The 55,341-nt window shown below is 63.3% G+C and carries 58 protein-coding genes (1 of these 58 running past the window's edge); 25 read left to right on the top strand and 33 right to left on the bottom strand.

Going from position 1 to position 55,341, the window contains the following annotated elements; genetic code table 11:
* Positions 1-198 precede the first annotated feature (198 nt).
* Entirely contained in the window at positions 199-936 is a 738-nt protein-coding gene (locus ACN5AZ_RS07250) for an SDR family oxidoreductase (protein WP_419428195.1), read from the bottom strand.
* Between the two features lie 95 nt (positions 937-1,031).
* Between ACN5AZ_RS07250 and ACN5AZ_RS07245 the strand changes: the two genes are divergently transcribed.
* Positions 1,032-1,949, top strand: coding sequence for a LysR family transcriptional regulator (locus ACN5AZ_RS07245; protein ID WP_419428194.1), 918 nt, complete (start codon positions 1,032-1,034; stop codon positions 1,947-1,949).
* Between the two features lie 195 nt (positions 1,950-2,144).
* A complete protein-coding gene (locus tag ACN5AZ_RS07240; protein ID WP_419428193.1) occupies positions 2,145-4,067 on the top strand; it encodes a TonB-dependent receptor domain-containing protein in 1,923 nt (640 codons plus the stop codon).
* Between the two features lie 79 nt (positions 4,068-4,146).
* Here the strand turns inward: ACN5AZ_RS07240 and ACN5AZ_RS07235 are convergent, their stop codons facing one another.
* The gene (locus ACN5AZ_RS07235) at positions 4,147-4,800 is read right to left on the bottom strand and encodes a TetR/AcrR family transcriptional regulator (protein WP_419428192.1); all 654 of its coding nucleotides are present in this window, start codon (positions 4,798-4,800) and stop codon (positions 4,147-4,149) included.
* A gap of 116 nt (positions 4,801-4,916) precedes the next feature.
* Between ACN5AZ_RS07235 and ACN5AZ_RS07230 the strand changes: the two genes are divergently transcribed.
* Positions 4,917-6,104 (top strand): pyridoxal phosphate-dependent aminotransferase, encoded by a 1,188-nt coding sequence (locus ACN5AZ_RS07230; protein WP_419428191.1) that lies wholly within the window; start codon positions 4,917-4,919, stop codon positions 6,102-6,104.
* A 35-nt stretch (positions 6,105-6,139) separates the two neighbouring features.
* Here the strand turns inward: ACN5AZ_RS07230 and ACN5AZ_RS07225 are convergent, their stop codons facing one another.
* The 7 genes from ACN5AZ_RS07225 to ACN5AZ_RS07195 all read right to left on the bottom strand — a co-directional run bounded on the left by ACN5AZ_RS07225 (position 6,140) and on the right by ACN5AZ_RS07195 (position 12,520).
* Entirely contained in the window at positions 6,140-6,910 is a 771-nt protein-coding gene (locus ACN5AZ_RS07225) for an ABC transporter permease (protein WP_419428190.1), read from the bottom strand.
* Positions 6,907-7,659 (bottom strand): ABC transporter permease, encoded by a 753-nt coding sequence (locus ACN5AZ_RS07220; RefSeq protein WP_419428189.1) that lies wholly within the window; start codon positions 7,657-7,659, stop codon positions 6,907-6,909. The genes ACN5AZ_RS07225 and ACN5AZ_RS07220 overlap by 4 nt, the downstream gene beginning before the upstream one ends.
* Positions 7,660-7,669: 10 nt before the next feature.
* Positions 7,670-8,422, bottom strand: a complete 753-nt coding sequence (locus tag ACN5AZ_RS07215; protein WP_419428188.1) for a transporter substrate-binding domain-containing protein — start codon at positions 8,420-8,422, stop codon at positions 7,670-7,672.
* Between the two features lie 41 nt (positions 8,423-8,463).
* On the bottom strand, positions 8,464-9,216 hold the full coding sequence (locus tag ACN5AZ_RS07210; RefSeq protein ID WP_419428187.1) for an ABC transporter ATP-binding protein: 753 nt from the start codon (positions 9,214-9,216) through the stop codon (positions 8,464-8,466).
* A 136-nt stretch (positions 9,217-9,352) separates the two neighbouring features.
* Positions 9,353-11,326, bottom strand: coding sequence for a CocE/NonD family hydrolase (locus ACN5AZ_RS07205; protein WP_419428186.1), 1,974 nt, complete (start codon positions 11,324-11,326; stop codon positions 9,353-9,355).
* Positions 11,327-11,522: 196 nt separating this feature from the next.
* Entirely contained in the window at positions 11,523-12,239 is a 717-nt protein-coding gene (locus ACN5AZ_RS07200; protein ID WP_419428185.1) for an HAD family hydrolase, read from the bottom strand.
* A complete protein-coding gene (locus ACN5AZ_RS07195; protein WP_419428184.1) occupies positions 12,236-12,520 on the bottom strand; it encodes a DUF3572 domain-containing protein in 285 nt (94 codons plus the stop codon). The genes ACN5AZ_RS07200 and ACN5AZ_RS07195 overlap by 4 nt, the downstream gene beginning before the upstream one ends.
* 138 nt (positions 12,521-12,658) lie before the next feature.
* Between ACN5AZ_RS07195 and ACN5AZ_RS07190 the strand changes: the two genes are divergently transcribed.
* The gene (locus tag ACN5AZ_RS07190) at positions 12,659-14,104 is read left to right on the top strand and encodes a diguanylate cyclase (protein WP_419428183.1); all 1,446 of its coding nucleotides are present in this window, start codon (positions 12,659-12,661) and stop codon (positions 14,102-14,104) included.
* Between the two features lie 23 nt (positions 14,105-14,127).
* On the opposite strand, the gene ACN5AZ_RS07185 is transcribed toward ACN5AZ_RS07190, so the two are convergent.
* The 4 genes from ACN5AZ_RS07185 to ACN5AZ_RS07170 all read right to left on the bottom strand — a co-directional run bounded on the left by ACN5AZ_RS07185 (position 14,128) and on the right by ACN5AZ_RS07170 (position 16,269).
* Positions 14,128-14,646: a periplasmic heavy metal sensor gene (locus tag ACN5AZ_RS07185; RefSeq protein ID WP_419428182.1), complete on the bottom strand. Its 519-nt coding sequence runs from the start codon at positions 14,644-14,646 to the stop codon at positions 14,128-14,130.
* A gap of 3 nt (positions 14,647-14,649) precedes the next feature.
* Positions 14,650-15,030, bottom strand: a complete 381-nt coding sequence (locus ACN5AZ_RS07180) for a hypothetical protein (protein WP_419428181.1) — start codon at positions 15,028-15,030, stop codon at positions 14,650-14,652.
* A complete protein-coding gene (locus tag ACN5AZ_RS07175; protein ID WP_419428180.1) occupies positions 15,023-15,613 on the bottom strand; it encodes an RNA polymerase sigma factor in 591 nt (196 codons plus the stop codon). The genes ACN5AZ_RS07180 and ACN5AZ_RS07175 overlap by 8 nt, the downstream gene beginning before the upstream one ends.
* Before the next feature lie 98 nt (positions 15,614-15,711).
* Positions 15,712-16,269, bottom strand: a complete 558-nt coding sequence (locus ACN5AZ_RS07170) for an EF-hand domain-containing protein (RefSeq protein WP_419428179.1) — start codon at positions 16,267-16,269, stop codon at positions 15,712-15,714.
* Between the two features lie 292 nt (positions 16,270-16,561).
* Here ACN5AZ_RS07170 and ACN5AZ_RS07165 point away from each other — a divergent pair, with 292 nt between their 5' ends.
* The 3 genes from ACN5AZ_RS07165 to ACN5AZ_RS07155 are packed head-to-tail and all read left to right on the top strand — an operon-like array spanning position 16,562 to position 18,506.
* A complete protein-coding gene (locus tag ACN5AZ_RS07165; protein ID WP_419428178.1) occupies positions 16,562-16,984 on the top strand; it encodes a DUF983 domain-containing protein in 423 nt (140 codons plus the stop codon).
* A complete protein-coding gene (locus ACN5AZ_RS07160) occupies positions 16,981-17,688 on the top strand; it encodes an NUDIX hydrolase (RefSeq protein ID WP_419428177.1) in 708 nt (235 codons plus the stop codon). Before ACN5AZ_RS07165 ends, ACN5AZ_RS07160 begins: the two co-directional genes overlap by 4 nt.
* A 53-nt stretch (positions 17,689-17,741) precedes the next feature.
* A complete protein-coding gene (locus ACN5AZ_RS07155; protein WP_419428176.1) occupies positions 17,742-18,506 on the top strand; it encodes an alpha/beta fold hydrolase in 765 nt (254 codons plus the stop codon).
* Here ACN5AZ_RS07155 and ACN5AZ_RS07150 read toward each other — a convergent pair.
* The gene (locus tag ACN5AZ_RS07150; RefSeq protein WP_419428175.1) at positions 18,503-19,468 is read right to left on the bottom strand and encodes a LysR family transcriptional regulator; all 966 of its coding nucleotides are present in this window, start codon (positions 19,466-19,468) and stop codon (positions 18,503-18,505) included. The genes ACN5AZ_RS07155 and ACN5AZ_RS07150 overlap by 4 nt on opposite strands.
* A 138-nt stretch (positions 19,469-19,606) precedes the next feature.
* Positions 19,607-19,969 carry an arginine transporter gene (locus ACN5AZ_RS07145; RefSeq protein ID WP_419428174.1) on the bottom strand — a complete coding sequence of 121 codons (363 nt, stop codon included), beginning with the start codon at positions 19,967-19,969 and terminating at the stop codon, positions 19,607-19,609.
* 262 nt (positions 19,970-20,231) lie between these two features.
* Between ACN5AZ_RS07145 and lepA the strand changes: the two genes are divergently transcribed.
* On the top strand, positions 20,232-22,037 hold the full coding sequence (gene lepA / locus ACN5AZ_RS07140; RefSeq protein ID WP_419428173.1) for a translation elongation factor 4: 1,806 nt from the start codon (positions 20,232-20,234) through the stop codon (positions 22,035-22,037).
* Positions 22,038-22,152: 115 nt separating this feature from the next.
* Here the strand turns inward: lepA and ACN5AZ_RS07135 are convergent, their stop codons facing one another.
* Entirely contained in the window at positions 22,153-22,527 is a 375-nt protein-coding gene (locus tag ACN5AZ_RS07135; protein WP_419428172.1) for a hypothetical protein, read from the bottom strand.
* A gap of 216 nt (positions 22,528-22,743) precedes the next feature.
* A complete protein-coding gene (locus tag ACN5AZ_RS07130; RefSeq protein ID WP_419428171.1) occupies positions 22,744-23,196 on the bottom strand; it encodes a low molecular weight protein-tyrosine-phosphatase in 453 nt (150 codons plus the stop codon).
* Positions 23,197-23,234: 38 nt separating this feature from the next.
* On the opposite strand from ACN5AZ_RS07130, the gene ACN5AZ_RS07125 reads away from it, so the two are divergent.
* Positions 23,235-23,930, top strand: a complete 696-nt coding sequence (locus tag ACN5AZ_RS07125) for an NAD-dependent deacylase (RefSeq protein ID WP_419428170.1) — start codon at positions 23,235-23,237, stop codon at positions 23,928-23,930.
* Here ACN5AZ_RS07125 and ACN5AZ_RS07120 read toward each other — a convergent pair.
* The 5 genes from ACN5AZ_RS07120 to meaB form a co-directional block, all read right to left on the bottom strand.
* Entirely contained in the window at positions 23,919-24,440 is a 522-nt protein-coding gene (locus ACN5AZ_RS07120) for a copper chaperone PCu(A)C (RefSeq protein ID WP_419428169.1), read from the bottom strand. The genes ACN5AZ_RS07125 and ACN5AZ_RS07120 overlap by 12 nt on opposite strands.
* Before the next feature lie 40 nt (positions 24,441-24,480).
* The gene (locus tag ACN5AZ_RS07115; RefSeq protein WP_419428168.1) at positions 24,481-24,876 is read right to left on the bottom strand and encodes a hypothetical protein; all 396 of its coding nucleotides are present in this window, start codon (positions 24,874-24,876) and stop codon (positions 24,481-24,483) included.
* A 49-nt stretch (positions 24,877-24,925) separates the two neighbouring features.
* Positions 24,926-25,213: a 50S ribosomal protein L28 gene (rpmB, locus tag ACN5AZ_RS07110; protein WP_419428167.1), complete on the bottom strand. Its 288-nt coding sequence runs from the start codon at positions 25,211-25,213 to the stop codon at positions 24,926-24,928.
* Between the two features lie 133 nt (positions 25,214-25,346).
* A complete protein-coding gene (locus tag ACN5AZ_RS07105; protein ID WP_419428166.1) occupies positions 25,347-26,006 on the bottom strand; it encodes an alpha/beta hydrolase in 660 nt (219 codons plus the stop codon).
* 128 nt (positions 26,007-26,134) lie between these two features.
* Positions 26,135-27,112: a methylmalonyl Co-A mutase-associated GTPase MeaB gene (meaB, locus tag ACN5AZ_RS07100; RefSeq protein WP_419428165.1), complete on the bottom strand. Its 978-nt coding sequence runs from the start codon at positions 27,110-27,112 to the stop codon at positions 26,135-26,137.
* Positions 27,113-27,235: 123 nt separating this feature from the next.
* Here meaB and hrpB point away from each other — a divergent pair, with 123 nt between their 5' ends.
* From hrpB to ACN5AZ_RS07085, 3 genes are all read left to right on the top strand, one after another.
* Positions 27,236-29,704 (top strand): ATP-dependent helicase HrpB, encoded by a 2,469-nt coding sequence (gene hrpB / locus ACN5AZ_RS07095; RefSeq protein WP_419428164.1) that lies wholly within the window; start codon positions 27,236-27,238, stop codon positions 29,702-29,704.
* Positions 29,705-29,882: 178 nt separating this feature from the next.
* A complete protein-coding gene (locus tag ACN5AZ_RS07090; protein WP_419428163.1) occupies positions 29,883-30,017 on the top strand; it encodes a hypothetical protein in 135 nt (44 codons plus the stop codon).
* Positions 30,018-30,082: 65 nt separating this feature from the next.
* Positions 30,083-30,265, top strand: a complete 183-nt coding sequence (locus ACN5AZ_RS07085) for a hypothetical protein (protein ID WP_419428162.1) — start codon at positions 30,083-30,085, stop codon at positions 30,263-30,265.
* Positions 30,266-30,270: 5 nt separating this feature from the next.
* Here the strand turns inward: ACN5AZ_RS07085 and argF are convergent, their stop codons facing one another.
* The 5 genes from argF to truA all read right to left on the bottom strand — a co-directional run bounded on the left by argF (position 30,271) and on the right by truA (position 34,550).
* Positions 30,271-31,197, bottom strand: coding sequence for an ornithine carbamoyltransferase (gene argF, locus ACN5AZ_RS07080; RefSeq protein WP_419428161.1), 927 nt, complete (start codon positions 31,195-31,197; stop codon positions 30,271-30,273).
* A 12-nt stretch (positions 31,198-31,209) separates the two neighbouring features.
* The gene (locus ACN5AZ_RS07075; protein WP_419428160.1) at positions 31,210-32,397 is read right to left on the bottom strand and encodes an aspartate aminotransferase family protein; all 1,188 of its coding nucleotides are present in this window, start codon (positions 32,395-32,397) and stop codon (positions 31,210-31,212) included.
* Positions 32,398-32,634: 237 nt separating this feature from the next.
* Positions 32,635-33,315, bottom strand: coding sequence for an HTTM domain-containing protein (locus ACN5AZ_RS07070; RefSeq protein WP_419428159.1), 681 nt, complete (start codon positions 33,313-33,315; stop codon positions 32,635-32,637).
* On the bottom strand, positions 33,312-33,710 hold the full coding sequence (locus ACN5AZ_RS07065) for a hypothetical protein (protein WP_419428158.1): 399 nt from the start codon (positions 33,708-33,710) through the stop codon (positions 33,312-33,314). Before ACN5AZ_RS07065 ends, ACN5AZ_RS07070 begins: the two co-directional genes overlap by 4 nt.
* 72 nt (positions 33,711-33,782) lie before the next feature.
* Entirely contained in the window at positions 33,783-34,550 is a 768-nt protein-coding gene (truA, locus tag ACN5AZ_RS07060) for a tRNA pseudouridine(38-40) synthase TruA (RefSeq protein ID WP_419428157.1), read from the bottom strand.
* Positions 34,551-34,682: 132 nt separating this feature from the next.
* Between truA and ACN5AZ_RS07055 the strand changes: the two genes are divergently transcribed.
* The 3 genes from ACN5AZ_RS07055 to ACN5AZ_RS07045 are packed head-to-tail and all read left to right on the top strand — an operon-like array spanning position 34,683 to position 37,952.
* Positions 34,683-36,098: a YcjX family protein gene (locus tag ACN5AZ_RS07055; RefSeq protein WP_419428156.1), complete on the top strand. Its 1,416-nt coding sequence runs from the start codon at positions 34,683-34,685 to the stop codon at positions 36,096-36,098.
* Positions 36,095-36,925, top strand: a complete 831-nt coding sequence (locus ACN5AZ_RS07050; protein WP_419428155.1) for a GNAT family N-acetyltransferase — start codon at positions 36,095-36,097, stop codon at positions 36,923-36,925. The genes ACN5AZ_RS07055 and ACN5AZ_RS07050 overlap by 4 nt, the downstream gene beginning before the upstream one ends.
* Positions 36,926-36,941: 16 nt before the next feature.
* Positions 36,942-37,952, top strand: a complete 1,011-nt coding sequence (locus ACN5AZ_RS07045) for a YcjF family protein (RefSeq protein WP_419428154.1) — start codon at positions 36,942-36,944, stop codon at positions 37,950-37,952.
* Between the two features lie 409 nt (positions 37,953-38,361).
* Here the strand turns inward: ACN5AZ_RS07045 and ACN5AZ_RS07040 are convergent, their stop codons facing one another.
* A complete protein-coding gene (locus ACN5AZ_RS07040; protein ID WP_419428153.1) occupies positions 38,362-38,580 on the bottom strand; it encodes a hypothetical protein in 219 nt (72 codons plus the stop codon).
* 243 nt (positions 38,581-38,823) lie between these two features.
* Positions 38,824-39,231, bottom strand: coding sequence for a group III truncated hemoglobin (locus ACN5AZ_RS07035; protein WP_419428152.1), 408 nt, complete (start codon positions 39,229-39,231; stop codon positions 38,824-38,826).
* 241 nt (positions 39,232-39,472) lie between these two features.
* Between ACN5AZ_RS07035 and ileS the strand changes: the two genes are divergently transcribed.
* Positions 39,473-42,403, top strand: coding sequence for an isoleucine--tRNA ligase (gene ileS, locus ACN5AZ_RS07030; protein ID WP_419428151.1), 2,931 nt, complete (start codon positions 39,473-39,475; stop codon positions 42,401-42,403).
* 60 nt (positions 42,404-42,463) lie between these two features.
* Positions 42,464-42,709, top strand: coding sequence for a DUF3253 domain-containing protein (locus ACN5AZ_RS07025; RefSeq protein WP_419428150.1), 246 nt, complete (start codon positions 42,464-42,466; stop codon positions 42,707-42,709).
* A gap of 26 nt (positions 42,710-42,735) precedes the next feature.
* Here ACN5AZ_RS07025 and ACN5AZ_RS07020 read toward each other — a convergent pair whose 3' ends face one another.
* Entirely contained in the window at positions 42,736-43,338 is a 603-nt protein-coding gene (locus tag ACN5AZ_RS07020; RefSeq protein ID WP_419428149.1) for a response regulator, read from the bottom strand.
* A gap of 358 nt (positions 43,339-43,696) precedes the next feature.
* Between ACN5AZ_RS07020 and ACN5AZ_RS07015 the strand changes: the two genes are divergently transcribed.
* Positions 43,697-44,215, top strand: coding sequence for a molybdopterin-dependent oxidoreductase (locus tag ACN5AZ_RS07015; protein WP_419428148.1), 519 nt, complete (start codon positions 43,697-43,699; stop codon positions 44,213-44,215).
* 60 nt (positions 44,216-44,275) lie between these two features.
* The gene (locus ACN5AZ_RS07010) at positions 44,276-46,924 is read left to right on the top strand and encodes an ATP-binding protein (protein ID WP_419428147.1); all 2,649 of its coding nucleotides are present in this window, start codon (positions 44,276-44,278) and stop codon (positions 46,922-46,924) included.
* Here the strand turns inward: ACN5AZ_RS07010 and ACN5AZ_RS07005 are convergent.
* Positions 46,914-47,765: an SMP-30/gluconolactonase/LRE family protein gene (locus ACN5AZ_RS07005; protein ID WP_419428146.1), complete on the bottom strand. Its 852-nt coding sequence runs from the start codon at positions 47,763-47,765 to the stop codon at positions 46,914-46,916. The two genes, ACN5AZ_RS07010 and ACN5AZ_RS07005, sit on opposite strands and share 11 nt — an antisense overlap.
* A 152-nt stretch (positions 47,766-47,917) precedes the next feature.
* Here ACN5AZ_RS07005 and ACN5AZ_RS07000 point away from each other — a divergent pair, with 152 nt between their 5' ends.
* The 3 genes from ACN5AZ_RS07000 to preA all read left to right on the top strand — a co-directional run bounded on the left by ACN5AZ_RS07000 (position 47,918) and on the right by preA (position 51,073).
* Entirely contained in the window at positions 47,918-48,154 is a 237-nt protein-coding gene (locus ACN5AZ_RS07000; RefSeq protein ID WP_419428145.1) for an Lrp/AsnC ligand binding domain-containing protein, read from the top strand.
* Between the two features lie 192 nt (positions 48,155-48,346).
* Positions 48,347-49,696 carry an NAD(P)-dependent oxidoreductase gene (locus ACN5AZ_RS06995; RefSeq protein WP_419428144.1) on the top strand — a complete coding sequence of 450 codons (1,350 nt, stop codon included), beginning with the start codon at positions 48,347-48,349 and terminating at the stop codon, positions 49,694-49,696.
* 72 nt (positions 49,697-49,768) lie between these two features.
* Positions 49,769-51,073: an NAD-dependent dihydropyrimidine dehydrogenase subunit PreA gene (preA, locus tag ACN5AZ_RS06990; protein ID WP_419428143.1), complete on the top strand. Its 1,305-nt coding sequence runs from the start codon at positions 49,769-49,771 to the stop codon at positions 51,071-51,073.
* A 74-nt stretch (positions 51,074-51,147) separates the two neighbouring features.
* On the opposite strand, the gene ACN5AZ_RS06985 is transcribed toward preA, so the two are convergent.
* On the bottom strand, positions 51,148-51,786 hold the full coding sequence (locus ACN5AZ_RS06985; protein WP_419428142.1) for a TetR family transcriptional regulator C-terminal domain-containing protein: 639 nt from the start codon (positions 51,784-51,786) through the stop codon (positions 51,148-51,150).
* Between the two features lie 149 nt (positions 51,787-51,935).
* Here ACN5AZ_RS06985 and ACN5AZ_RS06980 point away from each other — a divergent pair, with 149 nt between their 5' ends.
* On the top strand, positions 51,936-53,198 hold the full coding sequence (locus ACN5AZ_RS06980) for a Zn-dependent hydrolase (protein ID WP_419428141.1): 1,263 nt from the start codon (positions 51,936-51,938) through the stop codon (positions 53,196-53,198).
* A gap of 5 nt (positions 53,199-53,203) precedes the next feature.
* On the opposite strand, the gene ACN5AZ_RS06975 is transcribed toward ACN5AZ_RS06980, so the two are convergent.
* Positions 53,204-53,437, bottom strand: coding sequence for a hypothetical protein (locus ACN5AZ_RS06975; RefSeq protein WP_419428140.1), 234 nt, complete (start codon positions 53,435-53,437; stop codon positions 53,204-53,206).
* A gap of 254 nt (positions 53,438-53,691) precedes the next feature.
* Between ACN5AZ_RS06975 and ACN5AZ_RS06970 the strand changes: the two genes are divergently transcribed.
* On the top strand, positions 53,692-54,138 hold the full coding sequence (locus ACN5AZ_RS06970) for a hypothetical protein (RefSeq protein ID WP_419428139.1): 447 nt from the start codon (positions 53,692-53,694) through the stop codon (positions 54,136-54,138).
* Between the two features lie 131 nt (positions 54,139-54,269).
* Positions 54,270-55,341, top strand: partial view of a dihydropyrimidinase gene (hydA, locus tag ACN5AZ_RS06965; protein ID WP_419428138.1) — the 5' portion only. Its footprint extends 383 nt past the window's final position; 1,072 of the gene's 1,455 nt are visible here — the first part of the coding sequence; it begins with the start codon at positions 54,270-54,272; its stop codon lies off the right edge, out of view.

Genomic DNA, 55,341 nt, shown 5'->3' with positions numbered 1-55,341 from the left:
CGCGTACCCCCTTGCTCTGCAACGCCTCCAACGGTCATAAAATGTTTTGTGCGAGCCATCGTCCCGTTTGGGCAGCCCAGGTCGGGTCCGGAGCGCATGGAACGCTTAAAAACCCCCTGACGCAACCCCGCCCCCCAAAGCCGAGCTGACGGACATCTCCCAGACCTCTACACCTTCGGCTGGTCAAAAATCCGCTGTTCAGACAAGACCGCCATTCGCGCGAAGGATCTGGCCATTGATCCATCGGCCATCCGGTCCCGCCAGAAATGCGACGGCACCGGCGATATCCTCGGGTGTGCCCAGTCGCCCCATCGGGTTGGCCCCTTTGATACGCTCGATCAACTGCTCCGGCTTGCCCGACAGGAACAGCTCTGTTGCCACCGGGCCGGGTGCGATCGCATTCACGGTGATCCCTTTTGTGCCCAGCTCTTTCGCAAGAACATGCGTCATCGCCTCAACAGCGGCTTTTGTCGCGGCATAGATGCCGTAGCCCGGCTGATAAAGCCCGACCACGCTGGAGGACAAGCTGATGATGCTGCCGACCGTCTGCATCCGCAGCGCGGCCTCGCGCATGCCGCGAAAGACGCCGCCGATATTGAGCGCACACTGCGTCTCGAAATCGGCGTCCGTTGCCTCGCCAATCGGGGCAAGCCGCATTTGACCGGCGTTGTTGACCAGAACGCGGGCGGGTGAAAACACCCCTTCTGCGGCGTCAAACAGCGTGGCTATGCCAGACGGTTCCGCCATATCCGCCCGCACCGCCACAGCACGACCCCCTTGGGATGTGATGGTCTGCACCACCTGTTCCGCCCCAGCCTGATCCTGGGCGTAGTTCACCACGACGGCAAAGCCGTCCTCGGCAAGCCGCAACGCGATGGCCGCGCCGATCCCCTTGCTGGCGCCGGTCACAATGGCTGTTCTGGTCTGGTCTGTCATATCGCTCTCCTTTGGTTGCTCCGGGAGATAGACAAGGTTACGCTTCAGACAATCTGCCTGAAACTGGAATGATAATTCGGCTGGGACGAACAATCATGGACCGCCTAGAGGCGATAAAGCTTTTTGTACGCGTGCTGGAGCGTGGCAGCTTTACCAAGGCTGCTGCGGATCTGGGCATCCCGCGCTCGACCGCCAGCGAAGTGATCCGACGGCTGGAGAAGGACCTTGGCAGCCGCTTGCTCGAACGCACCACGCGCCATATCGCTGCGACACCGGACGGGGACGCATACTACCAAAGATGCGTCACGATCCTTGCCGATCTCGAAGACGCCGAGCGCGCCCTGCGGGGCCATGAACCTGCGGGGCAATTGCGCATTGACGCGCCCGGCACCCTGACGCGGGTTTTCCTGCTTCCCCGCTTGGCGGAATTCGTGGAGAGATACCCGAAGCTTACACTGCAATTGGGCCAGACAGAGCGGCTGGTTGATCTGGTCCGGGAGGGTGTGGATTGTGTGATCCGCGCCGGAGAGCCCGAAGACAGCAGCCTGATTTCGCGCAGGCTCGCCAGCATGCCAGAGATCACCTGCGCCAGCCCCGCCTATATCGCAAGGCACGGCACCCCCGAGAGCATCGCCGACCTGCAGGGACATCACATGATAGGCTTTGTCTCGTCCCGCACCGGCGCGCCGCTGCCCTTGGAATTCACCACCGGGACAGGGATAGAAACCGTCCGCCTTCCCGCCATAATGTCCACCAATAATGCCGACACGGCGCACCATTTGGCGCGCGAAGGCTTTGGTTTGGCTCAGGCGCCCAAGTATCGCTTTGCGGATGATCTTGCCAGCGGACGGCTGGTCGAAGTGCTGCCGCACGCGCCCCCGCCGCCGACGTTGCTGGCCGCCTACTATCCGCAAAACCGCCAACTCTCGCCCCGTTTGCGCGTGTTTCTCGATTGGCTTGTCACCCTGTTTGACGACGCAGCATTCCAAGGCTGCGCAGGGACAAGGCTGTAAGCGGTCGGACCGGTCGGTGGGCAACCAAAGCCCACTGTTGTGTCAAAACAACAGGTTACACCCCGTCTAAGCTCCCACGGCATTTTCTTGACGATTTCTGCAAATTTCTTGGCGATACGGCCCGCGACATGCGTGCAAGACAGCCGGTCCATCCCAGCCATCCAGCCGCCGCTCCCTCAAAAACTGGATAATTTAATGGCTGACATGACACGGCACATCTTGCTTGTGACCACGGCGCTTTGTGCAGGCACTGCGCAGGCGCAGGACACCGACGCGCAATACCTTGGGACCCTTCGGATCGAAAGCGCGGGCGCGCAGAACCTGCTCGGCAACGCCCAGATCACCGAAGAAGAGATCGAAGACCGCAACCCCAGCACGACCAAGGACGTCTTTGCCGGCGAATCCTCGGTCATGGTCAGCGGCGGTGCCGCGATGGCCCAAAAGGTCATGGTGAACGGGATCGAGGAAAGCCTGCTGTCCGTCACAATCGACGGCGCACGCCAGAACAAGGGCGCGTTCCACCACACCGGAAACGTGCTGCTTGATCCGTCGCTGCTCAAGGCTGTCGATGTCAGCGAAGGCATCGCACCCGCCGATGGTGGCCCCGGTGCATTGGGCGGCGCGCTGGCCTACACCACCAAGGACGGGCGCGATCTGTTGGACGCAGGCGATACCTTTGGCGGTCTGGCCACCGTGACCACCGGCGACAACGGCAGCGGCAATCGCGGCACGCTGACCCTGTTCGGGGCTCAGGGCGGCTTTGACTGGCTGCTGAGCGCCACCAAGCACGAAGGCGACGATTACGAGGACGGCGACGGCAACAGCATCGATGGCACCGAAGCGGATCTGACCGACTACATGGTCAAGCTCGGCTACACCACGGCCTCCGGCAAACGGCTGTCTTTCTCGGCGTCGGAAACCGAAGACACCGGCCTTCGGGCATCGCAGGGCGGGTTCATCCGCTCCGACTTTGCCGGGCTGACCAGCGCCGCGCGTCCCACCACGCTGATCGAAGGGTATGCGCGCCGCAGCTCGTATACCCTGAACTACACCGACGAGGCCCCCAGCGGCATCTTCGCCCCGACGCTGCAGTTGACCTACAACGAACAAGAGGTCGATGTGGGCGACGTCTCCGGCATCAACAAAAGCCTGTCCGGCACGGCGGAAAACGAATTCCAGCTCAGCAACGGGACAGTCACCGCCGGTCTGGATTTCTTTGACGAAACCGCCGAAGCGACCGAAGGTGCCTCGGGAGAGGAAACCCGCCAGAACGTCGGTATCTTTGCGCAGGTGCGTCAGGATCTTGGCGCGCGTGCCTCCGTCAGCTACGGCCTGCGCTACGACCAGCAGTGGTTCGAAGGGGCCGATGGCTCCGACTTTGACGCCGGTGGTGTCAGCGCCAACGCCTCGCTGGACTACAAGCTGACGGATACGCTGACGCTGACAGGTGGGCTTGCCTCGGTCTGGGGTGGCTACAGCTTGGGCGAAGCCGCATTGGTGAACTACCGCACGGACTGGACCTATGACGGGTTCGACACCACACGGTCGAATGCCGCACGTGTCGGCCTGCGCTTTGAATCCGGCGCATGGGAAGTCTCCGGTGCCCTGTTCCACACCGAGATCAACGATATCTCTGCGATCCTGCCCACGGGTGGTGCACGCGGCGCGCAAACCGATGTCACCTCGCGTGGTGTCGAAGCCTCGGTGGGCTACACGGCGGCCCGTGGCTTTGCCAAGCTGAACTACACCCATGCCAACGTCGAACTTGATGACGAGACCATCGGAACCACGGCCTACTACTACGGGCGTCCGGTGGGCAGCATCCTCGCGCTCGAGGCTGGCTATGACATCCGTGACAACTGGCGTGTCGGCGGCACCGCAGAGGTCGCGTTTGAAAACGACGCCACCGATCCGGCGCTGGAGTCCTACGAGGTGCTGAACCTCTACACGACCTACACGCCCAAGTCGCTGGACAACCTCGAACTGCGTCTGGATGTGCGCAACGTGTTTGATGAAACCTATGCCAGCCGCAGCTCGGATGGCATCAATTTCGACGCCGTTGAACCGCTGTATGAACCCGGCCGCACCGTGCAGCTGACCGCCAAGGTCCGCTTCTGATCCAAAGCGTTATATCGGGGGGGGCGATCGCCCTCCCCTTGATCCGGCGCGGGTTGCGCCACTGCGGCGCAGCCCCACGCTATCCGGCCTTCAAAGGCACCCCCAGCAGGACACCGATCCGTTCCTGCCCGATCTCCACCAGATCATCATTGGCAAAACTTGTGGGACAGGCGCTGCCTTCCAGCCACAAGCCGTCGATCAGCGCGTTACAGCTCACCGCAAGACGGCGCAGCGTCTCGGGCGCAACCGTCCGTCCCTGCGCCTGCAGCGCCTCGGCAATCAGCGCCTCCAGCCGGTCGCGAAACGACAGATAGGTCTGGTCATGGGTCGCGCGAATGCCCGGCTCGTTGTGGATCTGCGAGATAAAGCTCGCCCATAGCGTCACGTTGCGCTCCGACATCACCGGCGGGCTGAGGTTGGCGGCAATCACCATGGCAAGCCGTTGATCCGGCGGCAGATCACGCCGCTCTGCCGCGGCCAGCGACAGCTCAGTCATCTTGGACATATGCGCCTCATAGGCCGCGCTGATCAGCTCCTCCTTGGAGCTGAAGTGATGCCGGATCAGCCCAAGCGTCACGCCTGCGCGCTCGGCGATGGCGCGGGTGGTGGCCGCGCGATAGCCCTTCTCGCCGATCAGCTCCAACGCCGCCGCGATCAGCGCCGCGCGCCGCGTTTCAGGGGCTTCGCGGACAAAAGCGCGACGGTTTTTGCTGGCAGGGGTCGGGTCAGTCATGACGCCATACTATTGGGCAGCGCGCTCTGGCACCAGCCCAACACGGCCCCTCGCGCTTGCAGTAGTTATTCAATTGTATAATAAGTTGGCAAACGCGCGGACGCAAAGGACAGCATATGAAAACCACAGCGATCACCCGCCGCCTGAGCGATCTTGGCGGTGCGAAATGGGGGCTGCATTTCCGCGCCCAAGAGCTTGCCGCCCAAGGGCGCGACATCGTGCAACTGACCATCGGAGAGCCAGACAGCCCGCCGCCCGCCGCCCTGATCGACGCGGCAGCCGACGCCATGCGCGCCGGCCGCACCGCCTACTCCAAGGGCGAAGGCGAGGACGGCCTGCGCGACGCCCTGGCCCAGCGCTACGCCGCACGCATCGGGCGCGCGGTGACACCGGCGCAGGTCATGTGCTTTCCCGGCACGCAAACCGCGCTTTACGCGGTCCTGATGGGCGTGGCCGAGGCCGGCTGCGAGGTGCTGGTGGGCGACCCGATGTATGCCACCTATGAGGGCGTGGTGCGCGCCAGCGGGGCCGACATGGTGCCGGTGCCGCTGCATGCAGACAACGGCTTTCGCCTGAATGCCCGTGATCTGGCGGCGCGCATCACCCCGCGCAGCCGCGCCATTTTGCTCAACACGCCGCACAATCCCACCGGCGCGGTGCTGACGCGCGCGGATCTGCAGGCGATTGGCCAAGTGGCGCTGGACCACGATCTGTGGATCATCTCGGACGAGGTCTATGACGAGCTGATCCATGACGACAGCGAATTTGTCTCGCCCCTGTCGCTGCCCGAACTGGCGGACCGCACCATCGTGGTCTCCTCGATCTCCAAATCGCATGCCGCGCCGGGGTTTCGCAGCGGCTGGTGCATCGGGCCAGAGGCCTTTACAGCCGCGCTTCTGCCGCTGTCGGAAACCATGCTCTTCGGCAACCAGCCCTTTATCGCGGATATGACCGAACTGGCGATCCGCCAAGGGTCAGAGGTCGCGCCCGCCATGCGCACCAGGTTTGCCGCCCGCGCGCGCACCCTTGCCGATCGGTTAGACAATGAAAGCCCCCTGCGCGTGCTGCCTCCCTCGGCGGGGATGTTCGCCATGATCAACGTGGCCGCCACCGGCATGGATGGCGAGACGTACGCCCATCACTTGCTGGAGCATGCAGGGGTGGCGGTGATGCCGGGTGCGTCTTTTGGCGCCACGCTGACCGACTGGGTCAGACTGGCGCTGACGGCCCCTGATGACGACATCGCCCGCGCCTGTGACCGTATGGTGGCCCATGCCAACAGCCTGATGGCCCAGCCCGCCTGACACAGCCTGACTGACACGCGCCTCGGCGCGCCGGATCACCTCGGGACCCGGCGCTCCAACCACGCAAACCCCTGCCCGATGGCCAGTGCGATCACGATATAGACCACCGCCAAAAGCAACAGCGGCTCGTACACGATAAAGGTATCGGACCGCACCCGCGAGGACACCGCATAGATATCGACCACGGTGATCGTGGCGATCAACGGTGTCGCCTTGAGCTGCAAAATGGTCTCGCCGCCCAGCGTGGGCAGCACGTTGCGCACCGCCTGCGGCAGCCAGATCCGGCGAAAGATCGTGCGCCGCGGCATGCCAAAGGCGCGCGCCGCTTCAAGCTGCCCCTTGGCCACGCTGGAAAACGCGCCCCGCATGACTTCGCCCTCATACCCTGCATAAGACAGCGTCAAAGCCGCCAGCGCATAGGGCCACGCCTGCCGCAGATAGGGCCACAGCTCGGACGTGCGGATCCATGGAAACTGCGGAAACAGCGACCCCAGCCCGTAATACAGCAGCCAGATCTGCAGCAGCAGCGGCGTGCCCCGGATCACCGTACAGATCACCCGCGCAGGCCATGCCAGATACCACGGCCCCACCGCCTGCGCCAAACCCAGCAGCATCGCCAACGGGAAGCCCAGCACACAAGACGCCACCAAAATCCAGATCGTCGTCCACAGACCTTCGGCGGCAAGCGGCAGATACTGCGGGATCCAGTCCCAGCGCAGCGACCACGCGCACCAGACAACCAGCGCCGCAAACAGGCCCATCAGCACGATACGGTGCGGTTGGAACAACGCACGCAAAGGAATCATCGCGCCCCTCCTTTCAGGCTGGGCTGACCACGGCGCGCCCATTTCTCGAGCCCCGCGAACAAGGCCCCCGACAACAGGGTCACCATCAGATACAGCGCGCCCGCTGCCATAAAGAACGTGAAATAGGCCCGCGTGCTGCTGGCCGCCTGCCGCGTCTCCAGCGTCAGCTCGCTAAAGCCCACAACCGCCAACAAGGCGGTGTCCTTGGTCGCGATCAGCCACAGGTTCGCAAGCCCCGGCACCGCAAAGGCCATCATGGCCGGGATCGTCACACGGCGCAAAATGGTCCACCCCGGCATGCCAAAGGCGCGGGCCGCTTCGATTTGACCGGGCGGGATCGCAGCGATCGCGCCGCGCAGAACCTCGGTCGCATAGGCGCCTTGAACCACACCCAGCACCCAGATCCCGGCGGCAATGCCGCTGATCTCCACAGGTCCGCCGCCCAGTGCAGCCGATGCTTTGTTCACGATATCGGTGCCCACGTAATACAGGATCAGGATCAGCACCAATTCGGGCACCGCGCGGATCACCGTGGTGTAGATGGCCAGCAGATCACGCGTGACCTTGCCGCCATGCAGTTTGCCATAGGCGCCCAGCAGACCGATCACCAGACCCAGCCCAAATGCCCCCGCCGCGATCTGCAAAGACCGCGACAGGCCAACCAACAGGTTGCGGCCCCATCCGGGCGGGGACAGCGACAAAAGCTCTGCCGCCTGCCCCAAACCCAGCGCATTGAGAAGTTCGTTCAAGCCTCAGACCTCAAAAGATGTCCTTGCCGAAATACTTCTCGGTGATGGCCGACCGCGTGCCATCGGCGATCACTGCAGCGACCCCCTTGTTAAAGGCCTCCAGCAGCGCCGTGTCGCCTTTGCGCACGCCCGCGCCCACGCCCAGACCGAGGATTGCGGGATCATCCGCCACCGGCCCTTTGACCTCGCAGCAGGCCGCGCCTTCGACGAAATCCGCCATCGCCAGCGCGTCTGCCTGCGTGGCGTCGATGCGCCCTGCGATCATGTCCTGGTTGGCCTCATCCTGTGTCTGATAGACGCGGATTTCGGCATCGGTGAAGTACTTCTGCGCATAGGCCTGATGCACGGTCGACGCCTGCACGCCAAGGATCTTGCCCGCCAAACCTTCGGCGGTGGGGGCGATGTCGAACATCTTGTCCGCCACGATCACAGTGGGAGTGTTATAATACGGGTCGCTGAAATCGATGGTTTTCAGCCGTTCCTCGGTGATCGACATAGAGGCCATGATCGCATCGATCTGCTGGCCCGTCAGCGACGGGATGATCCCGTCCCACGCCACAGGAGTGACCACACAGTCCAGTTCGGCTGCAGCGCAGATGGCGTCGATCATCTCGATCTCCCAGCCCACCCAGTTGCCTGCGGAATCCGGCGCGGAGAACGGCGGATAGGGTTCTGCCGCCACACCGATTTTCACCTCTTCGGCGGCGGCGGTTGTGGCCATCACGCTCAGCGCGGCGAGGCAAAGGGATTTCAGATGGGTCATAAAGATGTCCTTGTTGCTGGGTGGGAATTCTGGCGCGCGGGTCAGGCGACACTGCTGAGGAATTGCTGCAAACGGTCCGATTTCGGCTGGCCAAAGACCTGCGCGGGCGGTCCTTGTTCCTCGATCCGGCCTTGGTACAGGTAGACCACGTGATCGGCGACCTCGCGGGCGAATTTCATCTCGTGGGTGACGAGGATCATGGTGCGCCCCTCGGCGGCCAGATCGCGGATCACGCCCAGCACCTCGCCCACCAGTTCGGGGTCCAGCGCAGAGGTCGGCTCGTCAAACAGCATCGCCTTGGGATCGACCGCCAGCGCCCGCGCAATCGCCGCGCGTTGCTGTTGCCCCCCGGACAGCTGCGCGGGAAAGGCATGGGTCTTATCCGCCAAACCCACCCGTGCCAGCAGCTCCATCGCGCGGTCTGTCGCCTGCGCGCGCGGCTGTCGCAGCACGTGAACCGGCACTTCGATGATGTTCTCCAGCAAGGTCCGGTGCGACCACAGGTTAAAGTTCTGGAACACCATGGCCAGTTGTGTGCGGATGCGTTCGATCTGGCGGCGGTCCGCAGGGCTTCCGTCGCCGCGTCGCTTGATCTCTTCGCCGTCGACGATGATCTTTCCCGCGCTGGGCGTCTCGAGGTAGTTGATGCACCGCAGCATGGTCGACTTGCCCGACCCCGATCCGCCGATGATTGCCACGACATCGCCCTTTCGCGCGGTCAGCGACACCCCTTTGAGCACCTCGACGCGCCCGAAGCTTTTGAACAGGTTTTCAACGCGGATGGCATCGGCCACGGACAGCCCCCTTGTAGCGGTCTACTTGGGGGTCAGGCTGCACCCGGCGGAGCCTGTTATTCAAGTGTATAATTGCTGAAAGCACATTTTCCAGCGCGATCTTGAGGCCAGTTGCCCGTTCGTTAGGCAGACCACCCTACCCCGTGGTGCGCATAATCCTGTCGTCAAAACTGCGCTCGAACACCTTGGTCTCCCCCTCGAAGGCTTCGAGATAGCTGTGCAGGTGGAACGCCTCCGCGTCGGTTTCAAAGCGCGCGGTCACCACCGTGGTCACCGACCAATCCCCGCGCGACAAGACCCGCGTCCACGAAAAATCCACACGGGCGTTGGCCACATCGTCCGTGTCGATGGACCAAGCCTCGTCGAGCGTGCAATCCTGCACCAGCCCCGTTTGCGTGTTCTCGTAGGACCCGAAATCCGATGTCACGCGCAGGATATCCCGACCCTTCTGCGTGATCCGCGTGGCCTGTTCATCCTCGCCGCGATGCTCCCGCAGCGGCGTGTCCGGCAGGGGGCGCGGCGGATCGAACCGGCACGCATCCCCCTCGCCAACAAGCTCGGGCAAGCTCAGAATACCCTCGAAAATGCGCAGCGTGACCTGTCCCGGCGCAGGCCAGACCAGCGGCCAGCACGAGGTCTGCACCGCCACCCGCAAACGGTGCCCCACCGGCACCTGATAGGCCATCTGGTCCAGCGGCACCGTCACATCAACCGGCGCTCCGGGGGTCAGCGGCACCGCCTCGGCAAAGCCTGCGCGGAACTGCAGGTTCAGCAGCCCGTAGCAGATCAACGTCGATGCGCCATCAGGGGCCACATCGCACAAACGCACCACAACCTGCCCGAAGGCACGGTCACTGCTGACCCGCAGCCGCAGCTCGGGCGCACCCAGCAGGGCAAACGGCGCCTCAAGCGGTGCCGTGTCAAAACACAGCGCACGCGCATCGTCGTCGCGCTGATCCCCCGGCAGCTCCAGCGCGCCAAAGGCACAAGGAAAATACCGGCCAATGGCGCGACCGGCCCGCGCATCGGTGGCCACCTCCACAGGGCCGTCCAGCCCTGCCGCCCCCAACGTGCCACGGCCCAGCGCCATCTGCTGCACGGCGACCTGCGGCGCGGGCCACTCGCGCAGCCCCACCCAACGCCCCGCCCGCGTCTCGTAGGTGCGCGCAGGCGGCATGGCGTCCATAAGATAGGCGCGCAAGGCGGGATCCGCCTCGACGCCGGTGTCGATCCCCTTCAGCCAGCGGTCCCACCACCGCAGGGTTTCGCCGATAAAATCGATGCGCGGCGCGGGTGTCGCCATATGCGGATACTTGTGGTTCCACGGGCCAATGATCGCCTTCACCGGCGCGCCGCGCACCCCCTCCAGCAGCTTGGCAGGCGTGTTGCGATACCCGTCATGCCAGCCGCCAATCGACAGGACCGGAATATCGATGGCGTCGAAATCCTCGCAAACAGAGGCATGCCGCCAATAGCCGTCGCGCGTGCGGTGGCGTGCCCAGTCGGCGGCGGCAAAGGGTGTCTGCGCCAGACGGTTCAGCCAGATCTCGCGCCAATCGGGGGACTGCGCCGGATCGGGCGGCAGCGCAAACCACGACATGATCTGCGTCGCCCAGTTGACGTTCTCGGTCAGCTCGCAGCCGCCTTTGTAGTGGATGTCATCGGCAAAGCGGTCGACGCTGGAACTTGCCGTGACCACCGCACGCAAGGCGTCCGGTCGCCGCGCCGCCACTTGCAACCCGTTGAACCCGCCCCATGAAATACCCATGATCCCCACCGCACCGGAACACCACGGCTGCGTCGCGATCCATGCGATCACATCCTCGATGTCGCAAAGCTCCTGTTCGGAATATTCGTCGTCATACAGCCCTCCGGACTGCCCCGTACCGCGCAGATCGACGCGCAGGCAGGCATATCCATGGGCTGCGTAGACCGGATGGGTCGTGGCATCGCGCGTCTCTGTCCCGTCACGCTTGCGGTAGGGCAGGATTTCCAGAATGGCAGGCACCGGCGCAGGATCGACCGGCTGCCAGATCCGCGCCGACAACAGGCACCCATCCCGCACAGGGATATCGACACAGGGGGTTTCCTGAATGGCGGTCTTGGTCATGGGGCGCTCCTTGTCGTGGCGTGGGGCATGGCGGGGGCAGGCCCCGCGCGCCCCTGTCTCTCGCGCCCGACGCCCCGCGGTCAAGGCGGGCCGATACAGCATCCGCCCCCAACGGCCCCAAACAGCACTCACCAGCCAAAAGCGATGAATTTATAATCTTGTCAGATACTTCGCCGCAACAACCGGCCGTGGACCATCACAACACGCCAGCGGTCTGACGGTCGATCCATTCGATCAGATGGCCGATGTCCGGCATCACCACATCCGCCAAGGCCCCCAGCTCGTCGCGCCCCGCCATGCCGGTCAGAACACCGACGCCACGCATCCCAGCGGCGCGCGCGGCCGCCAGATCATGCTGGCTGTCGCCCACCATCACCACCTGTTGCGGCGGCAGCCCCTTGGCATGGGCAAAGGCCAGCAACGGCCCCGGCGCGGGCTTTGCGCCAAAGCCACTGTCCGCACCGGCCACAAAGTCGAACTGCTCCAGAACCCCCGCCGTGCCAAGATGCGCACGCGCCACCTCGGCGTGGTCATTTGTCATCACGCCCAGAACCAAGCCCCGCGCCCGCAGCTTTTCCAGCAACGGCTTCAGCGGCGCGGCCTCCACCAAGGGCGCCAAGGCCGCCTGCCGCACGATCTGCTCTTCCAGCACATCGATGCTTTGCGGCAGCACTTCTGCCAAAAGATGCGCCAATTCGCGGTTGGTGCAGGTGATCGCCGGGCTGTCGGGCAAATAGCGTTCCGTGACCAGATCAAACCGGATCTGCCAGGCGGCACGCTCCAGCATCAGACCGTCATCGCCACACAAGTCTTTGAGCAGATTGACCGCGAAGGCGTTCCAAGTGCCCTCGAAATCGAACAGCGTGCCGTCCTTGTCAAACAGCACCGCGCGAATGTCATCGGCTCGTGTCATGTCCAATGCGTCTGCTCCCCACCGGGCAGGGCCATGCGCGCCTCCGCCAACGCCGTATAGGGTATGCCGATGCTGTCGCAGAAATCCACAACCCAAGCATCGTCCATCATTAAAAAATCCAGGACAGAGCCCTGAAACACCGGATCTTGCAGGTTTTGGCGGAAATCCTGCTCGCTCGCGCCGGTCGCGCCCATGAACACCGGCAAAAGCTCGTCATTGCCGGCCAGCCAAGCCATCGCCTGCAATCCCAGCGTTTCGGCAGTTTCTCGCGTATAGGCCATGTCGCGCCGTCCTTTCGAAAGGTTTTCTTAACCTTATCCAACCAAACCTTAAGTCAACGATTAGTCCAGCGCGAGGCGTCCGGACCGGATCCCCCAAGCGATACACCGGAGGCCCCCCTTTCTATGACGAGCCGGATCATGGTTGTCGATCCCGTGCCGACCAACCGCATCATTCTCAGGGTCAAACTGTCCGCTGCCTACTATGATGTGGTTCAGGCCACCTCGGCGCAGGCGGCGCTGGCGATGCTGCGCAAGACAAACCCCGACATGATTATCGCCGCCCATGACCTGCCGGACATGAGCGGGCGTGCCCTATGCGCGGCGATCCGCAACCGGACGGCTGCGCGTGGGGGGCCTGCTGTGCCCGTGGTCATCATCCACGGCGAAAACGACCCGCACGAACGCATGGCCTCGCTGGCGGCGGGGGCGGATGATGTGCTGGAACGTCCCATTGATGACATCGTGATGCTGGCGCGGCTGCGCTCTTTGCTGCGCGCCCGCGACGCAGAGGCAGAGCTGCAACTGCGCGACGACACCCGCCGCGCGCTGGGTCTGGCGGAACAGGCCAGCGAATTCACCTTGCCCGGCCATGTGCGCATCATCTCCGCCGGTCGCCCGTCAGAGCTGCGCGCCATGCTGCACGGGCTGCGCAACCGCAGCGACAACCGCTTTGAACTGGTGGAGGCAGAGAACGCCCTGCGCGACACCGGCCCCACCCCCGACGTGGTCGTGGTCTCCGAGGCCGCCGGCATCGGATCGGCCGGCCTGGTGCTGCTGCCGCAACTGCGCGCCAACCACGCCACCCGCCATTCCGCGCTGATCTACATCGCCCGCCCCGACCAGCGGCGCGAGGCGGCAGCCGCGCTGGATATGGGGGCAAACGATCTGATGACCGGCGGCCCCGACATAGACGAGCTCAACATCCGCATCCAGAAACAGATCAGCCGCAAGCGCACCAATGAACGGCTGCGCGCCAATATGCGCGACGGGCTGCGGGCGGCTGTCACCGATCCGCTCACCGGGTTGTACAACCGCCGCTATGCCCTGCCGCATACGGCGCGGCTGGCGGAACGCGCCATGGCCAGCAAACGCCCCTATGCGATCCTTGTGGCCGATCTGGACCATTTCAAACAGATCAACGACGACCACGGCCATGCGGCGGGGGATCTGGTGCTTGTCACCCTTGCGGAACGGTTGACGCAGAACCTGCGCGCCGCCGATCTTGTGGCCCGCTGGGGGGGCGAGGAATTCCTGATCGCCATGCCCGACACCAGCCGCGCAGCCGCCCAGCGCACGGCAGAGCGGCTGTGCGCCTTGATGGAACACCACCCCGTGACATTAGCCGACGGCACAAAGGTCACCGTCACCCTGTCCATCGGCATCGCCATCGGCACCACGCCCCGCGACACGCCCACCGACCTGATCCGCAGCGCGGACCGCGCGCTCTATGCGGCCAAGGACAAGGGACGCAATGCGGTGGTCATGGCCGACACTGTCTTTCCGCTGCCACAGCCCGATGCCCCCACGCCGCCCGCCGACACGATCAATCCCGAGCCTACCCCCGCAAAACAAATGCCGCGCTAATCAAAGCGCGGCATCGCAACGTCTCAGCGATCGTCGGGTTTGGGCTTTTTCGGCCCCTTCTTGCGGTTTTGATAATTCTCCAGCGTCTCTTCCAGCCGGTCGGCATAGCGGGCACGGTCATCGGGTGACATGCGCGCCACGTAATCGGCCAGCAAGCCCTGCCCGCGCAGGCGCACCTCCGCGCTATGGGCTGCCTGCTCCGCCAGAAGCTGCTCGAAGGCTACGGGATCAAAGGGATCACTGCGCAACAGATCCAGCGCCGCGCGGTAATCCTCCAGCACCCGATTGCGCACATCGCGCATCACTTTGCGGTCGCGGTACACACCGCCGCGCAATTCCTCTCCCAGCGCGTCGCGCTGCGGCTCTGACAAGGCACGGGTGTAGGGCAGTGACGGATCGGCCCCGCCCGGACGGCCCTGCGGCTCGGGCGGCCCCATCCAGACAAAGCCCGCCACCGCACCGATCACCACAAAGTTCACCGCCAGCGACGCAATCAGCGCCCAGCGCACACCGCGCCCCGTGGTCTTTTCGTTCTCGGCCATGGCTTATCCCTCCAACAGCGCCAGCTCAAAGCCGGACAACGGGTCGACCCCGATTTCCCCCAGCTCTGTCTGCGTGCCCCAAAGCGTCTCCAACCCCAGATCCGCCATCGCGCCGGTGGGCGCGCTGACCCCGATCCACAGACCCACAGCACAGGCGGTCATCAGCCCGGACATGCCGCGCCATCCGCCCACCGCTTCGGTCAACTGGGCCCAGATCCCGCGCCGCTGGGCCACAACGGCCCCCGCCACGGGCATTTCATCAATCGCCTGCTGCGTCAGCCGGGCCATGAAATCGCCCGACGGAACCGGCGCATCGTCACGCGCGGCGGCGAACATCGCGTCAAGCGATCCCTCCGGCCCGGTGTCTTTCCATCCATCAGTCATCGTCTTCATACCCCAATTCGGCGCGACGTCCCGCAAGGATCGCCTCCAAAGCCCGTTTGCCACGCGCGGTCAAGGATTCCACGGCCCGCGCCCCGATGTCCATGATCTCGGCAATCTCGGGGTTGGACAGCCCCTCGATGTGACGCAGGATCACCGCCTGCTTCTGCCGCTCGGGCAGCGCGTCCAATGCCTGTTGCAAGGCCTCGGCCCGCGCCGCCTGTTGCATAGTCTCTGCCGCCGATGGCGCATCGTCCGCCACCTCCGGCACCTCGTCGAGATCCGGCCCCGCCCGCTTGCGCTTGCGCATCCGGTCGATGCACAGATTGGCGGTGACGCGGTACAGCCATGTCGTGACCTTGGCCTCTCCCGCGCGCCATTCGGGCGCGGCCTTCCACAGACGCAACAACGCCTCTTGCGTGATGTCCTCGGCCTCGGCCCGGTCGCCGCCCAGCATCCGGTAGGCATGCGCCAGCACCCGAGGGGCCAACCGCTGCGTCAGAATGCGCGCCGCTGCCGCATCGCCGCGGGCATAGGCCTCCAGCAACTGCTCGTCCGGCACTTCGCTCATGGCGTCGTATGGCATCGTGTGTACATGCCCCCTGCGCTACCCGCTTGGGCCCGGCCACGCAAGCGCGCAGCCGGACCAAGGCCCCGGTCAAACCGGGACCCGGTTGCATCGCCTTACTGGTCGGCGTCACGCGGCTCGCCACGTTTCTTGCCGTGGTCGCGGTCGCCGTGGCCACCTTTGCGCTTCATCATCTTGGTCTTTGCCTGCGCCAGCTCGTCCTGGCTCAATGCGCCGTCCTCATCGGTGTCGAAACGCTCCAGCATCTTGGCAAAGCCATCCGCCGGACGCGCCGCCCGCATTTCTTCGGCGCTCAGCAGACCGTCACGGTCATAGTCAAGACGCGCGATCATGCGCTCGGTGCGCTCGGCGCGGCGGGTGTTCTCACGCTCGGCCTGACGGGCCTCGGCCTGAGCCACCAGCTCTTCGGCGCTCAGCTTGCCGTCACCGTTGGTGTCCGCATCGGCAAAGCGCTGGGCCGCCGCTGCATCCATTTCCTCTTGGGTGATCTTGCCGTCGTTGTTGGCGTCGGCCTGCTCGAACATCTGTTCCATCATCGGACCGCGGGGACCTTTGGCCCGCTCTGCGCCAGCATCCTGAGCGTAAACGGCGCCGGACAGGCCCATCGCAACGGCAAGAGCACCAAAGGTGGCGAGTGTTTTGGTCGATTTCATGGTATAAACTCCATAGTCTCTTTGAATCTGTCGTTTCAAAGCCGCCGGTTGCGGGGCGGGTGAGTGTCCGTCCCCCGGCGTCTTCATAGGCTTTCACGGGGCAACCCCGCACTTCCGTCGCCCAGACTCGAAAAATCGTCATCACGACATGTCACGCCACCGTGATCACCGCATAAATCCGTTGCGTGTGACACGCCGCCGCAATGACAAATCGCCCTCTTTCTATAGCGGTACGGGACAGGCATCTTTGCCTCTTGTGACCAAACCAGCAGGCGTCAGGAAACCGCGCGACATGGCATATCAGGGCAATATCCCCGAAGGCACATCGGTCTGGCCGACGATCTGGCGCGGCTGGCGCAGGCGCTGCCCGCGCTGCGGATCGGGTCCGGTGATGGCGGGCTACCTAAAGGTGCGCGAAACCTGCCCCGTCTGCCGTCAGGAACTGCATCACCACCGCGCCGACGACGGCCCCGCCTATCTGACGCTTTTGATCGTGGGGCATGTGATGGCGCCGTTGCTGCTGGTTGTCTTTGAACGGTGGCGGCCAGAGCCTTTGGTCCTGTTCACCATCTTTGCGGTTGGAAGCGTTGCGCTTTCCCTCTACCTTCTGCCCCGACTGAAAGGCGCGATCATCGCCTTTCAATGGGCGCGGGGCATGGAAGGCTTTGCCAGCGTCAAAAGCACCGACCCGCAGCCAAGGCAATTCGATCCATGACATCCAGCCCGCCCACAGCCCCCACGGACAAGACCGCCATCCGCGATGCCGCCACCGTCATCGTGATGCGCAACCGGGGCGGGCGGCCCAGCGTGCTAATGGGGCAGCGGGGGGCGAAGGCCGCCTTTATGCCCAACAAATTCGTCTTCCCCGGCGGCGCGGTCGATCCGGGCGATGCGCAGATCAATCTGGCGCGCCCCCTGCCCGCGCTCTGCGCCCAGCGCCTTGAGGAAGACGCAACCCCCGGCATCGCTCGCGCGCTGGCCGCCGCCGCCGTACGCGAGCTGTGGGAGGAAACCGGCCTGATCCTCGGCCAGCCCGCGCCATGGCCCGGCGCCATCCCGCCCGACTGGATGACCTTTGCGGGCACCGGCCACCGCCCCGCCGCTGATGCGCTGCAATTCGTGTTCCGCGCGATCACACCGCCCGGACGCCCCCGCCGCTTTGACGCGCGGTTCTTCCTGCTCGAGGCAGAGGCGCTGGCCTCTGACCCCGATGATTTCACCCATGCCACGGACGAGCTGTCGCATCTGCAATGGATCGCACTGGAAGAGGTGCGCAACTTCGACCTGCCCTTCATCACCGAAGTCGTGCTGGCCGAGGTCGCGGCCCGCGCCCATCAGACCACCCCGCCGGAATCCGTCCCGTTCTTTCGCAACGACGACGAGGACAGCCTGTTCTTGCGCCTGCGCGGACAGGGCTAGACCACGCCACAATCGTCTGGTCACGCCGCGCGGTCGGGTCTATCACTTGGGCCATGTTGAACACGCTTGAATATGGTGCCGACCACGCAGGCACGCCCGTCCTGATTGTCCACGGCCTGTTCGGATCGGGCCGCAACTGGGGCGTCATCGCGCGCCGTCTGGCCGACAGTCACCACGTCCTGACCCCCGACATGCGCAACCACGGCGACAGCCCGCGCAGCAATCAGCACGGCTACCCCGATCTGGCAGAGGATCTCGCCCAGCTGATCGACGCCCACGGCGGCCGCGCCCATGTTATCGGCCATTCCATGGGCGGCAAGGCGGCGATGGCGCTGGCCCTTCTGCATCCGCAAAAGCTCGCCTCCCTTCTGGTGGCCGACATCGCGCCGGTCAGCTACGGCCATTCGCAGCAGCAGTTCATCGACGCCATGCGCGCGGTGGATCTGGATGCGGTGGAAAAGCGATCCGATGCGGCGGCCCAACTCGCCCGCCATGTGGATGACCCCGCGCTTCAGGCCTTTTTCACCCAGTCGCTCGACGTGAAATCAAAGACGTGGAAGTACAATCTCGACGCGCTCGAGGCCGAGATGCCAAAGATCCTGTCCTTCCCCGATCTCTCCGGCCAATACGACGGGCCGACGCTGTTCCTGTCGGGGGGCAAATCCGACTACGTGCTGCCCGACCACCGCCCCGCGATCAAAGCCTACTTCCCCAAGGCGCGCTTTGCCCGCATGCCCGACGCAGGGCACTGGCTGCACGCTGACGATCCCCGCGGGTTCGAGGCCTCGGTCCGCGCCTTCCTGCGCGCCGTGGCCTAAGGCTCCAACAAGCGCAGCTCGCCCTCCAGCCACGGCAGGCGGGCACAGGCGGGCGCGATCACCATATCGGCAACCAACATCCGCATGGTATGCGCCACGTCGCGCGGCACCTTGTCGGACCAGTCGTCGCCCGCAAACAGCGAAATCTGCCGTGCAAAGGGCGCGAAAGGCAGCGGGTGCACCTCCAGCGCGTCATGCATCCGCCCCGCGCGCATATAGCCCAGCGGCGTCGTCAGCGCCCAGCCGGTGCCCCGCGCGGCCAGCGTCATCAACGACAGATGCGCGCCGATCTCGAACCGTTCATCAAACGCCAGCCCCAGCCCCGTCAGATGCGCATCAATCTGCCGTCCAATCAGCTGCGCGCGGTCGTAACGAAGAAACGGCAGGCTTTGCATCACCGCCTCGATCCCGCCCGCCTCGGCCACGGCGCCCCTGCGGCAGACAAACACAAACGGGTCGCGCACAAGCGGGTGCTCCACCACCTCCGCCATCGGCTCGGCACTGCGCGCCGCCACGGCCAGATGCAGATCGCCCGCCCGAATGGCGGCTGAAATCTCGTGGCTGGGGGCGGTGACCAGTTTGAACCGGCAATGCGCCATGCTCTCGGACAGCAACGTCACCAGACGCGGTGTCAGATCGTTGTCGAAATCGTCGATTACCCCAAGGTTGAGCACCGACAGATGCGCCAGATCCATCACCGCCAGCTCGGACCCCGCGAGCCGCAATTCCCGCAACACCACGCGCGTGCGCAGCAAAAACGCCCGCCCCGCAGGGGTCAGCATCATAGGGCGGCGGCTGTGATCCACCAGATCCACCCCCAGCGCGTTTTCCAGATTGCGCATCTGCTGGCTGACGGCAGGCAAGCTCAACCCCGTGGTCTCCGCCGCGCCCGCAACGCTGCCGTGTTCGGCCAGCGCCTCGAAGACCTCCAGCCCCTTGAGCGTGACCCCTTTCATCAGCATGGCGTTCCCCTTCCCTGCACAGTTTCAGGTTTCTGGAAACTACGCGACTGGGTCAAGCACGGATCGCCCCCGCCGCCACAAACGACAAGGGGGTGCGCAATCGCTGCACACCCCCACGATACAAAAGATGACCCGGGATCAAAGCCCGCTGCAGCTGCTTTCCGCGCGTCCGGTGAACGCCTTGTAGCGTTTCCAGAAATCTTCATGACGAGGATTGTCCGACTGGCGGATCACCTGCGCCTGATGCGGATCGCGGAAAAAGCCCGCCGCCATGGACTGATCGCTGCTCGACCGCAGGTTCTGGTTGGCCACCGCCTGCACACAGCCGCACAAGCGCGTGTTGGCCGCCTTGCGCCCGCTTTGCATACACGCGCGCGAGATCGGCCCCGTCGCAAACGCCTGCGAGACCACACGCCCGCTGGAATAGTTCCGCTCGTTGACGCCCGCGCCGCAGGCCGAAAGCGTGCCAAGCATCGCCAATGCAATAAAAATGCGTGTCATTAACCTGTCCTTGTGACACGGGGGCGGCTTTGCCGTCTCACCCGAAACTGCTCTTTCGTCCTATCATGCCAGAGCCGCGCACAAGCTTCAACAATCCGCGAGCTCTCTCCGGACAGTTTGCGCGTTTTGACGCGGACGCCCGACCCACGGATTTCCCAGCGCGTCTGCGTCAATCTCAACCGTCACAACCCTTGCCATTCCCCCCCATCCACGGCATACGCACACATCAATCTTCACGCCCTTCGCCGAAGGACCTGTTCGCATGGCCACCCCTCAGAATCTGATCCGCAACTTCTCGATCGTTGCCCACATCGACCACGGGAAATCCACCCTCGCCGACCGGCTGATCCAGCTCACCGGCACTGTCGCGGAACGGGACATGAAAGCCCAGCTTCTGGACGCCATGGACATCGAACGCGAGCGTGGCATCACGATCAAGGCGAACACCGTCCGCATCGACTACCCCGCCAAGGACGGCAACACCTATATCCTCAACCTGATCGACACCCCCGGACACGTGGACTTTGCCTATGAGGTCAGCCGCTCCATGCGCGCGGTCGAGGGATCGCTGCTGGTGGTGGACGCCTCGCAGGGCGTCGAGGCGCAGACACTGGCCAATGTCTACACCGCCATCGAAGCGGACCACGAGATCGTCCCCGTGCTGAACAAGGTCGACCTGCCCGCCGCCGAACCCGAACGTGTCGCCGAACAGATCGAGGACGTGATCGGCATCGATGCCTCCGACGCCTGCCTGATCTCCGCCAAGACCGGCATCGGCATCCCCGACGTGCTCGAGGCGATCGTCACCCGCCTGCCCGCCCCGCCTGAGGCCGATCCCGATGCGCCGCTCAAGGCGATGCTGGTCGATTCATGGTATGACCCCTACCTCGGCGTTGTGGTCCTTATCCGCGTGATGGAGGGCACGATCCGCAAGGGCGACAACATCAAGATGATGCGGACCGGCGGCAAATACGGCGTCGACAAGCTGGGCGTGTTCCGCCCCGCCATGCAGGACGTCAAGGAACTCGGCCCCGGCGAAATCGGCTTTTTCACCGGCTCGATCAAACAGGTCCGCGACACCCGCGTCGGTGACACCATCACCACCGAAAAGAAAGGCGCCGAAAAACCGCTCGACGGCTTCAAACCCTCCATTCCGGTGGTGTTCTGTGGCCTCTTCCCGGTCGATGCCAACGATTTCGAGGACATGCGCGACGCCATCGAAAAGCTGGCCCTGAACGATGCCTCGTTCACCTACGAGATGGAAACCTCCGCCGCGCTTGGCTTTGGCTTCCGCTGCGGCTTCCTCGGCCTGCTCCACCTCGAGGTCATCCGCGACCGTCTGGAACGCGAATATGACATCAACCTGATCACAACCGCGCCCTCGGTGATCTATCACGTCTACATGAAAGACGGCGAAAAGATCGACCTGCACAACCCCGCCGACATGCCCGACATGTCGAAAATCGACCACATCGAGGAACCCCGCATCAAGGCGACCATCCTCGTCCCCGATGAATACCTCGGCGATGTGCTCAAACTTTGTCAGGACCGGCGCGGCATCCAGCTTGACCTCACCTATGCAGGCACCCGCGCCATGTGCGTCTACGACCTGCCGCTGAACGAGGTGGTGTTTGACTTCTACGATAGGCTCAAATCCGTCACAAAGGGGTACGCCTCCTTCGACTACCAGCTCGAGGCCTACCGCGAGGACAACCTCGTCAAAATGTCGATTCTGGTAAACGACGAACCCGTCGACGCCCTGTCGATGATGGTCCACCGCGACCGCGCCGAAATGCGCGGCCGCGCCATGTGCGAAAAGCTCAAGGACCTGATCCCGCGCCACATGTTCAAAATCCCGATCCAAGCGGCCATCGGTGGCAAGGTCATCGCGCGCGAGACCCTTTCGGCCATGCGCAAGGACGTGACCGCCAAATGCTACGGCGGCGACGCGACGCGGAAGAAAAAGCTGCTGGAAAAGCAGAAGGCCGGTAAGAAAAAGATGCGCCAGTTCGGCAAGGTCGAAATCCCGCAGGAGGCGTTTATTTCGGCCCTCAAGATGGATGATTAATCCGACTTGGCCACAGGCGGGCACGGGGGTCTGGCACAGCCAGATCCCGTGCGATGCTCCTTCAGGCTCATGAACGCTGCGGGGCACTGACACAGCGCTCCACGGCGTCTCGGGATCACACCACCACCAACACCGCATCCTTCTCCCACGGGTCGCGCCCCACCTCGATCTGTCGGCGCAGCATCCGCGTGCGCAAGGCGCCGCCGCAGTCCAGCCCGCGTTCCAGACGGGCCAATTCCTCCCGCGCCTGCACCTTTTTTGCCAACGCATGGGCCGTATATTCCGCCTGCATGCCGCGCGCCTTTTCCTCGACCGACGTCGACAAGAGCGCATCCAGCACCTTTAGCTGATAAAGCGGCACAATCGCGGACACCACGCGCCCCTGCCGTTTCAGCCAGATCTGTTCGCCGCTTTCCTCGACCCAGCGCAGCTGCGCCGCAGCGCTGTCACGAAATTCGGTAATGCTTAACGCGCGGATGTCTCCAATCATCTCTTTCCCCGATTCTGCTGATGTCACAGGGCGGACGCCCCGCAAACCTTAACAACCGGCCGGAAATCGCCCCGAACCGGTCGGGACTCACCCTAAGAAAAGATGAACGTGGCGTGGTAAACAGCCCGCACGGGCCGTTTACCGGCTCATTGGCGGGCAAGTTGCGGCTGGCATTTCCACGGCCCACAGGGCCGCTTTACCACCTGTTTACAGGGCTTAAACCTGCCCCGCCTCAACGGCGTCCAGCAAGCCGTCGGCGCAGGCTTCGATCAGGCGCAGCGCCCCCGCAAAATCGCGCGTAAAATAAGGGTCCGGCACCGCATCAGCGCCACTGTCAGGGGCGAAATCGGTGAACAGCCGCACCTCAACCCCCGGCAGCATCTCGCGCAGGTCAGCGCGATTGTCCGCGTCCATCGCCACCACCAAGTCAAAGCCGCTGTCCGCCGCGCGTACCTGCCGCGCCCGCAGGTCAGACAGATCGTAACCGGCTGATCGTGCTGCCTTTATCATGGGACCATAGGGCGGCTCCCCCGCGTGCCAATCCCCGGTCCCAGCACTGTCGAGCGTCAGGTTAATGCCCCGCTGCGCCGCCTTAACCCTTACGACCGCTTCCGCCGACGGCGAACGGCAAATGTTGCCAAGACAGACAAAGAGGATACTGTACGCCATGACTTTTTCTTCACCTCCGCAAAAGATTTCATAACCCTATGCCATATCACGAAAAAATAGTCATCCTAACAGGCGCGGGCCTCTCCGCCGAAAGTGGATTGTCCACGTTTCGTGACGCGGGCGGCCTTTGGGCCAACCACCGAATCGAGGATGTCGCCACCCCCGAGGCCTTCGCCGCGAATCCCGGCTTAGTCTATGATTTCTATAACAAAAGACGCGCGCAATCCGCCGACGCCACGCCAAACGCGGCCCATCGCGCGCTCGCCCGGCTTCAACAACAGCACACGGGCGTCACGCTGGTGACACAAAACGTCGACGACCTGCTGTCAAAGGCCGGCGCCGACCCCATCCACATGCATGGCAAGCTCGCCTCAGCGCTTTGTTATCGTTGCGAGAATCGCTGGGACTTTGCAGGGGACATGGGCGCCGAAACGCCCTGCCCGGCCTGCGGGCAAACCACCGTACGCCCCGATATCGTTTGGTTTGGGGAAATGCCCTACCACATGGACGACATCGCGGCCCGGCTGGAAGACTGCGACCTCTTCGCCAGCATCGGCACCTCTGGCCAAGTGTATCCCGCCGCAGGTTTCGTGCAATTGGCCACAGATTTTGGAGCAGAAACAATAGAGTTAAACTTGGAACCGACGTCCCATCACTTCCAAAGCCGCAGGCTGGGCCCTGCGACCGAGACCGTACCGGCCTGGGTCGCAGAGCTTCTGGACTCAGTGGCCTGAGTGATCGTCACCGTGGTCTGCGTGATCGCCGTCATGACCGGAATGGTCACCACCGTGACCGGAGTGATCCATGCCATGGCTGTCTTGGCGCGTCAGATCCACCGGCACCTCGACAGTAACCTCGCCGGCCTGCTCAAAGGTTAAGGTCACGGAAACGCTCTCCCCTTCGGTTAGGGAGCGGTTCAGACCCATGAACATCACGTGATCGCCACCGCGCTTTAACGCGTGCATCCCGCCGGCCGGAATCACAAAGCCCTCTTCGACGTGCATCATCTTCATGACGCCGTCGCCCAGATCCTTGTGTGTGTGCAGTTCAACGCGCGCGGCAACATCGGACTCCGCGGACAGCAAGCGATCCTCTTCGGCGCCTGTGTTCTCGATCATCATAAAGGCCGCACCGGCTTTGGCCGTTGGGCTGGACGCGCGCGCATAGGCGTCGGAGACCGAGATTTCGGCGAATGCGGGCAGGGCAAAGCAAAGCGCAACAGCGCTGGTGATCAGGGTTTTCATAGTATCATCCCAACTTGGTATATCTTGTTTTATCAGATGTTTATACCAAATCAGGCGGTCCGCGCGCCCCACCCTGCGGCACGGTCGCGCCCGTCGCACGGCCGACTGCTACAGGGTATGAAACAGCTCGAAAACGCGCCTCCTGCACCGGAACAGCATCGGCGGATGCCACCGTTGACAGCAACGCCAGAACACCATCGTCACACAGTTGGACATGGGTGACCGGCTGCCCCTTTGCATCGATCAGAACGGTATGCGTGACCAGCCCGTGACAAATCTCGATCGCACCCACAGGTGTGGACTGACCGCGTGCAACACCGGCCGACACGTTTGTCAGCAACAGGGTTAACGCCAGCAGGCCACCAAGGATCGACCGGATTCGAAACATGTCTGCCGTATAGCCGCCCAGCCAAAGGTTGTCCTGCGACAAATGCAAACAGCCCCGGCCATCGCTGACCGGGGCTGTCGCAAAATTCTGCGAAAGATCAGGCGGTTGCCTGAGCTTTCGAGATCTCTTTTTTGACCTTCAGCGCGCGCTCGGACAGTTCCACGTCCTTGGCTTTCGCCAGGAACTTGTCCAGACCACCACGGTGGTCAACCGAACGCAGAGCATGCGCGGAAATGCGCAGCTTGATGCCACGGCCCAGAGTCTCGGACTGCAGGGTGACATCATTCAGGTTCGGCAGGTAGCGCCGCTTGGTCTTGTTGTTGGCGTGGCTGACATTGTTGCCAACCATCGGGCCCTTACCGGTCAGTTCGCAAACACGCGACATCGCTTCGTCCTCATCTTAGTGGCAAAGGGCCAATGCCCGCGCCTCTCCAATATCAAAAGGCGCCGCCCGTTGGTGTTTCGGGGGGCGCCCGGAATCTCGTATCGAGGGCTTTTAGGCAGGCTGGCCAGAATCGTCAAGCCCTTTGCAGCAAGCTCTCTGCACGCTCTTGCGCATAGCGCATCAGCTCCGGTCTGCGGTGGTGTTTTGCCACCTCCGCAAGGTGGCTCCAATAGCTTTCAGAGCGATGACGAACGGCACGGTGTACCCGCCCGATGGCACGCGGATCGTCCAGACCTTCGGCCAGTTGCGCCTTGAGCCAGTCGAACCGCCCGCCTTGCCGGATCGCCCGCGTTGCGGGGTGCCCCCCGTTGCCCAGCATCACCAAAGTCAGCTTAGGGAAGAGCTCGCAAATCATCCGCCCATGCGCCACGTCCAACCGTCGGAAAGGATCGACCAGAACCGCCCCCGCCATATCTGACGTCCGCGACAACAAATCCCCCTGCACGGCGTCCCACATCGCCCCCTCGGCCCGATAGCGCCGGTCAAACGGAACAAGGTTCGGATCAATCGACACCTGCGGGGACACCAATATCGCACGCGAAATCTCCAGCACACGGGCAAAGCGCAGCGCGCCATAGCCCCCCATGGAAAACCCGATGGCGATCACCTCGTCATAGCGCTGGACGAACCGCGACAAGACCTCCTCGAACGCCTCTGTGTCCGCGTTGATATACCAGTCATTGTGCCGCGATTGCAGATGCAGATGGGCAAACCCGTTGCGAAGATAACCCATGACGGGGCGTGCCGCATCAAAGGTCCCGGGCTGTCCGATTCTTTGACGAAAGGTAACCACCAGCTTGCGTCTGCGGGGACGAAACGTGGTGGCTCGCAAAAGATCGCCGTCAAAGACCGAATGCGGTGTCATAGGCCCAGATGATTCCGCAGCATGTCTTGTGCGGCTTGACCGGGCGATGTGTCGCCGCGCGCCACCGCCTGCGCCAGATCGGACATCGCCGCCTTGGCTGGTCCCTCTCGCAGGCGCGCCAACAGCCCCTCGCGCACCTCGGCCTCGAACCAGTAGCGGGCCTGTTCGGCACGGCGCGCCTCAAAATGCCCCGTGTCGCGACGCCACTCCATCAGACGGGTCATCTCTGACCATGCGTCGTCCAGTCCCGCCGCCTCGACCGCAGAAACAGTCATGGCTTTGGGAAAACCTTCGGGGTCTTGCGGGCGCTTGCGCAGCAGCCGCAGCGCGCCAGCATAATCGGCACAGGTGCGCACGGCTTGCCGCTTAAGCTCTCCATCGGCCTTATTGATTAGCAAGATATCGGCCATTTCCATGATGCCACGCTTGACCCCTTGCAGCTCGTCCCCGCCCGCAGGCGCCAACAGCAGCAAGAACAGATCGCACATTTCCGCCACCATGGTCTCTGACTGGCCGACGCCCACCGTCTCGATCAGGATGACGTCAAAGCCCGCCCCCTCGCACAGCTCGATCGCCTCGCGCGTGCGCCGCGCCACGCCGCCCAGATGGCTTTGGGACGGCGACGGCCGGATAAAGGCGTTCTTGTCGCGCGACAGCTGTTCCATCCGCGTCTTATCGCCAAGGATCGACCCACCCGAGCGGGCTGACGACGGATCGACCGCCAGCACCGCCACCCGCAGGCCCTGCGCGGTCAACATCAGGCCGAACGCCTCGATAAAGGTGGATTTTCCCACGCCTGGTGTCCCCGACATGCCGATCCGCAGAGCCTGCCGACCCGAGGGGCGCAAACCGTCCAGCAGGGCCAGCGCCTGCGCCCGATGATCGGGACGGCCCGATTCAACCAAAGTGATGGCGCGCGCCAATGCGCGGCGTTCGCCCGCCAAAATCCGCTGTGTGAGATCGTTCATATCCATGGCATTTCATCCCGCGCGGGGCCGCAAAAGTCCAGACATCCGCCGATGTGCCTCGCGTTTTCTGGGGTGTGGCGGCAGGCAGGCCACTGGCCAAATCCTGCGGCCAAAGGTACATCGCCCCACATGACACCAGCCAGCCGCCTGCCCATCGAAAACGTCCTGCCGGACCTGATTTCAGCCTTGCACAGCAGCGGGCGTGCCGTGCTGCAAGCGCCTCCTGGAGCCGGGAAAACCACCCGTGTGCCGCTGGCCCTGCTGGAGGCCAAGCTGACAGAGGGCCGCATCCTGATGCTGGAGCCAAGACGTCTGGCCGCGCGGGCCGCCGCTGCGCGTCTGGCCGAACAGCTTGGCGAGACACCCGGCCAGACCGTTGGCTACCGCATGCGCGGCGACAGCAAGGTCAGCCCCGCCACCCGGATCGAAGTCGTCACCGAGGGCATCCTGACGCGCATGATCCAGTCCGATCCGGAATTGTCCGGCGTCGGCGCGGTGATCTTTGATGAATTTCACGAACGCTCGCTGAATGCGGATCTCGGGCTGGCCTTGTGCCTCGAAATCGCCGGGGCCCTGCGCGATGATCTGATCCTTCTGGCCATGTCCGCCACGCTGGACGCAGGCCCCGTGGCCGAGCTGATGCAGGCCCCCATCGTCACCTCGCAAGGGCGGTCCTTCGATGTGGACCCGCGCTGGCTGCCCGCGCCGGTGCCCAAACGCGCCCGCTTTGAGGAGGCGCTGGCCGATTTGATCGTGCAGGCCCATGACGAGACCAGCGGTGGCATTCTGGCCTTTCTCCCCGGTGAGGGCGAGATTCGTCGCACGCAGGCCTTGCTGGCGAAACGCCTGCCCGCTGATACGCATATCCGTCCCCTGTTTGGCGCCATGGACCTGCGCGATCAGCGCGCCGCGATCCGGCCGGAATCACAGGGCCGCAAGCTGGTGCTTGCCACCTCGATTGCCGAAACCTCGCTGACCATCGAGGACATCCGCGTGGTGGTGGATGGTGGGCGGGCACGGCGGGCGCGTTTTGATCCCGGATCGGGCATGTCCCGTCTGGTGACTGAAAAAGTCACCCGCGCCGAAGCCACCCAGCGGGCAGGACGGGCGGGCCGCGTCGCCGAAGGCATCGCCTACAAACTGTGGACCAAGGGTGAGGAAGGTGCGCTATCTGCCTATCCCCCCGCAGAAATCGAGGCTGCTGACCTTGCACCGATGGCGCTGGAACTGGCGCTTTGGGGAGCGGCCCCCGCTGATCTGCCGCTTCTCACGCCACCGCCAGAGGGCACCTACGCCGAAGCCTGTGCTTTGCTGCAAATGCTTGGCGCATTGGACGACACGGGCCGGATCACCGACCATGGGCGCAAGTTATCCACATTGCCGCTGCATCCACGGCTTGCGCATATGCTGCAAATTTGTGGGCCAACCGCTGCCAAGCTGGCCGCACTTTTGTCTGAACGCGATCCACTCACAAAAGCATCCACAGACCTGAGCCTACGGCTGGAGGCCATCGCCGATCCACAGAAATTCGCCCAGTCAAAACCCATTCCCCTGCACCGCCCGGCCATCGAACGCATCCGGCAAGAAACCAAGCGGCTGATGCAAAGCATCCGCAAAACCGGTGAACAGCCCTTTAACGATCATCGTCACAGCCCGGCGGAGATGGCGGCCTTGGCCTACCCCGACCGGATCGGCCTGCGCCGCAAGGGCGATGCCGCTCGGTTCCAGCTGTCAGGCGGCAAGGGCGCGGTCATGGAGGACAGCGATGCGCTGGCCAACCAACGCTTGATCGTTGTGACCGATACCGACGGAAACCCGCGTGAGGCGCGCATCAGGCAAGCCATTCCCATCTCGCTCAGCGCCCTGCGCAGCCTGTTTTCCGACCGCATCGCATGGATCGACAGCTGCGAATGGTCCAAACGCGACCGAAGGGTCGTGGCACGCCAGCAGGAACGGCTGGGCGCCATCGCCTTGGATGACCGCGTCTGGAAAGACGCACCGCCCGAGGCCATCGCCCGCGCCATGCTGGATGGCGTACGCGATCTGGGCTTGGCCCTGTCAAACAAGGACCGCCGCTTTGTCGCGCGCGTCCAACTGGCACGCGATGCCGGTCAGGATCTGCCGGACATGAGCGGCCCCGCCCTGCTGGCGGATCTGGAAAGCTGGCTGCTGCCCTATCTGGATGGGGTGAAATCGGCGGAGGATTGGAAACGCTTCGATCTTTTGCCCGCTTTGCGCGCACGGCTCGATTGGGCGCAGATGCAGGCCCTCGACCAAGCGGTACCCGCGCATTTCACAACCCCGCTGGGGCGTCAGATCCCGATTGACTACAGCGGCGACGCCCCCGAAATACGGCTGCGCCTTCAGGAGATGTTCGGCCAGAAAACGCATCCAACCGTCGGGCGCACCCCGTTGAAGGTCACACTGTTGTCGCCTGCGCAACGGCCCGTGCAGACCACTATGGACCTTCCCGGTTTTTGGGCAGGGTCCTACGCGGATGTGCGCAAGGACATGCGGGCGCAATATCCCAAACACCCCTGGCCCGAAGACCCGACAGAGGCGGACCCGACCCTGCGGGCAAAGCCGCGCGGCACGTAAGACCGGGGCCGAACATCGCAAAATGGCCGCTCTTTTGCCCGGCCTTGTTGGCAAAACGTTAAGACCTGCCTGTCAGGACCCTGCACCGAAATGGCGTCAGAGGTCCGAAATGCTGCCACCCGAGAATCGCTATCGCCGACAGGAGCAACCACTTCGCCGCTTTGATCCGAGCCCCTACATGGCAGCGGCCCACAGCTTGCGACCGCCTGCACGCAACGGGGCGGCCATCGTCTGGGCCTGGGCCACGGTGTTGATACTGGTCCCGATGTTCTGGACCGCGACCATCGTCTGGGCGGTGGATCGGCTGTTCTGATCTCGCAGAGGGAAAATTAACCAAAATTCGGTATCTCCACCCCGTCACTGCGGCAGGAGGTTTGCATGACCGAACTGACAGACACGACGCGACGCCCAATCACAGCTGCGCCTTTTGTCCCCTATCGCGGCAACCGACAGTGGGAAGATCAGCACCCCGCGCGCCCGATCATCTGGGCCTTGGTCTGGATCATCGTGCCCGCATTCTGGGCGGGCACGATCTATTGGCTGACACAAGCGGTGTACTGACGGGCTTAGCCCTCAAGGCACCATTTCATAATGGCCTTTTGCGCGTGAAGACGGTTTTCTGCCTCGTCCCAAATGACCGAGCTCGGGCCATCCATCACCTCTGAGGTGACTTCTTCCTCACGGTGTGCGGGCAGGCAGTGCATAAACAACGCGTCCGGTTTGGCATGTGCCATCAAAGCGGTGTTCACCTGATAGGGCCGCAGCATGTTGTGCCGACGTTCCCGCGCGGATTGCGCGTCATGCATCGAGACCCATGTGTCGGCCACGATCAGATCCGCGCCATCAACAGCCTTTGCCGGATCCCGCTCGATCTCGACATTGACGCCCTGATTGCGGGCCCAGCCGACGAACTCCGGCTCCGGGTCCAGCTGAACCGGACCAGAGAACGTCAGATCAAAGCCGAACTGCCCCGCCGCATGCAGGAAAGACGCGCAGACGTTGTTGCCATCACCGCACCAGACCACCTTTTTGCCTGCGATCGGGCCGCGATGTTCCTCGAACGTCAGGATATCGGCCATGATCTGGCAGGGGTGCGTCCGGTCGGTCAAACCGTTGATCACCGGCACAGAGGCATATTCGGCCATCTCCTCCAGCACGCTTTCATCGAAGGTGCGGATCATGATCATGTCCACATAACGCGACATCACCCGTGCGGTGTCCGCGATGGTTTCGCCGTGGCCCAGCTGCATGTCGTTGCCCGACAGCACCATGGTCTGCCCGCCCATCTGGCGCACGCCCACATCAAAAGAGGTCCGCGTGCGGGTCGAAGGCTTTTCAAAAATCAGCGCGACCATCCGGTCTTTCAGCGGCAAATCCGCATCCAGCGCAGCCTTGGGCAGGCCTTTGCGCGCATCCTTGATGGATTTTGCACTGTCGATAATGCCGCGCAGCGCCGCTTGATCGGTTTTGTGGATATCGAGAAAATGGTTCATCGGATCGGCTCTTTATTCAGGTTGGGACGCGGCGGTCATTTGGGTGGCAGCGCGGTCAAGGCGGGCGACCGCCTCGTCGATTTCCGCGTCAGTGATATTCAGCGGCGGCAGCAGACGCACGATATTGTCGGCGGCAGGCACGGTGATGACCTCGGCCGCATAGCCCGCCTGCACAAAATCGGTCGGGGCGACCTTTGTCTTCAGGCCCAGCATCAGCCCCGCGCCACGCACGCCTTCAAAGATATCCGGATGGCTGGCGACCAGCGATTCGAGCTTTTGGCGCAGCCGACCGGCGCGTGCATTCACCCCGTCGAGAAACGCAGGATCTGCCACGCGGTCGATCACGGCCTTGCCCACCGCGCAGCCCAGCGGGTTGCCGCCATAGGTCGACCCGTGCGTGCCGACCGTCATGCCAGAGGCGGCATCCTCTGTGGCCAGCACCGCCCCCAGCGGGAAGCCACCACCGATGCCCTTGGCCACCATCATGATGTCGGGGGCAATGCCCGCCCATTCATGGGCAAACAGCTTGCCGGTCCGGCCCACGCCACATTGCACCTCGTCCAGCACCAGCAGGATGCCCTTCTCGTCGCAAATGTCGCGCAGCCCTTTGAGGCACTGGTCAGGCAGCGGGCGAATGCCGCCCTCCCCCTGCACAGGTTCGATCAGAACGGCTGCAGTGGTGTCTGTGATCGCGGCGGTAAACGCATCGTGGTCGCCCCACGGGACATGCACAAAGCCTTCGAGGATCGGGCCGAAGCCTTTGACCATCTTCTCGGACCCGGCGGCAGCAATCCCCGCCGAAGACCGCCCATGGAACGAGCCGCTGAAGGTGATGATATCGACCTTGTCCGGCTGGCCTTTGTCGTACCAGTATTTGCGCGCCATCTTGACCGCGAGCTCGCAGGCCTCTGTGCCCGAATTGGTGAAAAACACCCGATCGGCAAAGCTGTTGTCGGTCAGCGCGGTGGCCAGCGCCTCTTGTTGCGGAATCTCGTACAGGTTCGACACGTGCCACAGCTGGCTGGCCTGCTGCGTCAGCGCGGCCACAAGATCGGGATGGGCATGGCCCAATGCGTTCACCGCAATGCCCGATCCCAGATCCAGAAATCGGCGGCCGTCCTCCTCGATTAGCCAAGTGCCTTCCCCTTTGACAAAGTGGAGCGGCGCGCGATTGTAGGTCTGCAGAACGGAAGAGGTCATGTGACTATCCTCAGGCACTGTGCGCATGCGTGGGCAGGGGCGCGAAGGTGGAAGGCCGATTGGTGGCAAGGCACCGTGGGCCTGTCAAGTTGTCATGGATGGGGTTTGAACAATAGCAGCGGCTTCGCCACAGGGCGAAGGTCGAAAGGAGCGGTCAGGCTCGTCGGATATCTGCAAAAGTGCTCATAAGCAGCGTGATGCGCGCAAATCCGGCGTTTGGCAAGCGGTTTTTGCGTCTCAGCCCAGCAAACGGCCCTGCAACCAGATCACCGACGGATAGGCCGCAAGCCAGATCCAGAAAAAACGGTTCAAGCCAAAGAGGACCGCATTCGCCAGATGAAAGGCGGCCGCCAAGGCCAGCCCGATGACCAAGGCCACAGGGTGCAGCATGAACAAGACGAACCCTGTTTCCACCAACATAACGGTCCACGCGCCCCAAAAGGTTACCCACCGGCTGTGCGCCAATGCGCGCAACCGCTCGCTGACAGGATAGGCCGAAAAGGCGAAAACATCGCGCAAGGCCTCACCCCGCCGCCACGCGGGGTTCCTGAGCTTGACCTGACCGGAGATGACATAGGACAGCACCAATTGCACCGCGAGATAGGCGAGCGCCATCTCATGCCAGAACGGGTCGGGGGCGGCATGGGTCACGCACAGGCAAGTCGTGATCAACAGGGTCATTTTATCGCTGCCCCCGTTGAACGGCCCGTCATAGCAATGCAGCGCCCAGACCCCGCTGGCCATCAGCCCCCAGATGGCCCAATCCTGCTGGCCAAGCAGCAGCACACAGGCGAGCGCCCGCAGGCTCAACCACCAGCGGTCCGCGCGGTCGATGGCCATCTGTTCCACTGCCTGTTGCAGCACCGCCAGTGCCAGACCGATCTGCGTGCACCGCAGCGCCAGATCAAACGCCATCATGCCCGATCCGCGCCGGGAAAGGGGGCGCTTTGAAACAGCGTCTCGCGGGTGATGCCGGCATCGGTTCGGCTGATGAACACAAGCCGCATTTGCAGGCGATGCGTGTCGGGATGATCGCGGGCCAGCCGCGCGCAAAGCTCTGCCTCTGCCCGCAGCGATCCCTGATCCACGATCCGCTCTGCCAATGACACAAGGTAGAGCGCCGCGTTCCGCTCGGGCGACCAGAGCAGACGCCGCGCCAGTGTCCGGGCGGGCAGGCTGTACGGCGGCGGCATGACCGCACGCCACGGCCCGCCATTCACGCGCAGCTCCACCCGCGGCGATGGCGCGATTTCGCGAAAGAAGCGCCACGACGGCACCAACGCTGGCAGCAGTAGACAGACGATCCGCAGCATGCCCCCTCCGGCCCTTGGACAGGCGCAGCCTAACCTGAGCCGGGTTAACAGGCGCTTGCTGCCGGCGTTGTCTTAGGAAAAGGGGTCGTCCTCATAGCCGACGCCCGTCAGGTACAGCCCATCCGGCGGGCAGACCGGACCGCAAGCGGCACGGTCGCAGGCCTCCAAGGCGTCGCGCACCCGCTCGGGTGCCCATGCGCCAGCGCCCACACGTTCCAGCGTGCCCACAAAAGACCGGACCTGATTGTGCAGGAACGACCGCGCACGCAGGCGGAACTGGATCTCTGGACCGGCCAGCCCGTCCACACGCTGAATGTCCAGCGCGTCCAGTGTCTTGACCGGCGATTGGGCCTGACACATCACCGACCGGAAGGTGGTGAAGTCATGCCGCCCCAACAGATGCTGCGCGCCTTGGCGCATCGCATCCACGTCCAGTTCATGGTTCACCCGCCAGACCTGACCGGCCTCCAGCGTGGACGGCGCTCGCCGCGTCAGCAAGCGGAACAGATAGCGCCGCTCATTGGCTGAAAACCTCGCGTGCCAATCATCTGCCACCGGCGCACAGCGCAGGATCGCCACGGGCGAGGGTTTGAGGTGATAGTTCAGCGCCTCGCCAAGACGAAAAGCATCCCAGTCCTTGTCCATATCGCAATGGGCCACCTGACCGCGCCCGTGCACCCCCGCATCGGTGCGCCCGGCCCCGGCAATGGTATGGGCGCGCGGCTCCAGCCTCGCAAGCGCATCTTCGATGGCCTGCTGCACCGAGGGCTGGTCCGCCTGCCGCTGCCATCCGGCAAAGGGGCGTCCGTCATATTCGATCAAAAGCGCGTATCTGGGCATGCCCCGCGCAATAGCCAAAGCGCGCCTGCGGGTCCAGAGCGTCTTGTCCCCCTCAATTCCCCCCGCACCCGCACTGGCAGCATCGCCTCCAAGGCCCTAAGTTAATGTCAGAGCAGCAGCAAAAGGCCCCTCATGGTCCTGACAACCATCGCAGACACCCTGACCCGCAGCGTCGAAAGCGCGGGCAACACCCTGTCCGAGACATTTTTCGAACCCAGCTTGCGGCTGGGAGTGACGGGCCTGTCACGCGCGGGCAAGACGGTCTTTATCACCTCGCTGGTTGCCAACCTGATGGACCGGGGCCGCATGCCCGGTCTTGTGGCGCAAAGCGAGGGCCGCATCCTGAGCGCATTCCTGCAGCCGCAGCCCGATGACACCCTGCCGAGGTTTGACTATGAAACCCATCTGGGCGCGTTGACCGCCCGCCAGCCGCATTGGCCCGACAGCACCCGCGCGGTGTCCGAGCTGCGCCTGTCGCTGAAAATTCGCCCCTCCGGGCTGCTGGCGGGGCTACAGGGACCGCGCACCCTGCATCTTGATATCATCGACTACCCCGGCGAATGGCTGCTGGATCTGGGTTTGATGGAAAAAAGTTATGCCGACTGGTCGGCCAGCATGTTGCAGCGACTGGCCCATCGTCCCGACCCTGACGGATTTGCCGCGATGGCCACCAGCGATGCCGCCGCGCAAAAGCTGGAGGAACCCACGGCACAGCGTCTGGCCGCAGCCTACACCACCGCATTGCACGCCGCCCGTGCCCAAGGGTTTTCCGATTGCTCGCCGGGGCGGTTCTTGTTGCCCGGCGATCTTGCGGGCTCGCCCGTTTTGACATTCGCGCCACTGCCGCCGGTGGACCGCGCAGGCCGTGGGACGCTCTACCGTGAATTCGAACGCCGGTTTGACGCCTATAAATCCCGCGTTGTGAAACCGTTTTTTCGGGACCATTTCGCCCGGCTCGACCGGCAGATTGTCCTTGTGGATGCCTTGGGCGCGATCAACGCAGGCCCGCGCGCGGTCGAGGATCTGCGCCAGACCCTGTCCGATATCCTCAAGGCCTTTCGCCCCGGTGCGTCGTCATTTCTGACCTCGCTGCTGCTGGGCAAACGCATTGACAAGATCCTGTTTGCCGCGACAAAGGCCGATCATCTGCACCACACACAACACCCCCAGCTGACCTCTGTGATGGAGGCGTTGACCCGCGATGCTCGGGACCGTGCCCGCTTTGCCGGTGCGCAGACGGCGGCGATGTCTATGGCCGCACTGCGCGCCACGACCGAAGAGATGGTGCCCCACAACGGGGGCGCCCTGCCCTGCGTGCGCGGCACCTTGCTGGACACCGGCAAACAGGCGGCGTTCTACCCCGGCGCCCTGCCCGAGGACCCCAACCACCTGCTGGGAGCAGCGCGCAGCGGGGCGGACACATGGCTGGATCAGGATTATTCCGTCATGTCCTTTGCCCCTGCGCCGCTGACCCTGAAACCGGGCGAAGGACCGCCACACATCCGGCTGGACCGCGCCGCGCAATTCCTGATCGGAGACCGCCTGTGAAACAGCCACTGGTTCTGACCACCCCTCTGGGCGGGGCAGATGTGCCTGCGCCCTCCGACCCCGTGCCCACCCCTCCGCGCGAGACACCGCCCGACATTCCGCAGGAAACACCCCCGACCCCGTCGCCTGACCTGCCGCCCGCGCCCCCGACCGAGGTGCCGGACGATCTGCCCGGACGCGACATTCCTGACCACACGCCCGCACGCCCCGACGCGCCACAAGAGCTGCCGCCAAGCCCTGACCCCGATCTGCCGCCGGACAACCGACCCGAAGAGACACCGGTGCCACATGACCCCGACCCTGCGCCCACGCCGCAGGACGTGCCCACCAACCCCGCCGATCTGCACCTGCGCCGCGCCAACCCGCTTGATGCCGGACGCTTGGGGGATATCATCACGCAGGCCACGCTGGCCGCGACGTGGAAGCCACGGCTGCATTCCTCGGTCGAGGATATCGCACATGCCGGTCGCATGATTGACGCGGGCTGGGTGACGGTGGCGGAACTTGATCACCGCACCGCAGGCTTCATCGCCCGTGACGCCGACTATATCCACAGCCTATACGTGGCCGATTTTGCCCAAGGGCGCGGCGTCGGGCAGGCGCTGTTGCAATCGGCGAAAGATGCCTGTGACCGGCTGGAGCTTTGGGCACTGCAAGACAACAGCGGCGCCCGCCGGTTCTACCGCCGCGAGGGCTTTCATGAGACCGAGCAGACCGACGGCATCCACAATGACGAGGGTCTGCCCGATGTGCGCTGCGTCTGGACGCGCCCGCCCGCCGCACCACAACTGACGCTGCCGCAGACCTCTGCCGTGCAGCGTCCCTAAGCGATCGGAGCCAAAGATGACCACCCCGCCCAAAGGCCCCGTTCTGTTTGATCTTGCTGATGGGCCCGCGCCCTCTCCGGCGCAGGCCCCGCCCGTGCCCGATGCCACGCCGCTGCCCGAGGGCGCGGCCATGGGCACGGTCGCGGCTGTCGCGGCCTATCGCCCGTCTTCTTTGGCGCGCTGGTTCTGGCGCTTGCTGGGCGCGTTGCTGGTCACTGTGATCTCGCTCGCCGCGTGGAATTTTGCCGTTGGTCTGATCGCCGCGAACCCCATCCTCGGCTACGCCGTAGCCGCCCTGATCGTGGCCTTTCTGTTGGTCTGCACGCTGATCATCATCAAAGAGCTGACCGCCTTCTCCCGACTGGCGCGGATCGACGCGCTGCATCGCGCCGCCGATCAGGCCTTGGCCGAGGATGATCTGGAACAGGCCCGCACCCTGACCGACAACCTTGTGGCGCTGTACAAAGGGCGCGAGGACACCCGTTGGGGCCGCGACCGGTTTGCCGCCCGCAAGGACGAGATCTTTGACGCGCCCGCCCTGATCCACCACGCCGAGGCAGAGATCCTTGCCCCGCTGGATGCGCTGGCCCAACGCGAGGTCGAAGCCGCCAGCCGTCAGGTCGCCGCAGTCACCGCCATGGTGCCGCTCGCGCTGGCCGATGTTGCGGCGGCGCTGACATCGAACCTGCGGATGATCCGGCGCATCGCCGAAATCTATGGCGGGCGGTCTGGCACGCTGGGCAGTTGGCGGCTGACGCGCGCGGTGTTTTCGCACCTCGTGGCGACGGGCGCTGTTGCCGTGGGCGATGACATGCTGGAGCCGATCTTTGGCGCGGGTCTGCTGGGCAAGCTGTCGCGGCGCTTCGGCGAGGGGATGGTGAACGGTGCATTGACCGCCCGCGTCGGTGTCGCCGCGATGGAAGTCTGCCGCCCCCTGCCCTTCGTTGCGCGCAAACGCCCCTCTGTCCGGGTTGTGATCCGCTCGGCACTCGGCGGGCTGTTTCAATCAGACAAGGGCAGTGGCTGAGGCGCAGGTTTTGTGACCATATGGCCCAGACGGTCCCGTTGTGACGCAACGGGACAGGCCTGCAAGCACGGGTTTGCCTTGGCAACCCGCGCCTAGTTTGACAGATCGGTCTTAACAAAGACGCAATAGTGACTGGTCAACCGCATCGGTTGCCCCATCTCGCGTTAAGAGCCGTTGGCCGACCTGCGTTCCCGCTCCCGCGAGGCGGTCCGGCCATGGTTCATTGCCGGATGCCGTGACCTCCCACCCCGTCACGGCATCCGGATCAATCCAATAAAATGCCAGAAGGCCGAGGACGCGCACGCCCCCGGCCCAGTCCCGCGCACAGCTGTGGGGGATATGCGCGCCCGTCAGCGTCACGGGCCGCGTCGCAGCTGTGGCGGGAAACCGTTACCCCACATCAGCGATGTCAGTTGGACGTGACAACCGCCCGGTCAAGCTGGCTAAGCTGTTGTTGCGCCGTGTTGGGCGACAGGGTCAGCACCAATGCCGCCGCCACGATCAAGGTGACGGCCACGGCAAGGCCGAACCACGATGCCGCCGGCAGGCGCGAGCTGGTCATAGGGCCGTCGGTGCGCGTCAAACGCCCCTGCGGTGTTCCGATCATTTCCCGAGCGTCAAATGCCATGGGGCACCTCCTGATACCACGCGGCCATCACGCGCCGCTGTGGTAAAGATGGGACAGTGGGAAAAATCCTCAATAGTTTGCGGGACAGCCCGGAACCAACTGGCCAGTCCCCGCCGGAATCGCCCGAGCGCGTCGGCTGGAATCCACCGACACCGCGCGGCATGGCGCGACATCTTGACCGCACCGGTTCTTGGTTAACCTCCCGGTAACCGAGCCGTGATTGGATCGAGCACCCCGCTGGGGTCAGCGCAGAATCGGAACACCACCGGGACCTTGCATCCGCTCGACCACGCTGGCGCGCAGGCTGCCGCCAATCCGGTGCGCCAAGGCAGACCACGCCTGCGCCTGCGTGTCCGACAGCTCTTGGGCCAGCACCTGATCGAAAATGGCCAGCCAAGTGTCGAACATGCCCGGACGCACATTGCCCGCGCCCCGATGCACCGCCACCGGATTGCCGTCATAGCTGCGCTCCGACAAGATGGCGTTGGCCCAGAAATCCGCCACGCGCGCCTCATGCGATGGCCAGTCCTCGACATGCACCGCAAAAACCGGACCCAGTCCGGGATGGGCGCGGATGCGTTCGTAAAACCGCGCCACGACGCGCTCAATCTCGGCACGGGTGACGGGAAATTTGGCCATCGGATCGGTCATAAAGCAGCTCTCTTGCGTGGTGGTGACCAAGGTATCGCGCCGCGACCACATTGACCACCGCCGCCCGCCTGACCCCACTGGACCCTGCCGCACACCCGGCCTATAAGGCGCGCATGATGACTCAGGCCTTCATCATTCGAATTACTTGCCCGGCGCTCTGACCAGAGCCGCCGGGAAAAGGCGCATGGACCGTCCGCGCCGCCGCACCCCCATCTGACATTTGACTGACAGGACGCCCCATATGTGCGCCGACACGCCCGACACCACCGCCAATACACCTGAATACAAAGACACGCTTGCTCTGCCGCAGACCGATTTCCCGATGCGCGCGGGCCTGCCCAAACGCGAACCCGGCTGGCTGGCCCGTTGGGAGCAGATCGACGTCTACGGCAAGCTGCGCGACAAGGCCCGCGACGGCAGCCGCAAGCCCTTTACCCTGCATGACGGCCCGCCTTACGCCAACGGCCACCTGCACATCGGCCACGCGCTGAACAAGACGATCAAGGACATGATCGTGCGCTCGCACCAGATGATGGGCTTTGACGCGCGGTATGTGCCGGGTTGGGACTGTCACGGCCTGCCCATCGAATGGAAGATCGAAGAGCAGTACCGCAAGAAAGGCCGCAATAAGGACGAGGTCGACGTGGTCGATTTCCGTCAGGAATGCCGCAAGTTCGCCGAAGGCTGGGTCGACATCCAGCGCGAGGAATTCAAACGCCTCGGCATCACCGGCAATTGGGACGATCCCTACCTGACGATGAACTTCCACGCCGAACGTGTGATCGCCGAGGAGTTCCAGAAGTTCCTGATGAACGGCACGCTGTATCAGGGATCGAAGCCCGTGATGTGGTCGCCGGTGGAAAAGACCGCGCTGGCCGAGGCGGAGATCGAGTACCACGACCACAAATCCCACACGATCTGGGTGCCCTTCCGTATTGTTGCAGGCTCTGACACCTTGGGCGATGCCCATGTCGTGATCTGGACCACCACCCCCTGGACGATCCCGTCGAACAAGGCCGTGGCTTACGGTCCGGGCATTGCCTACGGCCTGTACGAAGTCACCGGCACGCCGGAGGAATCATGGGTCTCGGTGGGTGACACCTACATCCTTGCGGACACCCTCGCACAAGAGGTGCTGACAAAGGCGCGTCTGGAAGAGGGCCAGTTCAAGCGGGTGCGCGACGTGTCCGCCGATGAACTGGGCGCGCTGACCCTTGCTCACCCCTTCCGCGGGATCGAGGGCGCAGACGGCTTCTGGGACTACGACGTTCCGATGATCGACGGCGCTCATGTGACCGACGACGCGGGCACGGGCTTTGTCCACACCGCCCCCAGCCACGGTCAGGAAGACTACGAATGTTTCGTGGCGCGCAACTGGATCGACCGCATGACCCACAACGTGGGCGAGGAATCGGAATTCCTGCCGCATGTGCCGCTGTTCGCGGGGCTGCGGGTGTTCGACCACAAAGGCAAAGAAGGCAAAGCCAACACCGCCGTTATCGACAAGCTGGTCTCGGTTGGCGGGCTGATCGCCCGAGGCCGCATGCAGCACAGCTATCCGCATTCGTGGCGCTCCAAAGCGCCGGTGATCTACCGCAACACGCCGCAGTGGTTCGCCGCCATCGACCGTGATGTCAACGACGGTCAGGACCAGAACGGAAAAACCATCCGCGACCGTGCGCTCACCTGTATCGATCAGGTGAAATGGACGCCGCAATCGGGCCGCAACCGTCTGCATTCCATGATGGAAGCACGCCCCGACTGGGTTTTGTCGCGCCAGCGCGCATGGGGCGTGCCGCTGACATGTTTTACCAAGAAAGACACCCTGCCCACCGACCCGGATTTCCTGCTGCGCGACGCTGCCGTCAACGCCCGGATCAACGAAGCGTTCGAGGCCGAGGGCGCAGATGCGTGGTACGCCAAAGGCGCGAAGGAGCGCTTTATCGGGGATGCCGCCAACCCTGACGACTATATCCAGGTGTTTGACGTGCTGGACGTGTGGTTCGACAGCGGCTCGACTCACGCCTTTGTGCTGCGCGACCGCGAGGACGGCACCGCCGATGGCATTGCGGATGTCTACATGGAAGGCACCGACCAGCACCGTGGCTGGTTCCATTCCTCCCTGCTGCAATCCGTCGGCACCACAGGCCGCGCACCCTATCGCAACGTGGTCACCCACGGCTTTACGCTGGACGAGAAGGGCAACAAGATGTCCAAATCGCTCGGCAACACCATCGTCCCCGAGACGGTGGTGAAGCAATACGGCGCGGATATCCTGCGCCTTTGGGTGGCACAGACCGATTACACCGCCGATCAGCGCATCGGGCCGGAGATCCTGAAAAACGTGGCCGACAGCTACCGCCGCTTGCGCAACACCCTGCGCTATATGCTGGGCGCGGTCAGCCACTTCTCCGAAGATCAGCGCACAGCCGTCGCAGACATGCCCGAGCTGGAGCAATACGTGCTGCACCGTCTGACCGAACTGGATGCGGAGGTGCGCGCCGGCTACGCCGCCTATGATTTCCAGGACGTGTTCTCGAAGGTGTTCCACTTCTGCACGCTGGAACTGTCGGCCTTCTACTTTGATATCCGCAAGGATGCGCTCTACTGCGATGGCGACACCGCGCGCCGTCGCGCTGCGCGCACTGTCATGGACCTGCTGTTCCACCGGCTGGTGACATGGCTGGCGCCGATCCTGCCCTTCACTATGGAAGAGGTCTGGTTGGAGCGTTTCCCGGGTGATGATTCCTCGGTTCATCTGCAGGACATGCCGGAAACACCCGCCGAATGGGTCAACGCCGATCTGGCCGCCAAGTGGCAGATGGTGCGCCGCGCCCGTCGTGCCGTGACCGCCGCGCTGGAGGTGCAGCGCACGGATAAGGTCATCGGCGCCTCGCTCGAGGCCGCGCCGCTGGTGCATGTGTCCGACGCGGACATGCTGGCCGCGCTCGGGACCGTGGCCTTTGATGACGTTTGCATCACCTCGGACATCACCCTGACGGGCGATCCCGCGCCTGAGGCAGCTTACCGCCTGCCCGAAGTGCCGGAAATCGCGGTGGTCTTTGCCAAGGCAGAAGGCGAGAAATGCCAGCGCTGCTGGAAGATCCTGCCGGACGTGGGAACCCATGACCACCCCGCCACCTGCGCCCGCTGTGACGCGGCATTGGGATAAGACATCACGGGGCCCTGCGGGGCCCCGTTGCTTTTGCCTCTGCTGCACTAGATGAGCGGCATGTCCAATCCATCCGACACAGAGATCACTGCCGCCCTGATGCGGCTGGCCGGCGCCCGCGCGCCCAAGACCTTCTGCCCGTCAGAAGTCGCCCGCGCCCTATCCGATGACTGGCGTCCTTTGATGCCTCGGGTGCGCGTTCTATCGACAAGCCTGTCGCTGGTTGCCACACAAAAAGGCCGCCCTGTCGATGCAGCGGCGGCCCATGGTCCGATCCGTTTGTCACTGAAATCCGACGCTTCGTAGGGTGGGGTTTCACCCCACCTGCGCCGTTACGCCAATCCCCGATCCCGTGCGATCATGGCCGCATGGGTGCGGTTGCGCGCCTCCAGTTTACGCGACAGCGTTTTGACATGCAGTTTGACCGTGACCTCCTGCAGTTCCAGATCCCGCGCGATTTCCTTGTTGGATTTGCCCTCGCAAATGCCGCGCAGCACCTCCAGCTCGCGACGGGTCAATGCACCGCCCTCGCCCGTACCCGCCTTTTGCATGAAATCGACTGGCGCGTAGATCTCCCCCGCTGCCATGAACCGCGCTGCGGTCAAAAGCGACCGTGCGCTCAGCGTTTTGGGGATGAACCCCTGCGCGCCGGATTTCAGCGCCGCATCTGCCACGTCACGCGATGCGCTGCCCGACAGGATCGCAACCGGACGGCCCTCGTTGGCCTCGCGCATACGCGCCAGCCCCTCCAGACCATTCATGCCGGGCATGTTGTAGTCCAACAAAACAAGATCAAAGCTGCCCGACAGGCTTGTCACCCGCAAGGCTTCGTCCAATGTGGCGACGGTTTGCACCTCGTCCACATCCCCCCCGTCGAGAAACGCCGCAATGGTTTCACGCACCAGATCATGATCGTCCGCCACAAGTATGCGCATTGCGGTCGTCCTTTCGTTTCAGTTGCCAAGGGCCGCAAAGCCCAAGGCCGGTCGCGGACGTTGATCGCCCGACACAGTTACGCCAAGCCGGATCAATTCCGACCTGCTCTATGGCTCAAGAATGTTAAGACACTTTTTATAAATGCTTAAATCGTAACTGGTAAACCTAGCCACACGCAAAAAACGCATTTCCGCGATAACAATACATTTTTAACGCGAGCAAACCAGACGTATATTTTGCAACTTATATACGTTTGAACACGCAGATTTGCACCAACTACTGTTTCTAACCAGCGTCAAATACCCTAAAATTGGCATTATTTACCGGTCAACAAACCATTTAACGGAGCGCTTCGTCGTGAAAAAGGTCCTACTCTGTGTCACCTACGGCTTTTTATCCGCCTTCCTTTTGATCGGAACTTTGGCGGCGGCGCAGCCTTTGCCTGCCCCCTCCGGAGACGTCATTTTGACGGTGCGCGGTGATCTGGATGTGACAAATGCCGACGATGCTGCGGAATTCGATCGTGAGATGCTACGCGATCTGGGTTTGCGAGAGCTGGTGACCGGCACAATCTGGACCAACGGGCAGCTGACATTCACAGGCGTCCCCCTGAAGACGCTGCTGGACCGGCTGGGCGTTACTGGCGGAACCCTGCGCGCCAATGCCCTGAACGGGTATTCGGTGGATATCCCCTACTCCGACGCGGCCGATGATCTTGCCCTGTTGGCCATCGACCGCGATGGTGCGCCCATGCAAGTGCGCGACAAAGGCCCGATCTGGGTGGTCTACCCTTTTGACATGGATGCCAAGTTCCGCACCGAAATCTACCACACCCGCAGCATCTGGCAGCTCAACAGCATCGATATTCTGCCCTAAGCTCCGGCCATATCGGTTTGCGCGGTGACCGGCAGGAAACAGCGTGATACCACAGCGCCCATGAGCCGTTTGTTGTCCTCCAGCCACACCGCCAATTCCGGCCTGCGCCGGTTTGTGATCGCTTGGGTGATTGTGTCCTTGCTGGGCGTGATCACGGTGCTGGGGCTGGAAGTGCGCGCGCAGCTTCGCCTGCTCAGCGCCTCGGCCACGGAGAACGTGCAATGGACGCTGAGCCAAGCTGAAACCGAAGTTATGGACCTGCAGCTTGCGATTTTGCATGCGCGCATGGACCCGCCGGACAATGCCGCGCTTTCGCTGGTGCGCCTGCGATTTGACGTTCTCTACAGCCGGATCGACACGATCACCTCATCCGAGGTGATCGAAAACCTCCGCGCGCAGCCAAGCGCGCAAAAACTGGTGCGCGACACCGCAGATTTCCGCGCAAAATGGACCCCTGTGATCGACGGCCCCTCCACGCAGTTGCAGGCCGAATTGGACCAGTTCTACAACGATGCCACATTGGTGCGGCGCGACCTGAGAGAGCTCGCGCTCGACGGGGTCAACCTGTTCGCTGCACAGCGCGATCTGCGCCGCCGCGACATCAGCGAAATGCTGCTGTCGATCGGCGTGACCGGTCTTGGACTGCTGGGCCTGTTGCTTTTGTTGATGCTGGCCGTGCTACGTCTTGCCAGCCAACGCGCCGAAGAGGCCCGCGAACACCGCGAGACACGCGAACGCACCGAAACCATCATTGCCACATCGCTGGATGCGGTTGTGGCCATCGACAGCGACGGGCGTGTGATTGAATGGAACGGCGCGGCGGAACGGATTTTCGGCTTTGCGCGGGCAGAGGCGATTGGCGCCGACATGGCCCATCTGATCGTCCCCGCCCATTTCGCCAAGCAGCATCGCAGCGGGCTGGAACGCATGAATATCACGGGGTCCGGCCGCATTATCGGCAAGGGCATCATCCAGCTCGAAGCCCGACACAAAGACGGCTCGCTGTTTCCCGTTGATATCTCGCTGGCAGAGGCACAATCGGCCCGCGGGCAGATCTATGTGGCCTTTATCCGCGACATCACCAGCCGCGTCCAAAACGAACAGGCGCTGAAGCAGGCCCGCGACCGTGCCATCGCGGGCGAAAAACACATGGCCGAATTGCTGGCTGTCATGAGCCACGAGATGCGCACACCGCTCAACGGCATCATCGGCACTTTGGATCTGTTTCAGGCCAAGGGGCTGGACGCCGAACACCAGCGCTATCTGCGGATCATCCGCCAATCCGGCGAGGTGCTGCTGAGCCATGTGAACGACGTGCTGGACATCTCGCGCATGGATGCGGGCAAGATCACCCTGCGCAAAACCCGCTTTGATCTGGTGACCCTGCTCGAGGATCTGATCGAGAGCCAGATGGATTTCGCCCGCACGCAAGGCAACACTTTGGTGCTGACCCCGCCCAGCCCCGATTTGCACAATGTGTATTCCGACCCCGGGCGTTTGCGCCAAATTTTGCTTAACCTTGTGACAAATGCGCTGAAGTTCACCCGCGATGGCGTTGTCACAATCGAGGCGGATTGCTCCGCCGGGCTGGAGCATGTGGATATCCGCGTGACCGACACCGGCGTGGGCATCACCGAGGACAACTTGCGCCGGATATTCGATGACTTTGTGACGGTGGATTCCAGCTATCAGCGGCGCAGTGCGGGCACCGGGCTGGGACTGGGCATTTCGCAGCGGTTGGCGGGCGCGCTTGGTGGCAGGCTTGATGCGGAAAGCGAGCCGGGCGACGGGTCCGTCTTCTGGCTCAGCCTGCCGTTGGCCCCCCCGCCCGACGCGGTGCTGTTGCCACCGCTGCCCCGCAAGACCGACGCCGAAATCCCGCCCCCGCTGGACGTACTCGTGATCGAGGACAACCCGATCAACCGCGAGGTCGCCTCGCAGATGTTGCAGCGGGACGGTCATGTGGTCACGACCGCAGCAAACGGGTTTGACGGGGTCGAGCTGGCCGGCCGCCAAACCTTTGATGTGATCTTGATGGACATCTCCATGCCCGGCATGGACGGCATCACCGCCGCCTCGCGCATTCGCGGCAACGCAGGGGCAAACGCCGCGACGCCGATTGTGGCCACCACGGCGCACGCCCTGCCCGACCAGATCCGCAGCTTTCACGACGCGGGCATGCACACCGTGTTGACCAAACCGATCACGACCACCAGCCTGCGGCGCACCCTGTCCCGCGCGCTGTCCACCGGAGCCGAGGCGCTGTCGCCCCCCGCATCACGGGATCGCACCCTCCCGCCCATGGGCGCGACGGTCTCCGCCGTGACCTTTGCCGAGGTACAGGCCGATCAACTGATCGACGTGCGCCATCTCGAAGAACTGGCCGAGGATCTGCCATCGGAGCGGCTGACCGAGGCGCTGGCCACTTTCGCCGCCGAGATAGACACGTTTCTGAATGCGCTGATCCTGCCCGGGAATACAACAGACGCGACCTTTGGTGCCGAAGCGCACCGGCTGGCAGGGTCCGCTGGCGTATTCGGGGCGATGAAGCTCGCGACCTTGCTGGGCACCTGCCAACAGCTTGTGCGGGACGCAGATCGCGACGGGATCGATGCATTGATCCCGCAGCTGGCTGGCACATGGGACCAAACACGCCAAAGCTTTGAAGATCTGGGATTTACGGCCCCCCCGCGCGATCTTACAGAATGACCTGCGGCTCGGGCCGCCCCTGTGCATCCTCAAGATCTGTGAAAAACGTCTGGCCTGCAGCGGGGTCGTCTTCTGCCCCCTCGGCCGCAGAGGTGACAAACAGGCGCCGCAGATCAGGCCCCCCAAAGGCAGGGCAGCTGACCTGCACCGCAGGCAGGCTGACCGCCCGGACAAAGGCCCCGTCCACACCGTAGCACGCCACCCGCGACGCGCCCCATTGCGCCGTCCACAACCGCCCTTCGGCATCAATCACCGCACCGTCGGGATTTACCCCCTCCGCGCGCGTGTCGATATGCACCTCTGGCGTGCCGACAGGCCAGCCTTCGGCGTCCAAGGCCACGCGCTGCACCCTGCCCTCCGGCGTATCGGCGAAATAGGCGGTCTTGCCATCGGGCGCGAAACAGATGGCATTGGGAATGGTCAGCCCATCGAATATCTTGCGCAATGTGCCGCGCCAATAGCGGTAGATCGCACCGGCGCCGGGCTCCAACCGATAGCCCATGGTGCCAATCCAGAACCCGCCAAAGGGATCCGCGCGCCCGTCGTTGGACCGCGTGACTAGGTTGTCCGCCTCAAGCGGCAGCAGATGCCGTTCCTGCGCGCTCTCAAGGTCAAAGACAAACAGGTCCCGTTCAGAGGCGATGATGATCTCACGCGCGGACACCCATCCAGCCGCCGACACGGCACGATCAAACAACCATTGTTTCTGCTGTGTCCCGTCATGCTCGAACAATGTGTGGCCGAGAATATCGAACCACAGAAAACTTTGACGTTCAGGGTGCCAAAGGGCGCCCTCCCCCAAAATACACTTCGTGTCCGACAGGATTGTCACATCACGCATCACGGCCTCCCAAATCTTGCGGCGCGACATTGCACCGGGACGCGGCGCAGGTCCACCGCCCGCCGCAGCCCCGCAGTGACGTCACAACGCTGGCATCGTCGCGCAATTTGCGGTCTAGTCCCGCCCAGCCCTTAAAGACAAACGAGACTCCAATGACCTGTGTTTTCATCCAGATCCGCTGCAAGCCCGGCACCGCATACCGTGTTGCTGGCGACATCGCCCTGCGCGAGATCCACTCGGAACTGTATTCCACCAGCGGCGAATACGACCTCCTGGTCAAACTCTACATCCCCGAAGACACCGACGTCGGCAAATACATCAACGACCAGCTGCTCAATATTGACGGGATCGAACGCACCCTGACCACCCTGACGTTCCGCGCCTTCTAAGCGCCATCAAACCTGCCAAGATCGGGGATTCGTCCCCGATTAACCCTCAATCGCACAAACCACGCTCACAAAATCTGCCACAAAAACAGGCAGCACAGCCGAATTTGACCTGCCAAAATTTTTTACCAATTGATAAAATTTCAACCTGTGGCACTCTGAAGTCAGAAAAACAACGACACTCAGGGAAACGCCATGACCAGCCCGTTCACCCCAGGCATCGCACATAATCGTCTCGAGCCGTCCCGCTTGGCCGAGAATTTCGGCGACCTGCACGCCCCCCTCGACGCCCATGAAGCAACAGTAGCCGCCGACCGCTGCTACTTCTGCCACGACGCGCCCTGCGTCACGGCATGCCCCACGGACATCGACATCCCGCTGTTCATCCGGCAAATCGCCACCGGCCAGCCGCAGGCGTCGGCGCGCACCATTCTGGAACAGAACATCCTCGGCGGCATGTGCGCGCGGGTCTGTCCGACCGAAACCCTGTGCGAAGAATCCTGCGTCCGCATGACGGCCGAACACAAGCCCGTCGAAATCGGCCGGCTACAGCGCTACGCCACAGACAGTGTCATGCGGACGGGCACCCACCCTTTCACCCGTGCCCCGTCCACCGGCAAATCCGTCGCAGTGGTCGGTGCCGGGCCCGCCGGCCTGTCCTGCGCCCACAGACTGGCCATGCTGGGCCATGACGTCGTTATTTTCGAAGCCAAACCCAAACCTGGCGGGCTGAACGAATACGGCATCGCCGCCTATAAATCGACGCAGGATTTCGCCGCACGAGAGGTGGATTGGCTCATGCAGATTGGCGGCATCACCCTGCACACGGGCCGCACGCTGGGCAAGGATCTGACCTTGGGCGAGCTACAAAGCGATTTTGACGCCGTCTTCTTGGGCCTCGGCCTCGGGGCTGTGAACGCCCTGACCTGCGATGGCAACGACCGTGGCGGCGTGGACGACGCCGTCGACTTCATCGCGGAATTGCGGCAGGCCAGCGATCTGACAAAGCTGCCCATCGGACGCAACGTGGTCGTCATTGGTGGCGGCATGACAGCGGTCGACGCCGCCGTTCAGGCAAAACTGCTTGGCGCGGAAAACGTCACCATCTCCTACCGTCGCGGCCAAGACGCCATGGGCGCCTCGCGCTACGAACAGGATCTCGCCACCTCACGCGGCGTTCAAATCCTGACCAACACCATGCCCGTGGCCATTCACGGCAACGGCAGCGTGCAGGAAATCGAACTGGAATACACCGAAACCCGTGACGGCAAACTGGTCGGCACCGGCGAAACCCGCCGCCTGCCCGCCGATCAGGTCTTCCGTGCCATCGGGCAAAGCTTTGCCGCCTTTGACGGCCCCGAACTCGACCGTGGCAAAATCCGCGTCACGGACACAGGCCGCACATCTGTGGATGGCGTCTGGGCCGGTGGCGACTGCACCGCAGGCGAGGATCTGACGGTCGTCGCCGTCGCCGAAGGGCGCGATGCCGCCATGGACATCCATGCCGCGCTGACAAACAGCGCAACGATGCAAGCTGCCGAGTGATCCCCGCTTTTTCTTGGCTCAAATACCTAAAAACAACATTGGCCACACAGGCCACCCGACAGGAGCACACCCATGGCTGATCTGACTTCAGACTTCCTCGGCATCAAATCTCCCAACCCGTTCTGGCTGGCCTCGGCCCCGCCCACGGACAAGGAATACAACGTCCGCCGCGCCTTCGAGGCCGGCTGGGGCGGTGTTGTCTGGAAAACCCTCGGCGCCGAAGGCCCGCCCGTCGTCAACGTCAACGGCCCCCGCTATGGCGCCATTTACGGGGCCGACCGTCGCCTGCTGGGTCTCAACAATATCGAGCTGATCACCGACCGCCCGCTGGAAACCAACCTCGAGGAAATGGCCCGCGTCAAATCCGACTACCCCGACCATGCGCTGATCGCGTCGATCATGGTCCCATGCGAGGAAGCCGCGTGGAAAGCCATTCTACCCCGTGTGATGGAAACCGGCGCCGACGGGATCGAGCTTAACTTTGGCTGTCCGCATGGCATGGCCGAACGCGGCATGGGCTCGGCCGTGGGTCAGGTGCCTGAATACATCGAAATGGTCACCCGCTGGTGCAAACAGTATTACGACCGCCCCGTTATCGTGAAACTGACGCCCAACATCACCGACATCCGCCGCCCCGCGCAGGCGGCCAAGAACGGCGGTGCCGATGCGGTGTCCCTGATCAATACGATCAATTCGATCACCTCGGTGAACCTTGATGATTTCGCCCCAGAACCCACCATTGACGGCAAAGGCACCCACGGCGGCTATTGCGGCCCCGCAGTCAAACCGATTGCCCTGAACATGGTGGCAGAAATCGCCCGTGATCCCGAAACCCACGGCCTGCCGATTTCCGGCATCGGTGGCGTCACGACTTGGCGCGATGCGGCGGAATTCATGGTCATGGGCGCAGGCAACGTGCAAGTCTGCACCGCCGCGATGACCTACGGGTTCAAAATTGTCGAGGAAATGAAGCGCGGCCTGTCCCAGTGGATGGATGAGAAGGGCTACACCTCGACAGCGGATTTCATCGGCAAGGGCGTCCCGAACGTCACCGACTGGCAGTATCTCAACCTCAACTACGTGACCAAGGCGCGCATCAGTCAGGACGACTGCATCAAATGCGGCCGCTGCTTTGCCGCTTGCGAGGACACCAGCCACCAAGCCATCTGGATGCACGAGGACCGCAGCTTCGAGGTCAACGATGCGGAATGCGTGGCCTGCAACCTTTGTGTCGATGTCTGCCCGGTGGAAAACTGCATCACCATGGAACGGCTGGAGCCGGGCACCGTCGATCCGCGCACTGGACGCGAAGTGCCTGCCGAGTACGGCAACTGGACCCGGCATCCCAACAACCCCTCGGCGCAGGCTGCGGAATAAACGATCTGTAACAGCAAAACCGACAAGGGGGCCCAGCGGCCCCCTTTTTTCATCGCCCGCCCAACTGGCTCAAGTCAGCCCGGCGTTAGCATCCGGCGGAACATGGTGTCCAGATGGCGGGACGCGCCCTCATAATCCGCCCCCCCAAGCACCGCCTGAACCTGCACATCAAAGTCGGCATAGTGCTGCGTCTGCGCCCAGATCGAAAACAACAGATGCCGCGAATCGACCGGCGCGATGCGCCCTTGTGCGACCCAGCCGTCGATCACCGCAGCGATCTCATCGACCAAGCCGCGCAGCTCGCCGGTCAGAACGTCGTGCATATGTGGCGCGCCGCGCAGGATTTCATTGGCAAACAGGCGGCTTTCGCGCGGGAAATCGCGGCTCATTTCCAGCTTGCGCGCGACATAGGCCAGCAGCTCGGCCACGGGCTCGCCCTCGGGGTTCAGCTCCCGCAGCGGGTCCAGCCAAGTGGCCAGCATATCACGCAAAAGCGCCTCGTAGATCGCCTCTTTCGAGGGGAAATAATACAGCAGGTTCGGCTTGGACAAACCGGCCTCTGCCGCCACACGGTCGAGCGTCGCGCCACGGAATCCCGCCTCGGAGAACACGGTCAGTCCGGCCTCCAGAATGGCCGCCCGCTTTTGCCGCTGGATGCGAGTCTGGCCGCGCTTTGGTGTTTCGGCGCGCTTTGCTGCCGCTTTCTCCGTCATTGACCGCCCTTTACTGATTAATTTCTACGCAAATGCCCCGCAGAACAGCAGAACGCTTGACTGAGTTTCGACCTTTGGTAGCGTTCTTTTGACCACTTGGTCAAATCGCAAGAGGATCCCGGCAAATGGGACCGCAGGGAGTTTAGACAATGGCAGCAGCAACGGCAAACCTCGCCGGCAATATGACCACAAATGGCGACCGCCTTTGGGACAGCCTGATGGACATGGCCAAGATCGGACCGGGTGTTGCAGGCGGCAACAACCGCCAGACCCTGACCGACGAGGATGCCGAAGGCCGCGCCCTGTTCCAGACATGGTGCGAGGCCGCAGGCTGCACCATGGGCGTGGACGAGATCGGCAATATGTTCGCCACCCGCCCCGGCACCGACCCCGACGCGCTGCCCGTCTACATGGGATCACATCTCGACACCCAGCCCACCGGCGGCAAATATGACGGCGTTCTGGGCGTGCTGGGCGGGCTCGAAGTGCTGCGCACCCTGCAAGACCTCAACATCCAGACCAAGCACCCCATCGTGCTCACCAACTGGACCAATGAAGAAGGCACACGCTTCGCCCCGGCGATGCTGGCCTCTGGCGTCTTTGCGGGCAAACACACGCTCGACTGGGCCTTTGACCGCGAGGACGCCGAGGGCAAGAAATTCGGCGCGGAACTCGAACGTATCGGCTGGAAAGGTGACGAAAAGGTCGGCGCGCGCAAGATGCACGCGATGTTCGAATTGCATATCGAACAGGGTCCGATCCTCGAAGCCGAAGGCCGTGACATCGGCGTGGTCACCCATGGGCAGGGTCTGTGGTGGCTGCAATGCACCGTGACCGGCAAGGACGCCCACACCGGATCGACCCCCATGAACATGCGCGTGAACGCAGGGCTTGGCATGGCGCGGATGACAGAGGCCGCGCATCAGATCGCCATGGCGCACCAGCCGCACGCTGTGGGTGCCGTGGGCCATTGCGATGTCTACCCCAACTCGCGCAACGTGATCCCGGGCAAGGTGGTCTTTACCGTCGATTTCCGCTCCCCCGATCTGGGCAAGCTTACATCGATGCGGGAACAATACGAAGCAAAGGCCAAGGAAATCGCCGATGAACTGGGCCTTGGTCTCGACATAGAACCCTCGGGCCACTTCGATCCGGTCACCTTTGACGAGGCCTGCGTGACCTCGGTGCGCAACGCCGCCGAACGTCTGGGGCTCAGCCACATGGATATCGTGTCGGGCGCAGGTCACGACGCCTGCTGGATCAACGATGTCGCCCCCACTGCGATGATCATGTGCCCCTGCGTCGATGGGCTGAGCCATAACGAAGCCGAAGAGATCAGCAAGGACTGGGCCAAGGCGGGGACTGATGTTTTGCTACATGCTGTTCTGGAAACAGCGCAGGTGGTCAGCTGATGCAACTAGCGCGGCAGAACATAGCGGGCGGTTCCATCGCTGATGCTGTCTTTTGCCGCAGCAACATCCGCCATGACGCGCCGCGCCGCCTCGACGGAAACAGAACCGGTCTTCCCTTCGACCTCGGCTGCGTTTGCAAGCTCTTGCGCGGTCACCTCAAGGCTATCCTTGCCATTGGTCGTGGCGGTTTCAAACATATGATCCAGCGCCTCGCGCAAGCGGGTGTCGGTTTCCGACATAACTTATTCTCCGATCAAAGCAGGGCGACCGTTCGCCTGCAGTCTGTCCTTAACGCCGCAAGACCACCGAAGTTGCACCTGCGCGCGCCGGATCGGTCGACATCGACGCAAACACCCGGAACTGTGCCCGAAAAAGCGCCGGTGCTCCGCCTCGACGCGGAGCCGGTACAACCAAGTGTTGTTTCACACGCGCCCTGTCTCAAAGATCACCGCATCCCGGAGTGGGTGGGATCATTTGAAAAAAGGGTAGCATTATGATCATGGACGGTGTTTTCGGCAAATGGACGTCAACTTTGAAAAAGATATGTGCCGGGCCGGGATTGGCATCGGCATACAGCGACCGCCTGCTCGAGTTCGGGATCCGCTGGGCCGACGGCGAAATCGCCGAGGATGTTCTTGTCCTTGATACCAACGGCTTTTCCGATGCGCCGATCGACTGGCAGGAAAACGGTCAGACCTACACGCTGAGCTTCACGGAGAAACACCTCAAGGATGTGTTCGCCCTTCAGGCGGCCCAGCCCGAAGACATCCGCCCCCCTATCACGGTGGCCCTTCGGTTCTTTCTCGAATTCGATGCGTTCCTGACCGTTGATTCCATAGATCAGGCCAAACCGCGCAACGCTTCTCGCCGCAGCGCCAGAGCATTCCAACAAATCTGGTGGCCCGACCTCGACCAGACACCTGCAGCAAAGCAGGCCTGACATGACAAAGGGGAACCGTCACGGCATCCGACAAGCAGCGCAAGCCATGCAAACCGGCCCCGGATCAGGCCACACGTAACTCCGCCAATTTGCGCAGCAAAGCGGCACCCGCACCAAAAGGGAGAAACCAAATGAGCACCGTCATCAAGAACGGCACCGTCGTCACCGCAGACCTCAGCTACAAGGCCGATGTCCTTGTCGAAGGCGATACCATTATAGAGATCGGCGAAAACCTTAGCGGCGACACCGTGCTTGATGCCACAGGCTGCTACGTGATGCCGGGCGGCATTGACCCCCACACCCATCTGGAAATGCCTTTCATGGGCACCTATTCCACCGACAACTTCGATACCGGAACGCAAGCGGCCCTGATGGGCGGCACAACCATGGTGATCGACTTTGCCCTGCCCTCTCCCGGCCAGGGGCTGCTGGATGCGCTGCAGATGTGGGACAACAAGGCCGGCCGCGCCCATTGCGACTATTCCTACCACATGGCGGTGACATGGTGGGGCGAACAGGTCTTCAACGAAATGCAGACCGTCATCGAACAGCGCGGCATCACCACGTTCAAGCATTTCATGGCCTACAAGGGCGCCTTGATGGTCAACGACGATGAAATGTACGCCTCGTTCAAACGGCTCGGCGAACTCGGCGGCATCGCCATGGTTCATGCGGAAAACGGCGACGTGGTGGCAGAGCTCTCCGCCAAACTGCTGGCCGAAGGCAACACCGGCCCCGAGGCCCACGCCTACTCCCGCCCGCCTCAGGTCGAAGGCGAGGCCGCAAACCGCGCAATCATGATTGCCGACATGGCAGGCGTGCCCTTGTACATCGTCCACGTCTCCTGCGAAGAAGCCCACGAAGCCATCCGCCGCGCCCGCCAACAGGGCAAACGCGTCTGGGGCGAACCGCTCATCCAGCACCTCACACTCGATGAATCGGAATATTTCAATCAGGACTGGGACCATGCGGCCCGCCGCGTCATGTCCCCGCCTTTCCGCAACAAACAACATCAGGACAGCCTCTGGGCCGGCCTCATGAGCGGCTCTCTCTCGGTTGTCGCCACCGACCACTGTGCCTTCTCGACAGAGCAAAAACGCTTCGGCATCGGCGACTTTACCAAGATCCCCAACGGCACCGGCGGCTTAGAGGACCGCATTCCCATGCTCTGGACCACAGGGGTGGGCACAGGCCGCCTGACGC

Source organism: Sagittula sp. SSi028, assembly GCF_048553715.1.
GTDB lineage: Bacteria > Pseudomonadota > Alphaproteobacteria > Rhodobacterales > Rhodobacteraceae > Sagittula.
The sequence above is the reverse complement of the archived record's forward strand: the minus strand, read 5'-3'. Positions and strand labels throughout refer to the sequence as shown.

Coding starts and splice junctions, on each gene's coding strand:
- ACN5AZ_RS07020 (WP_419428149.1), bottom strand. CDS start 43,338: ATGCGCATACTTGTGGCGGACGATCATGATCTGGTGCGTGAAACCATT.
- ACN5AZ_RS07055 (WP_419428156.1), top strand. CDS start 34,683: ATGGTCCTGACAACCATCGCAGACACCCTGACCCGCAGCGTCGAAAGC.
- ACN5AZ_RS06995 (WP_419428144.1), top strand. CDS start 48,347: ATGACCAGCCCGTTCACCCCAGGCATCGCACATAATCGTCTCGAGCCG.
- ACN5AZ_RS07040 (WP_419428153.1), bottom strand. CDS start 38,580: ATGGCATTTGACGCTCGGGAAATGATCGGAACACCGCAGGGGCGTTTG.
- rpmB (WP_419428167.1), bottom strand. CDS start 25,213: ATGTCGCGTGTTTGCGAACTGACCGGTAAGGGCCCGATGGTTGGCAAC.
- ACN5AZ_RS07075 (WP_419428160.1), bottom strand. CDS start 32,397: ATGACCTCTTCCGTTCTGCAGACCTACAATCGCGCGCCGCTCCACTTT.
- ACN5AZ_RS07215 (WP_419428188.1), bottom strand. CDS start 8,422: ATGACCCATCTGAAATCCCTTTGCCTCGCCGCGCTGAGCGTGATGGCC.
- ACN5AZ_RS07165 (WP_419428178.1), top strand. CDS start 16,562: ATGGCATATCAGGGCAATATCCCCGAAGGCACATCGGTCTGGCCGACG.
- ACN5AZ_RS07245 (WP_419428194.1), top strand. CDS start 1,032: ATGGACCGCCTAGAGGCGATAAAGCTTTTTGTACGCGTGCTGGAGCGT.
- lepA (WP_419428173.1), top strand. CDS start 20,232: ATGGCCACCCCTCAGAATCTGATCCGCAACTTCTCGATCGTTGCCCAC.
- hrpB (WP_419428164.1), top strand. CDS start 27,236: ATGACACCAGCCAGCCGCCTGCCCATCGAAAACGTCCTGCCGGACCTG.
- ACN5AZ_RS07090 (WP_419428163.1), top strand. CDS start 29,883: ATGGCAGCGGCCCACAGCTTGCGACCGCCTGCACGCAACGGGGCGGCC.
- ACN5AZ_RS07130 (WP_419428171.1), bottom strand. CDS start 23,196: ATGGCGTACAGTATCCTCTTTGTCTGTCTTGGCAACATTTGCCGTTCG.
- ACN5AZ_RS07120 (WP_419428169.1), bottom strand. CDS start 24,440: ATGAAAACCCTGATCACCAGCGCTGTTGCGCTTTGCTTTGCCCTGCCC.
- ACN5AZ_RS07190 (WP_419428183.1), top strand. CDS start 12,659: ATGGTTGTCGATCCCGTGCCGACCAACCGCATCATTCTCAGGGTCAAA.
- ACN5AZ_RS07250 (WP_419428195.1), bottom strand. CDS start 936: ATGACAGACCAGACCAGAACAGCCATTGTGACCGGCGCCAGCAAGGGG.
- ACN5AZ_RS06975 (WP_419428140.1), bottom strand. CDS start 53,437: ATGTCGGAAACCGACACCCGCTTGCGCGAGGCGCTGGATCATATGTTT.
- ACN5AZ_RS07185 (WP_419428182.1), bottom strand. CDS start 14,646: ATGGCCGAGAACGAAAAGACCACGGGGCGCGGTGTGCGCTGGGCGCTG.
- ACN5AZ_RS07155 (WP_419428176.1), top strand. CDS start 17,742: ATGTTGAACACGCTTGAATATGGTGCCGACCACGCAGGCACGCCCGTC.
- ACN5AZ_RS07170 (WP_419428179.1), bottom strand. CDS start 16,269: ATGAAATCGACCAAAACACTCGCCACCTTTGGTGCTCTTGCCGTTGCG.
- ACN5AZ_RS07035 (WP_419428152.1), bottom strand. CDS start 39,231: ATGACCGATCCGATGGCCAAATTTCCCGTCACCCGTGCCGAGATTGAG.
- ACN5AZ_RS07175 (WP_419428180.1), bottom strand. CDS start 15,613: ATGCCATACGACGCCATGAGCGAAGTGCCGGACGAGCAGTTGCTGGAG.
- preA (WP_419428143.1), top strand. CDS start 49,769: ATGGCTGATCTGACTTCAGACTTCCTCGGCATCAAATCTCCCAACCCG.
- ACN5AZ_RS06985 (WP_419428142.1), bottom strand. CDS start 51,786: ATGACGGAGAAAGCGGCAGCAAAGCGCGCCGAAACACCAAAGCGCGGC.
- ACN5AZ_RS07240 (WP_419428193.1), top strand. CDS start 2,145: ATGGCTGACATGACACGGCACATCTTGCTTGTGACCACGGCGCTTTGT.
- ACN5AZ_RS07105 (WP_419428166.1), bottom strand. CDS start 26,006: ATGGGTTATCTTCGCAACGGGTTTGCCCATCTGCATCTGCAATCGCGG.
- ACN5AZ_RS07230 (WP_419428191.1), top strand. CDS start 4,917: ATGAAAACCACAGCGATCACCCGCCGCCTGAGCGATCTTGGCGGTGCG.
- ACN5AZ_RS07065 (WP_419428158.1), bottom strand. CDS start 33,710: ATGCTGCGGATCGTCTGTCTACTGCTGCCAGCGTTGGTGCCGTCGTGG.
- ACN5AZ_RS07085 (WP_419428162.1), top strand. CDS start 30,083: ATGACCGAACTGACAGACACGACGCGACGCCCAATCACAGCTGCGCCT.
- argF (WP_419428161.1), bottom strand. CDS start 31,197: ATGAACCATTTTCTCGATATCCACAAAACCGATCAAGCGGCGCTGCGC.
- truA (WP_419428157.1), bottom strand. CDS start 34,550: ATGCCCAGATACGCGCTTTTGATCGAATATGACGGACGCCCCTTTGCC.
- ACN5AZ_RS07160 (WP_419428177.1), top strand. CDS start 16,981: ATGACATCCAGCCCGCCCACAGCCCCCACGGACAAGACCGCCATCCGC.
- ACN5AZ_RS06980 (WP_419428141.1), top strand. CDS start 51,936: ATGGCAGCAGCAACGGCAAACCTCGCCGGCAATATGACCACAAATGGC.
- ACN5AZ_RS07180 (WP_419428181.1), bottom strand. CDS start 15,030: ATGACTGATGGATGGAAAGACACCGGGCCGGAGGGATCGCTTGACGCG.
- ACN5AZ_RS07000 (WP_419428145.1), top strand. CDS start 47,918: ATGACCTGTGTTTTCATCCAGATCCGCTGCAAGCCCGGCACCGCATAC.
- ACN5AZ_RS07205 (WP_419428186.1), bottom strand. CDS start 11,326: ATGACCAAGACCGCCATTCAGGAAACCCCCTGTGTCGATATCCCTGTG.
- ACN5AZ_RS07005 (WP_419428146.1), bottom strand. CDS start 47,765: ATGCGTGATGTGACAATCCTGTCGGACACGAAGTGTATTTTGGGGGAG.
- ileS (WP_419428151.1), top strand. CDS start 39,473: ATGTGCGCCGACACGCCCGACACCACCGCCAATACACCTGAATACAAA.
- ACN5AZ_RS07045 (WP_419428154.1), top strand. CDS start 36,942: ATGACCACCCCGCCCAAAGGCCCCGTTCTGTTTGATCTTGCTGATGGG.
- ACN5AZ_RS07135 (WP_419428172.1), bottom strand. CDS start 22,527: ATGATTGGAGACATCCGCGCGTTAAGCATTACCGAATTTCGTGACAGC.
- ACN5AZ_RS06970 (WP_419428139.1), top strand. CDS start 53,692: ATGATCATGGACGGTGTTTTCGGCAAATGGACGTCAACTTTGAAAAAG.
- ACN5AZ_RS07195 (WP_419428184.1), bottom strand. CDS start 12,520: ATGGCCTATACGCGAGAAACTGCCGAAACGCTGGGATTGCAGGCGATG.
- ACN5AZ_RS07225 (WP_419428190.1), bottom strand. CDS start 6,910: ATGATTCCTTTGCGTGCGTTGTTCCAACCGCACCGTATCGTGCTGATG.
- meaB (WP_419428165.1), bottom strand. CDS start 27,112: ATGGATATGAACGATCTCACACAGCGGATTTTGGCGGGCGAACGCCGC.
- ACN5AZ_RS07010 (WP_419428147.1), top strand. CDS start 44,276: ATGAGCCGTTTGTTGTCCTCCAGCCACACCGCCAATTCCGGCCTGCGC.
- ACN5AZ_RS07145 (WP_419428174.1), bottom strand. CDS start 19,969: ATGACACGCATTTTTATTGCATTGGCGATGCTTGGCACGCTTTCGGCC.
- ACN5AZ_RS07025 (WP_419428150.1), top strand. CDS start 42,464: ATGTCCAATCCATCCGACACAGAGATCACTGCCGCCCTGATGCGGCTG.
- ACN5AZ_RS07070 (WP_419428159.1), bottom strand. CDS start 33,315: ATGATGGCGTTTGATCTGGCGCTGCGGTGCACGCAGATCGGTCTGGCA.
- ACN5AZ_RS07150 (WP_419428175.1), bottom strand. CDS start 19,468: ATGCTGATGAAAGGGGTCACGCTCAAGGGGCTGGAGGTCTTCGAGGCG.
- ACN5AZ_RS07235 (WP_419428192.1), bottom strand. CDS start 4,800: ATGACTGACCCGACCCCTGCCAGCAAAAACCGTCGCGCTTTTGTCCGC.
- ACN5AZ_RS07125 (WP_419428170.1), top strand. CDS start 23,235: ATGCCATATCACGAAAAAATAGTCATCCTAACAGGCGCGGGCCTCTCC.
- ACN5AZ_RS07200 (WP_419428185.1), bottom strand. CDS start 12,239: ATGACACGAGCCGATGACATTCGCGCGGTGCTGTTTGACAAGGACGGC.